This is a genomic window from Xanthomonas boreopolis, assembly GCF_046529185.1.
In the GTDB taxonomy this organism is placed as follows: domain Bacteria; phylum Pseudomonadota; class Gammaproteobacteria; order Xanthomonadales; family Xanthomonadaceae; genus Pseudomonas_S; species Pseudomonas_S boreopolis.
In genome coordinates, this window is the sequence record NZ_CP097162.1 from 2,324,420 (window position 1) to 2,379,224 (window position 54,805).

Sequence of the window (54,805 nt, forward strand, 5' to 3'; positions counted from 1 at the left end):
AAGGCGCCGATGTCGCCATCGCCTTCCTGCCCGCCGAGCGCGACGATGCCGAGCGCATCGGAAGCTTGATCGAAGCGGCCGGCCGCAAGGCGGTCCTGGTGGCCTGCGACATCAGCGACCCCAGCCAGGCGGCCGCGCTGGTCGAGGAGGTGAAGCGCCAGCTCGGCGGCCTCGACATCCTGGTGAACAACGCGGCCTACCAGCGCTATTTCGAGAGTTTCGAGGAGATCACGCTCGACGAGTGGCGCAAGACCTTCGACACCAACGTGCATGCCGTCTTCAACCTGGTGCGGCTCGGCGTGCCGCTGCTGCGCGGCGGCGGAGTCGTCATCAACACCGCCTCGGTCAACTCCAAGAAACCCACGCCCAACATCCTCCCCTACTCGACCACCAAGGGCGCGGTGGCCAATCTGACCATCGGCCTGGCCGGCCTGCTGGCCGACCAGCAGATCCGGGTCAATGCGGTGCTGCCCGGGCCGATCTGGACGCCGTTCATTCCCGCCGGCATGGCCGCGGAGGAAGTGGAATCGTTCGGATCGCAGACGCCCTACGGGCGCCCCGGCCAACCGGCCGAGCTCGCTTCGGCCTACGTCATGCTGGCGTCCGATCGCGCCAGCTACACCTCGGGCGCGTTGATCACGATCTCCGGCGGCGCCGTGGTCCTTTGATGCCTCCGCCATGCACCTCCACCTTCCGCAACCGCCGACCTGGGTCGCTGCCTGGCTGGACATCGTGGTACCCGTGGCGGAGGTGCTGGCGATCCTGGGATTGGCCTGGCTGCTGGTCCGCATCCTCGTGCATGCGCTCCGCCTGGTAGGCCGGCGCTACGAACTCCCGCCCGCGCTGGTGATCGGCGCGCGCCGCATCGTCGCCACTTTCCTCTATGCGGCGGCGCTGCTGCTGGTCCTGGAGCGCCTGGGAGTATCGGTGAGCGTACTCTGGACCGCCATCACCGGCTTCGCGGCCGTCGGTGCGGTCGCGTTCTTCGCCGCATGGAGCGTGCTGTCCAACATCTTCTGTTCGTTCCTGATCTTCGCCACCAAGCCGTTCCGCCTGCACGACCGCATCGAGCTGATCGACAGCGCCGACAAGCCAGGGGTGTGCGGGCGCGTGATCGACATCAACTTCATCTACACGACGTTGCAGGACCAGCGCCAGGAAACGCAGGGATCCACGCTGCAGATTCCGAACTCGTTGTTCTTCCAGCGCATGACGCGGCGCTGGCACGACGCCTGAGGGATTCAGTCATCCTCCTGAACAGGGCGTTCGTAGTCCTCGGGTCTGGCGCGGTTGCGCTCAGTGGAATCGTCCGGCATGTCGTGCTCCTTCCACAACGCATCGTCGCGGCGCAGCTTGTCCGGCGTATGCGCCTTGTCCTGGTCGCTTACCTGGCCCAGCGGATTGATCGGTTTCTTGGATGGCATGCGCGTGCTCCCACGTGTTGTGCCCTGCGATCAGACGCCAGGTCGCGTGAAGCGGCGATATTTATCCACATGCCTGCGACGCAGCGCACAGTGCCGTGCGTACACGTTCTTTTCGCCTTCGTTGCGGAACCTTAACGACAGCCCTGTAGTATCCCTGAACACAGGGGAACATCAGCGGGCGAAAACATCATGGGATACAGCGCGCAGTTCCTCGAAGACGAGACGTGGATGGCCCTGCAGGCTCAATACCGCACTCATGGCAACGGCCCGGAATTCTGGGACGCATACCAGAAGATCCTGGAGAACTCGGCCAGGCAGGGGGGATGCAAGGTCGAGCTTGCCAACCGCATGGCGGCCATGGCGCAGCGGCTCGGTGCGGTCTCCTCCGCACAGGTGATCCGGAGCGAGCCCGCCGGCAAGCGTTAGCGGGACCGCCACCGGTATTGTCGAGTCTGGTAGCGGCCCACGGCCGCGCTTTCGTTTTCCGCATCACTTCGACGTCTTTTCGGTGGCGCGGATGTCGCCGTGGAACTCGCGCGAGCTCCTGCCCGGCGAAACCGCCTCCTGCCCCTTGATCTGCTTGAGCATCTGCTTGCGCGCGGCGACCACTTCCTTGGCCAGCGCCACGCGGCGGCCGACCACCATCTCGGTGAGCCAGTCGATCAACTGGCGCGTGTACTCGTGCTGGTGCTCCTTGACGCTCAGTGCATGGTCGGCACCCCGGATCAGGCGCGAGGTCACCGAGCGCGCCTGCACGAAGGCATTGGCGTAGTTGCGCATCACCGGATGCGGCACGACCACGTCGTTCTCCGCCTCCACCAGCAGCACGTCGCCCTTGAAGCGCGTGCAGGCGGCCAGGGCGCGGTTGGCCTGTGCCGGGATCTCGCTGTTGCGATAGCGCATCAGGTCCGGGTCGCGATTGAGCGAGACCTTGGGAGCGCTCCAGTATTCGTCCTTGTAGAGTGCCGGCGAGCGCAGTGCCAGCCATTCCACCGGCCGCTCCAGGGTCAACAGCGTCGCCAGGTAGCCGCCGTAGCTCAACCCCACCACCGCGATCGAGTGGCGGTCCACGTAGGGCAAGGCGGCGAGCTGGTCGTAGGCCGCCTTCAGGTCCTCCAGGTTCTGCGGGCGCGTGACGGTCTGCCGCATCGATGCGTATCCTTCGTGCCCGCGCAGGTCGAAGGTGAGGCAGATGCAGCCCAGGCCGACCGCCTCCCTGGCGCGCACCAGGTTGTGATGCTGGTTGCCGCCCCAGCCATGCACGAACAGCACCCCGGGCATGCCCGTGGGCGTCAGCAGGGTCCCGCTGAGCTCGTCGCGCTCAACCGGGATCTGGATGCTGGACAGCTTGGCTTCCATCGGGCAAGGGAGAACTCAGTCGGTACTTGAGGCGCGGACCGTTCGCCGGCGCGGCGGAGCGGTAGTAGACGTCGGCACCGGCGGGCAACGGACCCGCCTCGTCGTAGATCTCGCGGGTGCAGGCATAGGCGCGGTGCAGCCCGGGATCGCGCTGGAACAGCGCGACGGCGGCCAGTTCCGCCGGAGTCGCTCCGCCTATCCGCCAGGATTGCTCCAGTACGCCGCAGAACGCATGCGTGCCGTCGCGACTCACCAGGATGTCGTAGTTGCGCCGCGACACCTGCATCCCAGGATAGGCATCGGCGATGAAGCCGTCGTAGAGGCGCGCCCGTTCCACCGCCGACTTCTGCTCGGCGTTCAGGCCGCTTTCGGCCAGGTCGCCCAGCGTGCCGCGGATGATCCACAGGTCCGAGCCGCCATAGACGTCGCGGCCGGCCTGGTCCTTCACGGCCGATTGCGTCCCGTGGTAGGCGATGTCGATGCCGGCGCAATGCAGCTCGCCGACGCTGTAGGTGATCGCGTCGCCGACGTTCTGCTCCAGCACGGCACCGTGTTCGGCGAGATAGCCCCGCGGCAGCTCGGCCAGCACGCACTCGAGGGTCGCGGCGTCGCCCAGCAGCCATTGCCCGCGCCCGCCCACGCCGGTGGCGAGCTTGAAACGCACCAGTCCGCCCTCGCGCAGGCGCGCATGCGCCCGGCGCGCATCGGCCTCGGAGAACACCGCATACCCGGGCAGCGTCGCCCGGGCCAGGGCCTGCGCGGCGAGCGGGTTCCAGCCGCTCGGCCGGGCCGCATCCTCGCCGACCAGCGGATGGCTGATCACCTTGGTCGCCATGAAGGCATGCGGCACCACGCCGCCGAGCAGGTACCCGGCATCGGCGATGCCCAGCAGGGCCGCCTGCTCGGTGGTGAGCGTGTCGTCCGGCACGTGGAAGGCGCCGGCCTGTCGTGTCGCACGTGCCGGTATGCCCGCGCACGGCAAGCGCATCAGGCGCGCAACTTCCCGCACGATCCAGTCGTGCGTGGCGCGTTCGTGCCCGTCGGCGGGCACGTCGCGGACGGCATCGCCCACGACCTTGTCGAATGCGGACATCGCCGGCATACCGTGTCTGGAGGGGCAAACAAGGGGCAAGGAGGCAGGGGTACGCGAACCGGAACGCTTCAGGCGGCCACGCATGCGGTCGTACGGGCCGATGCCGTCAACGCGCATGCGCGGCAACCGTCTTCGAAAGTGGCTTGCCCGGAGGAAGCCCTGGTGTCCCCGGCGATCTCGTCATCGGGTGCTACCTTCGGGATCCGGCCGTTAGCCACGCGTGCAATGGTGCGATGTATCGCGTGAAAGCGCGGTCCTCTCGCCTTCCGTGCACGAGGCGAGCGCCGCGTGTCGCCATCGGGTCGCGACCGGGCCTTGCTGATCCGTTCTTTACATCGGCAACGCTAGGCTCGCTGCAGGCGCTGGACCACCGCGCCTTGCACGCCCGAGTGGCACCACCTGCGAACGCGAGGATCGTACTGCCCATCATGGCGTGCGGGGTTCCGCCGTCAGGACAGCGCCGCTCGTTTCGCAACGGACGTGGAGACGCCATGAAAACCCGATACGAAGTACTGCAGGAACTGGACCGCCTGGAACGGCTGGTGCCCCACATCATCAGCGACCAGGGCGAACGCGCCGAGGAGATCCTCGGTTTCCACATCGCGAACCTGATCGGCAGCGCGGCGCCTGCCGAACACCCCCTCATCCACGCGCGCACCGCGCCGATGGTCCTGCGTTGCCGGATGCCGCAGAAGCAGCCGGTCGCCACGTCCAGGACGCCGACGCCGGTGGTGGTGCAACCCCGGTGGACATGATGGCGGCGGCAAGCCGGCCGACGCCGCGGCGGTTCGGCGCGGTGCTGGCGATCGCCTGCGGCTGTGCATCGACCGGCTGCGGCGCGGGCGGCGATGCCTCGCGCACCGCGCCTGCAGTGTCTCCGGCGCCCGTGCCGGCCCCGGCCGGCGGCACCGGGCTGGCCCCGGTCGCCCGGGGCGATGCGGCTGTGCTCGGCGTGCTGGCCGCCATGGACGAGAACGAGATCGCGCTGGCCCGGCACGGCCTTGCCCGCCGGCTGGACGGCGCCACCGGCGACTTCGCCCGGCAGATGCTGCTCGCCCACCAGCACGATCTGGAGAAAGCCCGCGCGATGGGAGCCGCCGACAGCGATGCCGCGGCGGCGATGCGGGCGCGCGGCAGCGCCACGTTGGCCGCGCTGGATGCCCAGACCGAAGAGAACCCCTACCGCAACGCCTTCATGGCGGCGATGGCGTCCGAGCACGCCGCCGCGCTGAAGACGCTGGACGCGGAACTCATTCCCGGCGCGCGTTCCGAAGCCGTGCGCAGGCACCTGCTCGGCGTCCGCCGCGCCGTCGCCGAACACTACGAGCGCGCCCAGGCGGTCAGCGCATCGCGCTGACCGGCGCGGACCCGATGCCACGCTCCGCCGCCCCGGGACTGGCTCCGGGGGCGGCAGGGGCGCCGGTCCTCACCCTTGCGCCTGGGGTGCTCTGGCAGGCGTCCTGCCCGCGTGCATCCACCGGTACAGCACCGGCAGCACCACCAGTGTGAGCAGGGTCGAGGACACGATGCCGCCGATCACCACGGTGGCGAGCGGCCGCTGCACCTCCGAACCGGCACCCACGTTCAAGGCCATCGGCACGAAACCCAGCGACGCCACCAGCGCCGTCATCAGCACCGGGCGCAACCGGCTCGAGGCACCCTCGCGTACCGCGCTTTCCAGCGATGCGCCCTCGCCGCGCAGGTGGCGGACGAAGCTGATCATGACCAGCCCGTTCAACACCGCCACGCCGGACAGCGCGATGAACCCGATGCCGGCCGAGATCGACAGCGGGATGCCGCGCAACGCCAACGCCAGCACGCCGCCAGTGAGCGCCAGCGGCACGCCGCTGAACACGACCAGCGCATCGCGCGCCGATCCGAACGCCCAGAACAGCAGCGCGAAGATGATCGCCAGCGTGACCGGCACCACCACCGCCAGTCGTCGGCTGGCCGAGATCAGTTGCTCGAAGCTGCCGCCGTACTCGATCCAGTAGCCGGTCGGCAGCCGCACGTCCTGGCCGATCCGCCGCTGCAGTTCCGCCACGAAGCCGCCCAGGTCGCGGTCGCGCACGTTGGCGGTGACGACAATGCGGCGCTTGCCGTTCTCGCGGTTGATCTGGTTGGCGCCTTCGCTGGCGACGACCGACGCCACCGCGCCCAGCGGGATCGTGCCGGGGCCGGCGGACCTCCCGACGTCCGGCGTGCCTTCGCCGTCCATGCTGGCCGGCGCCTCGCCGAGCGGGATCGGCAGCGCGGCCAATGCATCGGGATCCTGCCGCAGCCGCTCCGGCAGGCGCACCACGATGTCGAAGCGGCGATCGCCCTCGAAGACCTGCCCCGCCACCTCGCCGCCGACCGCCACCGCGACCACGCGCTGCAGCTGCCCGACCGTGAGCCCGTACGCCGCCAGCGCCCGCCGGTCCGGCACGATCGACAGGAACGGCAGCCCGCCGGCCTGCTCCAGCCGCACGTCGGCCGCGCCCGGCACCTGCCTGGCCACCGCCTCGATCCGCCGCCCCACCCGCTGCAGCGTATCCAGCTCGTCGCCGTACAGGTTGATCGCCACGTCCGCGCGCACGCCGGAGATCAACTCGTTGGTCCGCATCTGGATCGGCTGGGTGAACTCGTAGTTGTTGCCGGGGATCTTCCGCATCTCCGCTTCGATCTCGGCGACCAGCCGCGCCTTGGGCTTCTTCGGGTCGGGCCATTGCGCGCGCGGCTTGAGCATCACGAAGGTGTCGGCCACCGAAGGCGGCATCGGGTCGGATGCCACTTCGGGCGTGCCGATCCTGGAGAACACCCGCTCCACCTCGGCGAACTCCACCAGGCGTTCCTCCAGCCTGCGCTGCATGCCCACCGACTGGGTCAGGCTGGTGCCCGGGATGCGCATGGCGTGCATCGCGATGTCGCCTTCGTCCAGGCTCGGCACGAACTCGCTGCCCAGGCGCGCCGCGAGCACGCCGCTGAGCGCCAGCAACGCGACGGCCCCGGCGGCGATCCAGCGGCCATGGCGCAGGCTGCCGTCCAGCAACGGCTCGTAGCGCCGCCGCAGCCAGGCCATCAACCGATTCTCCTTCTCCTCGACCTTGCCGCCGAGCGCCAGCGCGATCGCCGCCGGCACGAAGCTCAGCGCCAGCACCATCGCGCCGGCCAGCGCCATCACCACGGTGGCGGCCATCGGGTGGAACATCTTTCCTTCCACGCCGGTGAGGGCGAAGATCGGCAGGTAGACCGCCGTGATGATGCCCAGCCCGAACAGGCTCGGCCGGATCACCTCCGCGGTCGCGCTGGCGGCGGTCTCGAAGCGCTCGTCGCGGGTCATCGCCCGCCCCAGCGCATGCTGTCGTTCGCCGAAGCGGCGCAGGCAGTTCTCGATGATGATCACCGCGCCATCGACGATCAGGCCGAAATCCAGCGCGCCCAGGCTCATCAGGTTGGCGGATACGCCGGTGCGCGCCATGCCGGCGAGCGTGAACAGCATCGCCAGCGGGATCACCGCCGCCGTGATCAGCGCCGCGCGGAAATTGCCCAGCAGCAGGAACAGGACCACCACGACCAGCAGCGCGCCCTCGGCCAGGTTCTTGGCCACCGTCGCGATGGTCCGGTCCACCAGCGCGGTGCGGTCGTAGACCGGCGTCGCGGCCACCCCCGCGGGCAGGCTCCTGGCCGCCTCCCGCAGGCGCGCGGCCGCGGCCTGCGCGACATCGCGGCTGTTGGCGCCGGCCAGCATCACCACCGTGCCCAGCACCACCTCGTGCCCGCCCTGCGTGGCCGCGCCGCTGCGCAGTTCCTTTCCGTCCGCCACCTGCGCGACGTCGCCGATGCGCACCGGCACGCCTTCGCGCCGGCCCAGCACGATGTCGCGGATGCCGCCGACGCCGGCCACCTGCCCCGGTACGCGCACCAGGAACTGCTGCCCGTTGCGCTCGATGTAGCCCGCGCCGAGGTTGCGGTTGTCGGCCTGCAGGGCGCCGACCACGTCGTCCAGGGTGAATCCCAGCGCACGCAGGCGCAGCGGATCGGGCGTGACGTGCACCTCGCGCTTGAACCCGCCCATCGTGTTGACCTCGGTCACCCCGGGGACGTTGCGCAGCTGCGGACGGATCACCCAGTCCTGCAGGGTGCGCAGGTCGGTCGCGGTGTACGGCGTCCCGTCCGGCTTGCGTGCGTCCGGCGCCGCGTCGAGCGTGTAGGAGAAGATCTCGCCCATGCCGGTGGCGATCGGCCCCAGTGCGGGCTCGAGCCCGGCCGGCATCTGCGATTTCACCTGCTGCAGGCGTTCGGCCACCTGCTGGCGCGCGAAGTAGATGTCGGTGCCGTCGGCGAACACCACGGTGACCTGCGACAGCCCGTAGCGCGAGATCGAGCGGAAGTAGGCCATCTTCGGCAGGCCGGCCAGCGCCGTCTCCACCGGGAAGGTGATGCGCTGCTCCACTTCCAGCGGCGAGTAGCCGGGTGCGGCGGTGTTGACCTGCACCTGCACGTTGGTGATGTCGGGCGTGACGTCGATCGGCAACCGCTGAAAGCTCCAGATGCCGACGCCGATCAACGCCAGCGTGAGCGCCATGACCAGCCAGCGATGGGCGATCGAAGCCCTGATGAGTCGTTCGAGCATGCCGGCCTCCTCAATGTCCGTGCGAGGCGGCGGACTTCTCGATGTCCGCCTTGACCAGGTAGCTCTGCTCGACGACGACTTCCTCGCCCGCCTGCAGTCCTTCGACGATCTCGACGTCGTGGCCATCGCGCCGGCCCAGCGTCACCGGGCGCGCGGCGTAGGCGTCCCCATTGCGCACGAACACCACGTCGCGGCCGTCCATCGACTGCAGCGCCAGCCGCGGCACCCGCAACGCCACGTCGTGCGTGGCCGTCGCGATCCGCGCGGTGACCGCCATGCCGGGCCGCCACAGGCCGTCGGCGTTGTCGAGTGGCACGCGCACCACCGTGCTCTGGCTGGCGGTGGCCGCGCCGGGCAGGACCCGCTCGATGCGGCTTTCGATCCGGGCGTCGTCGTACATGCGCTCGACCGTCACCGCCGCGCCCGGCCGGATCGCGCGCACGTCCGTGCCGAACACATGCAGGTCCGCCCAGACGCGCGACAGATCGGCGACCTCGTACAGCACCTGCCCCTCGGCCACGCCGCCGCCGACCTGCGCCTGGCGCGCCGTGACCACGCCGGAGATCGGTGCGGAAAGCGAATACGTGGTCAGGCTGAGATTGCTGAGGACGCTGGCCAGCGGCTGGCCCGCCACGACGCGGTCGCCGACGTTGGCCCGCAACGCGCGCACGGTGCCGGGATAGCGGGCGGTCACCTGTGCGCTGCTGCCGTCGATCGGCATCAGCACGCCCTGCACTTCCAGTTCGGTCGCGATGCGCCCGGCACCGGCCGTGGCGGTCCTGATGCCGTTGGCGTCCGCTTCGGCCCGGCTGATGCGGGTGGTTTCGGCGGCAGGTTCGTCGCCAGGGCTTTCCTGCGCGGCCTCGCCGTTCGCCGGCGCGGATTCTTGGCCGCACCCGGCCAGCAACAACGCGGCCACGAGCACGACGGGGATGGCCCCCCGCTTGGATGGGGTTTTCATGGGCGATGCTCCTGGACGTTGGAGCGCTGGCCGGCCACCAGCGGTTGGCCGGTCAGGCGCTGGATCTCGATGAGGGCCCTCTGGGCCGCGACCGCGGCGGCGAGCTGGCGACGATTGGCGTCCACGCGCTGCTGCTGCAGCTGCGCCCACTCCAGGTAGCCGATCGCGCCGGCGCGCCAGGCGCGCTCGGCGGCCTGTTCGGCACGGGCCAGGCGCGGGATCACCTCGTCGCCCAGGCGCCGGACTTCCAGTTGCGCGGTGCCGTACTCGCCATGGGCGGCGGACAGCGTGGAGTACAGGCGCAGCGACAGCGATTCGCGCTCGACCGAGCTCAACGCCAACCCGGCCTCGGCCGCGCGGATCGCGGGTGCGGCCCGCGTCGCGCTGCCCAGCGGTACGCTGAGCCCGGCGAGCAGCGCGACATCGCCGCCGCCGCGCAGGTAACGCGCGCCCGCCTGCCATTGCAGATCGGCCACGGCTTCGGTGCGCGCAAGCCGCACCGAAGCCTCGCGGATCCGCGTTTCTCCGGCCAATCGGGCCAGTTCCGGCGTGGCGTCGAGCAGGCCGCGCAACACGTCGAAGTCCTGCAATGCCGGCAATGCCATGGGATCGCCGGCGACCCGCGCGAACCCGGGATCGCGTGCGTTCCACAACGCCGCGAGGTTCTGCCTGGCCGCCTGCGCGGCCTGCAGCGCACGGTCGCGGTCCAGCTCGGCCTCGGCCAAGGCGGCCTGCGCGGTGAGCAAGGTCGATTCCGGCGATGCGCCCGCGACCAACCGCTGCCTGGCGGCTTCGACCGCGCGCCTGCGCTGGGCGATGTCGACGTCGGCGATCTCGCGCTGCCGCTCCGCGGCGCTGACCGCCAGGTAGCGGCGGGCGGTCTCGGCCAGCAGGTCGAGCCGGGCGATCTCGCGCTGCGGCGCCAAGGCGTCGATGTTGGCCTGGGCCAGGGCCCGGCGCGCATCGAGCTTGCCGCCGCGCTCCAGCACGCCGGCCAACGTTACCGTGGCTTCGGCCTGGTCGAAGCCGCGGTAGCCGCCGCTGCCGAGCGCGTTCTCGATCGTCGCGCCCAGCGCCAGCGGCGGACGTTGCCCGGCGATGGCGAGATTGGCGTCCAGGACGGCGCGCTGGCCGTCGACGAGACGCAGGTCAGGATGGACCTGGGCGACGCGCGCGATCGCATCGTCCAGGGTGAGGATCTGTACAGGCGCTGGCACCTGCGCGCGAACGGCAGGCGCCAGCGCGAAGGCGGCCAAGGCCGCCAGTCGCAATCGCATGGGGAATTCTCCGGAAGAGGACGGGACGGAAGGCCGGCCATGGCCGGCGCAGGCGTCAAGCCGCTATCGGAGGACGGAACGTCGAGGCGATCCGCGCGGAAGGATGCGGCGGATGCGAGGTGCGCGGCGGCACGGCGCGCGGGGGCAGCGCCGCGGGCAGCACGAACGAACTCGGCAATGCGGTCAGGTGGCCGCAGCAGTGCGCGCCGTGCATCAGCGCATGCAGCAGGTCGCCGGCACGATCGTCGCCGGACGCGGGATCGCCGGCCAGCGCATGCGCCCCGGCGTCGTGAAGATGCGCGCTGCTGCCCCGGCTGGCCTCGTGCAGGTCGCCGATCGCGGCCAGCACCGGATTGGCCAGCACCGCCAGCACCAACAAGGCCAGCGCCGGCAGGCGCAGCAGTCGGCCGAATTGTGCGAGGGGCCCTGGCATGCGGGCGATACTAAACAGCGTGGCTGGCGTTAGACAATTTCGCTGGCCTCGCCTTTCATGGCGTGCGCCCGGGCGCGCTTTCCCGTTCCGCCGGCAGGCTGCCCAGCAACTGTTCGGCAAGGCCGCGATAGATGGGCACCCGGCAGACCAGGCCGGATACCCACCGCGCCACCAGCACCGTCGCCAGGATCGGCAGCAGCATGTTGCTGCTGTCGGTCAACTCCAGCGAAATCACCGCCGACGTCAGGGGCGCCTGGGTTACGCCGGTGAGATAGGCGCACATGCCGAGCAACACGAACACCCGCGCATCGACGCCCGGCATCAGCGCCGCCAGGTTGTGCCCCACGCCGGCCCCTACCGCCAGCGCCGGCGAGAACAGTCCTCCCGGAATGCCGGCGACGTACGAGGCCAGGTTCGCCAGCAGCTTCATCACCCCGAACTCGTGGCCGACCACCGCATGGCCTTGCACCAGGCTGCGCGCCTGCTCGTAGCCGGTGCCGAAGGCGCCATTGCCGAACGCCGCCGCAAGCGCCACCAGGACCAGTCCGCACAGCGCCGCCAGCAGCACCGGATGCTCGCGCCGCAAGCGGCCCAGCCAACGCGGCTTGCCCGCCACGCTCGCCAGCACCAGGCGCGCGAACAATCCGCCCAGCAATCCCGCCGCCACGCCGCACAGCAGGATCGCCACCCACGCCTGGCCGAGCGGAAGCAGCGCCGGGACCTTGCCGAAGTACGTGTAATTGCCCAGCAATCCCATCGACACCACGCCGCCGACGATCACCGCGGTCAGCAGCGTGCCCGAGAAACGGTGCTCGAAGCGCCCGCTCAGCTCCTCGATCGCGAACACGATGCCCGCCAACGGCGTATTGAACGCCGCGGCTATGCCCGCGGCGCCGCCGGCCAGCAGGAAATGCGACAGCTCGCGCGCGTCCCGGAAACCGAACGCGCGCCCGAACAGGTACATCAGGCTGGCGCCGACATGCACCGTCGGTCCTTCGCGCCCGACCGACGCGCCGCCGAGCAGCGACAACGTGGTCAACGCCAGCTTGCCCGCCGATACGCCGAGCGAAAGATTGGCCTGCCGGAACCCGGGATCCGGCCTTTCCAGCGCCGCGATGACCTGCGGGATGCCGCTGCCGCGCGTGGGCTTCAGCGCCCCGGAGGTCAGCCAGGCGAGCAAGGCGAAGATCCCGGGCGTGAGCAGCAAGGCCCACCACAAGGAATGGGCGATGACGCGCTGGAACAGATGGAAAGCCGCATCGCTGGCCTTCGCGAACAGGATCGCCACCAGGGCCACCGCGACCGCGCCTCCCCACAGGGCGACGCGGCGTCTCCAGGCGTCACTGTCGAGCAGTCGGCGCAAGCCGTGCCGGAGCGGATCGAACGCATTCATGGGCACATTGTCTCATGCCCGTCCTTGCCATCACCCGTGGTCGTGCTTCGGCGCGTGCCCCGTGCCGGGTCCAGCCCGGCCGGAATCGCAGAGCGAACAGCCTTCGCTCCAGGCGCTGTCGCCGTCCACGTAGTGCTCCTTCTTCCAGATCGGGCTGGTGTGCTTGACCGCTTCGATCACCTGCCGGCACGCGCGGAACGCCTCGTCGCGATGCGGAGTGCCCGCGGCCACCACCACCGCCACGTCGCCGATCGCGAGGCGCCCCTTGGCGTGCGCCACGTACAGCTTGATCTTCGGGCCGAACGCCACCGCGGCCTCGTCCATGATCCGGCGGAAACCGTTGAGCGCGAGCGCATCGAACATGTCGTAGGTGATCCCGACCACGCTGCGGCCCTGGTTGAAGTCGCGCACGCGGCCGATGAACACGTCCACGCCGCCGAACGCCGGATCGGAGACGAAGTCGATGGCCTCGGCCGGATCCAACGCCGTCCCGGCGCGATCGGCGATCAACGCCCATTGCCGCTCGTCGCGCATCGAGGTGGAAGATTCCATGCTCAACCTCCGCTGACCGGCGGCAGGATCGCCAGTTGCCCGTCGCCCGGCACCGGATCCTCGTCGCGCAACACGCGCCGGCTGTCGGCGAATGCCGATACCCGCAACAGGCCTTCCTTGAAGCCGGGACTGGTCGCCAGCAGTCGCTCGCGCAGGCCCGCCCTCACCTCCGCGATCCGCGCGCCGTCGGCGACTTCCAGTTCGAGCTGGGGCGGATCGGCGTACTCGGAGAGCGCGCCGAACAAACGTACCGAAACCTTCATGAAGCCATCTCCGGGAAAAGTTGGACCGGCTGCCGGTGCCCGAGCCCATAGACCTCCACCGCCTCGCCGCGCGCCGCGCCCGCCTGCCCTTCCGGCACGACCGCCCAGGCATTGGCCTGCAGCATCGGCATCAGCCGGAAAGACTCCTGCTTCGGCAGCACCTCGACCTCGAGCCGGCCGGCCGCGTCGGGCCCCACCCAGGCGCGGGCGAAGAAGCGCAGCGCCGGCGCCTTGGCGAAATCCGCCTTCAGCGCGATGCGCAGCGGGCTTTCCGCCGGCTGCCCGGACATCGCCCGCAGCGCCGGCTCGACGAAGAAGCGCAGCCCCACCGCCGTCGATACCGGATTGCCCGGCAACCCGAAGTACAACGGCCCCTCGCGCAACGCGGCGAACAGCACCGGCTTGCCGGGGCGCACCGCGACCTTGTGGAACACGATCCGCGCCCCGCGCTCGCGCAATGCGTCCGGGACGAAGTCGTAGCGCCCTTCGGACACCGCGCCGGTACTCAGGATCACGTCCGCGCCGAGCGACAGCGCCTGCTCCAGGGCCTGCCGGAACGGCGCCACCTCGTCGCCGACCACGCCATGCCAGACCACCTCGGCGCCCGCGGCCTGCAACTGCCCCAGCAGGAACGGCCGGTTGCTGTCGCGGATCTGCCCCGATTGCAGCGGTTGCGCCGGATCGACGACCAGCTCGCGGCCGGTCGCGATCACCGCCACGCGCGGCCTGCGCCGCACCTGCACCCGCGCCACGCCAAGCGAGGCCAGCAGCATGACTTCCTGCGTGCGCAGGACCGTCCCGGCCGCGATCACCTCGCTTCCTTCCGCGACGTCCTCGCCACGCCGGCGCAGGAAATCGCCCGGCTCGACCGCCTGCCGAAGCCGGATCGACGCAGGACGCCCCGCATCGCGCGCCAGCACCTCGACCTGCTCCACCGGCACGATCGCGTCCAGGCCCTCCGGGACGCGCGCGCCGGTCATGATTTCCCACGCACCGCCGTCGGCCCGGCGATGCTCGTCGCCCGCGGCCTGCCATCCGCGCACCGCCAGTTCGCTGCCTTCCGGCAACGTCTTCCCGCCGGTCGCCAGCGCGAAGCCGTCCATCGAAGAATTGTCGAAAGCCGGCAGCGCCACCTCGCTGACCACGGCGGTCGCCAGCACCCGGCCGTGCGCCCGTGCGCTCTCCACCTGCTCCGCTTCCAGCGGCGATACCGCCTGTTGCAGAAGCGAGAGGGCCTGTGGGTAGTCGATCATCCGGGTTTCCTGCAGTGGGCCTGGCGGTTCCGCCAGGAGACGGAACCGTACCGATCGGCCGCGCGCCGACCATGCTCCGACGATGATAGGTGGCCGGACAAGCCCCGGCCAGCGGACCGCTGCATCCGCGTCCCACGGGGACGGTGCTCCATCCGGCGCGAGTCGCCAATCGCGCTCCGATCCACGATGATGACCAGCCTCCCACACCGGAGTGCCATCATGACCATCCGCCCGCAGGACGCCGCCACGCGCGATGCCCTCGATCGGATCGACGCGGGCACCATCGAGGAACTGCCCCCGGCCGCAGCCCGCGAGCGGCAGCGCCAGGGCAGCCTGCTGATCGACATCCGCGACGAGCACGAGCGCCTGCACGGACAGGCCGAAGGCGCGATCGCCATCGCGAACCCCGTCCTGCGCGCGGAGCCGAGGCGCCACCTTCCGGATCGCGATGCCGGGATCGTCCTGATCTGCCAGACCGGCAAGCGCTCCCGGGACATCGCCCGGCTGCTCGCGGCGCAAGGCTATTCGCGCCTGGCCTCCGTCGCGGGAGGCACCGATGCATGGATGCGCGACGGCCTGCCGCTTGCGATCCCGGCGTCGAGCGCAGCCCAGCGCGAGTCGGCCGAGCGTTACTCGCGCCAGATGCGCCTGCCCCAGATCGGCGCCGCCGGGCAGCAGCGGCTGTCCCGGGCGCGCGTCCTGCTCGTGGGCGCCGGCGGCCTGGGCTCCCCGGCCGCGCTGTACCTGGCCGCGGCCGGCGTGGGCCACCTGCGGATCGTCGACGACGACGTGGTCGAACGCAGCAACCTGCACCGACAGGTCCTGCACACCGACGCAGGCGTCGGCGTGCCGAAGGTGATATCCGCCGCCGAACGCATCCAAGCCCTGAACCCGCAGGTGCAAGTCGAAGGATTGCGCGAAAGGCTCGCCCCGGCGAACGTCGAGCGACTCCTGCAGGACGTGGACGTGGTGGTGGACGGATCGGACAACTTCGCCACCCGCTACCTGCTCAACGACGCCTGCGCGAAGCTCGGCAAGCCGCTGGTCTACGCGGCGATCCAGCAATTCGAGGGCCAGGTCAGCGTGTTCGACGCCGGCCGCCAACGCGGCCGCGCGCCTTGCTACCGCTGCATGTTCCCCGACCCGCCTCCGCCCGATCTGGTACCCGACTGCGGCACCGCCGGCGTGCTGGGCGTACTGCCGGGCGTGATCGGCATGCTGCAGGCCACCGAAGCGATCAAGCTGCTGCTGGACATCGGCCAACCGCTGGTCGGACGGCTGTTGAGCTTCGATGCGCTGTCGATGACGTTCCGCGAACTGGCGCTCTCGCCCGACCCGCATTGCCGGATCTGCGCGCCCGGGAAACCGGGCGATTGAACCCGCGTTCAGCTGGAAAATCCGCGCAAGCCCCGCCATGGCGGGCAGATGCGAAATCGGAATGGACGACATGCGAAATCCGACTTTGCGCTCCCGCACCGCGGCACCCAGAATGCAGGCCGTCACCTCCTCCCTCCCAAGGTGACACCCAAAGCCCCTGATCCCTCCCTCAGGGGCTTTTTTTATGCCCGCCGGTCCGGCTCGGTCAGTGCTCCAGCGCGTAGTCCAGCGCGGCGCACACGGCGGCCGCCTGGGCCTGGTTGCACTGCGCCGGCGTGGCGCGCGGGCTGTCCGGATAGACCTCGGTGGTGGTGACGTACCTGGCATCGGTGATGCCGGCGCACAAACCCAGCTGCTTGACCGGATAGTTGATGACGCCCGGCGCGACCACCGGCGAGCCGATGATCTCGCCATTCGCATCCGCGGGCGCGATATGAGTGACGGCGGATACCGCCGCGATCACCGCCTGCTGGAACTCCGGCTGCGGATTCTCGCTGTCGCCGACCAGGTAGAACCCATCGGGAATGCCATCGGGCACGAACGGCTTGCCGTCGCGCGCGGCCAGCGCGGGGCGGAACTCGCTCTCGTCGCTGTCGGTGGTCTCGTGCAGATCGATGTGGACGAGCACGCGGTCGCGCCACGGCGCCACCAGCGCCATCAATGCCGCCGATTCCTGCGCCGGGCTGTCCTGGCGGAAGGAACGATTCGGATCCAGCGCCTCGGCATTCCAGCGCTGGATACGCTCGTAGCCCCACGGACTGACGCATGGCACCACCAGCAGGTTGAGGCGCCCCTCGTAACGTCCGGCGTACTGATCGAGAAACAGCAACGCCCCATGCACGCCGCTGGTCTCGTAGCCGTGCACGCCGCCGGTCACCAGGACCACCGGCAACGCATCGTCCCAATGCCGGCTGCGGACCGCGAACAGCGGATACCGCTCCGGCGGATAACTCACTTCGCCGTAGCGACGCACCTCGAAGCGCGTCGCGAGCCGCTCGATCGCACGCACGACTTCATCCTCGTAGCTGCGCCGGCGCGATTGCATCGAGAGCCATTCGGCTTTCTCGCGCTCGCCCCAGGGTTGGCCGGGAACACCGATCGGATACCGCGTCTGTTCTGTCATCGCCCGCTCCATGTTTCGAGGCGAGGCACTCTAGCACCGCGTCGGATCCGCACGTCCGAAGCTTGCCTCGCATGCGAGGCGAGTTCCTGCACGTCTTCGATGCATCCGCGCGCAGAATCCTGTTGCACAAAAATAAACAGGCCGCTATGATTTCTCTCCTCAGCGACGTGGGGCCATAGCTCAGCTGGGAGAGCGCTTGCATGGCATGCAAGAGGTCGCCGGTTCGATCCCGGCTGGCTCCACCAACTTCCCGGATACAGGCCATCCGGAAGTCGCGCGGACAGGTTACGCGTCCCCATCGTCTAGAGGCCTAGGACATCACCCTTTCACGGTGGCGACCGGGGTTCGAATCCCCGTGGGGACGCCATTGACAGACCCGGCCCAGGCCGGGTTTTTCTTTGCCTGCATTCATGCCCCAAGCCTTCCCGGCAGGCGATGCACGAACGCCACGGAGACCTCCGGGCGAGACGAGGCGAACCACGCTGGTGTCCGGTCGCCCTTGGCTGCGGCCCCGGACGCCCCCGCCCCTCTTTACCTGGACGCATTCGCCAGGGCTTCCCAAAGTCCAAAAAGGCCGTTAGAATGTGCGGCTCGCAGCGACGTGGGGCCATAGCTCAGCTGGGAGAGCGCTTGCATGGCATGCAAGAGGTCGCCGGTTCGATCCCGGCTGGCTCCACCAACTTTCCGGATCAAGGCCATCCGGGATGACAACCAGGTTCACGTGCGTCCCCATCGTCTAGAGGCCTAGGACATCACCCTTTCACGGTGGCGACCGGGGTTCGAATCCCCGTGGGGACGCCAACATCAAAGCTCCGGTCCGCCGGGGCTTTTTTGTTGCGCGCGAGGCGGAGCGCAACGCGGCGGACCACTCCTGCCGCGCCGGCAAACGGGCAACAAAAAGCCCGCGCGAGGCGGGCCATTCGTCTGGTGCCGAAGGTGGGACTCGGATGCAGATGTGCCGGCTTTAGTAAAGTATTGATTCTACAGGGTCATGTGGCCTTAGTGGTGTCGAGTTGGCACATCAATCTGGCACAGATTCTGACGCTAGTTGCCCTTCTTTCGCTTACGCAGAAGCTTCTTCCATTGAGGCGGCAATAGGTCTCTGTCCAGTAGTCGATTGATTGCTCGGTTCATGGTTCTCCGCGACCACGGCTTGCGACCGCGCGTCAGGTGTCCGTGAGAGTTCAGCCAGTCCACCCACTCGGTTCGCTGGCAGCCATCATTGACTGCCTGTTGAATCCATCCGAACAATGCCAGCGCCTGTTGGTCGGCCGCTAGTTGTCGCTTGTAGTTCGCAGCGGTCGTGTCCGTGTTCCGGACCTTGAATAGATTGGGGTTGCCACCCGGTCTAGCCATAGCCTGTATTTGCGAAGTGTCCCGACCTCGGAAGATACCTGTGAGAGCACAAACGCACAACGCTCTTGAAGGTATAGGCAATGGACGACACGGGTTCAAAGTATTCGAGAACTGAATTTCAACAACAAGCCGCAGACTGGCTCCAGCGTGGGGAGCACAACGTCATGGTGACATTGACCTTCAGTGGCGAGGATGGAGTTGGTTACAAGTTTGCGGAGAAGACATTCGGCATCTTCGCCCACAAGCTGAAGTGCCATCTATTCGGTCAGAATTCGAAGAAGCGGATTCCTATGTGTCCGATAGTGGAAGACTTCGGTAAGGAGATGATGTGGAGTACATCGCCACCGGGTGTTCGACAAGGAACGCACATCCATTGTCTCATGCGTCTGCCCGGTAGCCCGATGGCCTACAAGGATGTAGTCCGGAAGCTCTGGCGGTCTTCAGGAAGGCTGTGCGGCGACCCAAAAGTGAACTGTCCGAATAGAAACGATTGGTTCATCGAGCTGGATAACGAGCATGACAGAGGTGAGATGACCCATTACGCCCTAAAGAAATGCGACGACAACTTCGATGGAGTGCTTGTTATGTTTATGCCCATCCGACCGACGACTTAAGAACTAGATTCACTTCGTATGGAGGCATGCTGCCTCGGGCATATCGCTGGCTACTGGCAGAGGGGAGTAAAGCTCTCCCCAGATTTACTATTACATAAGATTTTTACGCGTGATTAGCCCCTACCTCTTAGGCCATGACCACCTCATCCATGGCTTGTTCTCTTCCATCGCTGCCTCGTCAATGTGGTCCGAAATCATCATCACTTGAGTTCTTATGGCTCTATAGCTTCCATCAATATTGCCATCAATTAGGTCGCGATTCTCGCCATTCGCTGTTAATGTTTGACGGAAATAAAACCTGAACTGCTCAATCTCTTCGTTTACGATGCGAATCCTTGATAGGATTTCAAGAAGAACGTTTTGGAACGGTATTGAATATGAGCCTAATTGGCCAATCTTGGATTTTAATAAAGGGGCTTCAAATGATTTGAGTCCAAGAGAAACGCCGGGGGGGTTCTTGAGGCGGCGCCCTGCTTCAGCTATCTCTTGGTCGGTTCGTGCAAGTGTGGCGTCAATAGCTTGCGGCAAGGGGCCGCTAGTGAGAGGTCCGCGATATGAGCTGACTATTCGCTTATACCATTCGACGAACTGGCGGTCGTACTGGTCAGTTTGCAGGCTTGTGAGATAGGCAGTTCCTGAAAGTTTGTATTGTAGCTGGTGGAGTTCTGCCAATATCGCTTGCTTTAGCTCTTTGCTCTCGTGCTTGCGGCGAATTGCGTCCACCACGATTGGGCCAAGCAAGCCAAGAAGCCAGCCCAGCAGCAAGAATAGGATTTTTTCCCAGCTATCAGAAAGCGCGTTATCGGAGTTCATAAGGATTTTCCGTTAGCTGCTCTTTTGCAAGAATGCGACAAGGCCAGTAATTGCGCCCACCATGCCGGTAATTGCGGACAGCCAGACGATAAATTGCGCCCTTCCTTCGTGGCGAGCTTTTTGCTCCTTCCTGATTTCTTCTCGAAGAGACCGAAAGCCGGCATCGGTCAGATACCAGCCTCCCGTCCGGCTCCCCTCATACCATTGGTCAGAGATGCTGCCATCCTCATTGCGGACGCGCGGAATAGGGACGCGAAGCCGTCTGGCTTTGCGTCGCAGTTGCTTGGTTAGATGGCTGTCCTCTTCTTCTTGTTGCAATCCAAGTTCGAAGAGGCGGGCCGACTCAAGAGAAAGAACCTCATCATGATTTTTGGTTCGGCGGGCGGCAGCTATATCTTTCGCGTAACCACTTTCGATGCGCGACCTTGACCACACCAAGCGAGTACGCGCAGGTAGGAGCCTGTGAGTAAGCCTATACAGTCGGGACATGCTGCCTACTCCGCGCTCAGGATAAGTTCGGACACCTTTGCAGCTAGTTGCAAGTACCTATCTGCCTCATCCTGCGTAACGCTAAAATCCGGAAGGTGCGCAGCTTGGTTCCTTAATTTGCGTAACTGTTCAAGCAATGAGGCGCTACCCGTTGGCAGTTTTCCGAGCCGAATTAGTTCTTCAACAAATAGATGGGGATTCACCCGAGGCGTGCCGGCACCTTGCACGTACCCTGATTTACCGGCTGCCTCCTCTACTAAAACCCACGCCTCAAGAATTGAAGCGCGGGGCGATACGTCGGCAATACGACGTAGCTGTTCCAGCCTAGATGACAACTCCGGCGGCTGAGCAGTCAGGTGTGAGGCGGGGGCAATGGCAGCAGCCTTTGCTTCCGCTTTCATCAGCCCCTCATCGAAGTTCGCCTCAACATCTTTGTACTTAAGCTGAGAGATGCGCTGCAACAGGGAGCGAATGTCGCGCCTGAACAGAATGGCCACCCAAACGACCGCAGACGGCCAAGCTATCCCCACCAGAAGATTTACGATTAGTTCCATGCTTCCCCCACATCGCTGGCCCACCTGAAAGCTGGCCTACGCAGTCATCAGTCCGTCGGCCGAGCCTGCCATTCCTCATCCCACTTTGTATAGCCATTGAGACGTCCTCATTGGCGTTCCAAAAGTCATTCCAAAATGATAGTATCGCAACCCCTTAGAGGTTTTGGGACTAGCGAATGGCTAAGGTCGGCTACGGAAGGGTTTCGTCGCAGGGGCAGTCGCTGGATGTGCAGCTTGAGAAGCTGGCAAAGGCTGGCTGCACCAAGGTGTACCGGGAGAAGCGCTCGGGCAGACAGGCAGACAACCGCCCGGAGCTTCAGGCGGCCCTTGAGTACGTCCGGGAGGGGGATGTGCTGGTCGTGAGCCGCCTCGACCGCATCGCAAGGAGCGTCATCGATTTGGCGAAGATTGCCGACTTACTGAGGCGGAAGGGCGTCAGCTTGCAGGTGCTGGACCAAGGACTGGACACATCGACCTCCGAAGGGAAGTTGATGTTCAACCTGCTGGGGGCGTTCGCTGAGTTTGAGGCAGACATTCGTGCCGAACGCCAAGCAGATGGCATCGCGCTGGCAAAACGGAAGGGCGTTAAATTTGGCCGTAGGAAGGCGTTGACTGATGCTCAGGAGGAGCGCATCCGCAAGATGCGTGCGGAAGAGAACTTTAGCATCGGACAACTTCAGGAGCGCTTCGGAATCAGCCGTAGTAGCGTGTATAGGGCGTTGCAGCCCAGCGCTACGGTTTGAGCATCTCCAAGAAGGCATCGCGCTTCTTCGCAGGAAGTGCCCTGAAGCGAACCAGTAGCGTTCGCTCATGAACGCTGCCAGCCCTCAGTTCGGCCGTGTCTCCGTCGTCGGGCTTGGTGGTGCTGGTGGCACCGACTCCACAAATAAGCTCGTCAAGCGAGCGCTTCAGCGCATTCCGTAGCTCCGGCAGCACCCGGAAGCTTGGGGTTTCGCGCCCGTTCTCCCATGCCGAAATTGACGCCTTCGTGACTCCCAAGGCGAAGCCAAGTTGTTCCTGCGTCATGCCGGCCGCAGTTCGCGCCTCACGCAATCTGTCACCAAAGCTTTTCATGCCGATGGCCCGCGAAATCTGGGCCATCAAAAATATGGAGCTTCCGCACCGGTGTCGTTCGGCGCACCTTGACTCTATTGGTTATGAAATTCCATACTCGTGAGGTGCGGGGAATCTAGACTGGCCCGGATGCTATCCGGTGACTTGTTTGTTCGCGCAGGAACGGGTGCCGGCGTTTGCCCTGAAAACCTTGCCCAGCAGGGTTTTGAGGGCGTTCGGCGGCTTTTAGGGTGCAAGTGAGTTAGTGCGCGCGGCCTAGGCTCGCATTTGGGAGATAGAGGGCCACAGGGGGATGTATGCAGCAGTCACACGGGGCGACGCAGGCTCCTCCGGTTCCATTGCCGGAGCATGTGCGTGCGAGCCTGAGGAAGTACCAGAAGCACACCACGATGACCTGTCTGGAATGCGGCTACGCCGGATTGATGGGAGTCAAACAATCCACCAAGCCTTGGTACCTATCGTGGTGGATGTTCATCGTCTACGCAATCATCTTCGCCCCGCTGAGTTGGGCTTTCATCATTGCGTTCGTACTAGCGGAGCTATTCACAAGAAAGCATCGGACCGAGTGCCCGAACTGCGGCACTGAACTGGTCAGCAGGCAGCACGTCCCCTGATTGCCACCATGGACATTTGTCTTCAGACACAACAAAGGAGAGTTACATGCTGGGTTTGCTTATCGCAGTCGTCGTCACTGTTAGCGCCGTCTGGGTCTATCTCGATGCGACGAAGAATGGCATCGGAAAGCAGCCGGATGGAAGTGGCTTCTTCAACCTGTCGGCAGGCGGATGGGCGACGGTAACGTTGCTGCTTTGGATTGTCGCCTTCCCCTGCTACCTCGTGAAGCGCGAAGACCTGATTTGGAGGGCGAAGAAGTCTCCGGTAGTTGTGTCAGGGCGAGCGTGGAAGACGCTTGTCCTGCTGGCGGTCGGCGGCTACTTCATAGCAGGACAAGCGTTCTTTGCTTTGTTTGGCGGGGTTGTTCCCGCAGCCTCTTCAAGTGTGGGCAATACGGCTGACAGACCCATAAGTCAGGAACATGGCGCTGTGACTCAGGCCGCAGCTAGTCCTGTTCCCTCAGGGCCGAGGATGACGGATGCTGAGATTCAGCAATGCCGGAACTTATTCGAAGTCCACATTCGGGTCGCACAAGCACAAGCCCGCTATCTTGGGGAAGAAAGGGCCACTCAGCAGGCATTACAGCGCATTAGGGAAAGTGCCAGTGACCAGTGCATGCAGTACGCAGCAATACACTTCCGGTAAGCAAGGGGGAGCCGCAATGGCAACGTATGAAGTGAAGATGGGCCGTCCCGGTGGCGGCAGCGGCACGTTCGTGGTGACGATCCACGCCAGCACCCCGGATGAAGCCCGACGTACCGCCGAAGCCCAGTACCCCGGTTACAAGGCGCAGTCCGTCTATCGCCTGCCGTACTCGAATTGACCTGACACAAGGATGAAAAATGTTGAATCGAATTGTATTGGTGACGGCTTTGGTGCTGTGTCCGCTGGCATCGCAGGCTCAAGTCACCCCGCTGGTGGTCAGTGGGCAATGGGAGTACCGCGACGCATCGCAGAAGGAGACGGATGAAGGGGTAAGCCTTTGCTTCCGGCTGGATGTCGCATCTACCGCACGGAATCCCCAGCTACGCCAGTTCGGCGGTGCCCTGTGCGTGTCCAATCCCGCCGAGGGTGCAAAGCTGCTTGGCATTGCCCAAGGGCCGCATCGGGCCGGATGCGGTTACAACGCCAAGGGCGAGGCGGCCGTGGTCCTGTCGGACTTGCGAGTGCTGCCCGAAGACGAAATGTACGATGAGCGACTGGAAGCCCGTCTGGCGGACGTGAAAGCCAAGCGAACCACGTCGCCGCTGACTTCGGATTGCGACAACAAGGAGCTGGTGGTCTCTGCGAGCTTCAAGAGCATCTACGATGCTATCGCGGCCCTGAAGGTGCACCCCGACCACGCCAGCCTGTCAGTATCGGACTTCGTGCGTGTGGATGCCGCCAGTGGCCTTGCGGAGTTGGATGCCAGCACGCAGATGTTCTTGCCGCTGGGTTCGACCGACACGCTGGTCATGTACACCGAGAACAACGCTGGCACGCCATTCCTGACGGTGGAGCGCTTCGACGGTCGGCAATGGCGGGATGTTAGTGCTTCGACTCTGCCCGGATATGTCAACAGAAATGGCAGCAATTACTACCTTGATGGGGCAGGCGGTGCTGTCAAAGTCCGAAGCCTTCCGGCAAAGAAGGCTTGGCGGTATAGCGGAGGACGGTTTTTTCCGGAGGGATAAGGAGATTGCGTTGTAAGTTTGGTGCTGAGAAGACTTGCTTCAGAGGGTACCTCACGTGGAGCGCGCAAGGCGGTTTTGGAGGGGCGACTCAGCTGGGGCTGTAGCCGAGCGATTTGATGAATTCTTTAACGCCTGACCAGTCCATGCCATAGTTGAGAAGCGGGAGAAGCTCGCTAAGTTCTTCCGGCTTGAAGTGACGCCCATACGTCTCCACTTGCGTGCTTCCTTTCGTTCCTGCCGGAAGGAACAGCTCATGGCCGGTGAATCGATGGGCCTTATACGCCATGCGGCTGTCTTCAAAGAACTTCTGAATTACTGTGTGGCGAAGGCTGTGAAAGGACTTCCTCTCCGTCTTTACACCGGCCTCTACGAGTAGAGTAGCGTTGAACCACTTGGTCATTGCCGTATGCCGTTTGTGGACTGCCGCATACCTCTCAACCTCGGGAAATAGAAGGGCATTGCCACCTTGCTTCTTCCTGCTACTGACAAGGGACATGAATCCAAGCTCGGTCAGCTGAGGATGAATTGGGACCGTCCGCTTGCTGGCCGCTGTCTTAAGGCGTGTGGCCCCGGCTTTGTTCGAGTTCTGGTTGGTTATCGCTATGGCGCAGGTGCCATCCGAGAGCGTGACTATGTTCTCGACGGTCAATAGTGCTATTTCTTGCGCCCGGGCGCCCGTGAAAAGGCCGATTAGTGGCCCCCAGATTGCGATGTGCTTTTTCTCTCTCTTGATGTACCGCGAAAGCAATTCGAGACCCTTTGGTCCGAATATCTTCTGAATGTCCTCATCACTGAAGGGGTCTTTGGCTTCCTTGTCGTCCAAATCATCTGTCGCGGGAGCGTTGCCCCCAGCTACATTTTTGGCGACGTATGCCTTGTCTTCAAGGTAGGAAAAGAATCGATTGATCCATTCGGCCTTGTTGGCAATCGTCCGTTTACTGAAAGTTTTCAGCTCCAACTTCTCTGCTTCCACGGCAACCTGTTGAACTGTCTTGCCCTTATACCTTTCGGGGCGGGAGAAATAGTCGGATGGTAGCTTTTGATGAAGTGCTGAGAACTCTGTCAGTTCACGCGGCGTAACCGTTGCCGGATTTTTGTCTCCTACCACTTGAATCAGGTGACGAACTGCTGAGGTTGCGGCGTCTCGTGTTGAGGGTACCCAATCCGGGTTGGCGAGGAGCCATTCCTCTAGTCCTTCCGAGAGGGTTGTCTGAAACAGCGCTTGCTTGGCTGTCGGGACATGCGCCGGTGTTGCCGCTAGCAATGGACTAACGACTGGCTTCTTCAGCAGCTTGGCCGCCTCGTGGGTAGTAGTGATATCGAGCAGCATGCAGTGAACCGGCTCATCGGGAATGATGAGCTGCTGGCCCGTCTTTGCTGGGGAGGGCAATTGGCTAGGATGCCAATGAAACCGCTTGATTTGGAACCTATGACTCTGCGCCGAAAGAATCTCGGCGACATGTTCGCTTTCAAGATGTACTTCGGCAGTGAAGTTGGGGACTCGTTCGTAGAGTCGAGTCGAAGTCTGCTGGTCGTCTTCCGCTTCTAGCAAATAGACATCCGCTGCACATTGAACTGGTATCGTCAGAGGCAAGCCAGTTCCATACAACAGACCCACTGCATCCTGTATTTCCTTCAAGGAAGCGGTTCCTAGCAGGGACACCAGCGTCAGTTTTTCTGAAGCCGGCTTCGCGTCCGTGTCGTCAACGTCAATCACCTGCAACGGCTCCCTCAGTGCTTGAAGGAATTCGTTGTAGCTCAAGGGTGCTGCACCGGCAAGAATGCGTTCGGCCAAAGTGAGGGCGCGAAGCCACATCGCGGCGGCCCGCTGCAAAGCAACTGGGCGTTGGTGGGTGCCGAGACTGAGTCGAACATCTGCTGGGCATGGGCCGAGCCGCGAGTGGCAAGCTGGGGGAATCGTCCACCGGAAGTAGAAGATGCCATTGCGACGGTACAGGTGTGACGGGGAACGCATCCAACCTCCAAGGGTTGGCACACCCGCTTGTCACAACTCGGCACCACATAAGCAAAAACGCCCTAAGTCATTGAAGACAAAGGGCGCTTTGCATGCTTGGTGCCGAAGGTGGGACTCGAACCCACACGCTTTTAAGGGCGGCGGATTTTGAGTCCGCTGCGTCTACCGATTCCGCCACTTCGGCGCGGCCGCGCAGTATAGCGGATGATCATGCGCGCGGCATCCCCTGCCGCAAGCCGCCGCGCCCGCGGGACGCACCGGCGAGGATGCCGGCGGCGGCTATACTCGCCTGGCTGTTTTTTCATGGAGATGAAAATGTCGGCTTTGAGCGGATTGCGGGTGCTCGTGGTGGAAAACGACGAGATGAACGCCCTGCTGCTGGAGATGCAGCTGCAGCAGGCCGGCGCCTCGGTGATCGGGCCCGCCGGACGCGTCGAGGACGCCGTGCAACTGGTCGAGGAACGGGCACCGCAGGCGGTGATCCTCGACTACCGGCTGGGCGACGGCGAGACCAGCGAGCCGGTGGCCAGGATCCTGACCGAACGCGGCATCCCCTTCGTGCTGGCGACCGGCATCGCCCGGGAGAAAGTGCCCGCGGCCTTCGATGCCGGCAGCATCCTGATCAAGCCCTACCTGGCCGAGGACCTCGTCCGGTCCCTGGCCGAGGCTCGCAAGAAGGCCGCCGCTGACAGCTGAGCGGCGCTGTTCGTAAGATGGGGGCGGCGCATAGGATGCGGCAGGGGAGCCCATGCACGTCAATCCGGAACTCAGGCGTTTTCCGTGGTCGGTCGCCGACGCCTTGGAGGCGGCCGGCCGGCACGCCGCGCCGGCAGGAAACGATGCCGCGTCCGGCGCCGCGCTGTGCGCCGCGCTGACCGCCTGCCTCGCCTCGCCCGCTCCCATGTTGCTGCTGTGGGGCGATGCGCGCGTGTGCTTCTACAACGCGGCATGCCTGGACCTGTTGCGCGCCGATCACCCCGGGCTGTGGGGCCGCCCGCTCGCGGAAGCCTCTCCCGAGTTGCAGGCGAGCCTGGCGACGCCGGTCGGCTGGACGACCACCGCGATCGGCGACACGCAGGCGGTGCTCGGGCATGTCGCCACGCCCGCGGCCGCGCCGGTCCCGGCGCCCGTGCCGTCGATGGAACACCTGCTGACCTCGGTCTTCGAGCAGTCCCCCGCGTTCCTGGCCGTGCTCAAGGGGCCCGACCACGTCGTCGAGACCGCGAACCGCCGCTTCCTGCACGTCCTCGGCGACCGGCCGGTGCTCGGCCTGCCCTTGCGCGAGGCGGCGCCGGAACTGGTGGAGCAAGGCTTCATCGACCTGCTCGACAGCGTGCGGGAAAGCCGCCAGCCCTTCATCGGCGAGTCGATGGTGGCCGCGATCCGGCGCCCGGGCGAGACAGAGCCGTACGAGGCGCGCGTGGACTTCGTGTACCAACCCATGCTCGATCCGTCCGGCGCGGTCGAAGCCGTCCTGGTGCACGGCATCGACGTGACCCAGCAGTTCCGGTCCGAGGCGCGCGACGGCTTCCTCCTGTCGCTGGAGGACGAACTGCACGGCCTGTCCGAGCCGCAGCAGATCATCGACACCAGCGTCCGCCTGCTGGCCGAGCACCTGTGCGCGGACCGCTGCGCCTACGGCACCATCGGCACGGACGGCCGGACCATGCGCGTGGTCAGCGACCACGTCCAGGGCATCCCGCGCATCCAGGGCAAGTTCCGCCTGGACGAGGTGGCGCATCGCCTGCTGGAACGGCTGCAACAGAACCGCCCCTGGATGGTCAACGACATCCAGGCGTTCTCGCGCCGCTCCTTCATCGCCGCTCCCTACCGTGACTCGGGCCTGCGCGCGAGCCTGGTCGTGCCGCTGCACAAGCATGGCCAATTGGTCGCGGTGATGGGCGTGCACCAGTGCTCGCCGCGGCGCTGGACCTCGTCCGAGATCGAGCTGGTGCGGCGGGTGCTGACCCGCTGCTGGGAGTCGCTGCAGCGCTCCCGCGCGCAGCGCCGCATGGCGGCCAGCGAGGCCCACCTGCGCCGGCTCGCCGATACCCTGCCCCAGATCGTCTTCGTCACCTCCGAGGACGGCACGCCGCAGTACTTCAACCGGCGCTGGTACGAGTACACCGGCGTCGACCCGGCCACCGGCGCGGTCGACGGCTGGAAACAGGCGCACACGCCGATGGGCCTGCTGCAGAGCGATGCCGCCTGGATGCTGGCGCTCAACGGCACCCGAGCCTACGAGGTGGAATGCGAACTGCGCGCCGCCGACGGCGGGCTGCGCTGGCACCTCGCGCGCGCCCTGCCCGTCCACAACGAGAGCGGCGTGGTCATCCAGTGGATCGGCACCTACACCGACATCCACGACCGGCGCGACTTCGAGCAGAAGCTGGCCGAGAGCGAGACCCGCTTCCGCAACCTGTGCGAGACCGTCCCGACGATGATCTGGATGTCCGACGCGGAAGGCGATTGCATGTACTGGAGCCCGCAGTGGTACGACTTCACCGGCCAGTGCCCGGAGGAAGCCATCCTGCAGGGCTGGTGGACCGCGGTGCATCCGGACGATGCGGCGCGCGTGCGGCACGCGTTCGAGCAGGCCCTGCAGCAGCGCCTGCCCTTCTCCAGCGAATACCGGGTGCGGCGCAGCGACGGGCGCTACCGCTGGTGCGTGGATACCGCCTCGCCGCACTTCGGGGTGGACGGCGAGTTCCTCGGCCACATCGGCGCGGTGACCGACATCACCGAGCGCAAGCACGTGGAGGACGAGACCGCTTCCGAGCGCTCGATCCTCAACCTGATCACCACCGGCACCGCACTGCCGCTGGTGCTCGATGCGATCGCCCTCAACGTCGAATCGCGCAGCGAATCGGAACTGCGCTGCGCGATCATGCTGGCCGACCACGAGCGCGGCCAGCTGCGCCACGCCTCGGCGCCGCACATGCCGCTGGACTACAGCCTGCACTTCGACCGCCTGCCGATCCGCCCCGGCGGCATCCCGTGCGGGCGCGCGGCCTGGGGCGGCCACCAGGTGATCTGCGACGACATCGCCGACGACTCGTCCTGGGCCGGATACCAGGCGGTCGCGCTGTCGATGGGCATCGCCGCCTGCTTCATCACCCCGGTCATCGGCAGCAACGGCCTGGTGCTGGGCACGCTGAACATGTACTACTCGCTGCCGCACGTGCCGTCGCTGCACGAGCAGGCGATGGCGCGCTCGGCCTCCTACCTGGCCGGCATCGTGATCGAGCGCAACCGGATGGACGCCCAGCTGCAGCAGTCGCTGGAATCGGAGAAGAACGCGCGCGCGCTGGCCGAGCACGCCAACCGGGCCAAGGACGAGTTCCTGGCCACGCTCAGCCACGAACTGCGCACCCCGCTCAACGCGATCCTCGGCTGGTCGCGGCTGATGCAATCGGACGGCTTCAGCACCGACAACCTCGGCAAGGGATTGATGATCATCGAGCGCAGCGCCCAGTCCCAGGCGCAGATCATCGACGACCTGCTCGACATGAGCGCCATCCTGTCGGGCAAGGTGCGGCTGCAGCCGGAGCACTTCGACATGGCCGGGCTGGTACGCAGCACCGTCGAACTGCTGCGGCCGAACGCGCTCGCCAAGCGCATCGAACTGCAGGCGGTGGGAGCCGAGGACGGCCCGGTGCCGTTCTTCGGCGACCCGGGCCGCATGCAGCAGGTGCTCACCAACCTGATCGGCAACGCGCTGAAGTTCACCGCGGCCGAAGGCACGGTGACGGTGGCCGTGGAACAGGGCGACGACGCGCTGAACCTGTCCGTCCAGGACAGCGGCATCGGCATCGCCGAGGACTTCCTGCCGCACGTGTTCGATCGCTTCCGCCAGGCCGATGCCGGCACCACCCGGCGCGTCGGAGGCCTGGGCCTGGGGCTGTCGATCTCCCGGCAGCTGGTGGACCTGCACGGCGGTTCGCTCTCGGCCCGCAGTCCCGGCCCGGGCTGCGGCTCCACCTTCATCGTGGCGCTGCCGCTGCACCACGGCGCCAGCGGGCCGCCGGAGCCGGCGCCGGCTCCGGCTCCGCCGCGCGGCGGAGCGTTGCCCGAAGGCATCCAGGGCCGGCTCGACGGGCTGCACGTGCTGCTGGTGGACGACGAGGACGATTCGCGCGAGGTCACCCGCCAGTTCCTGCTGCGCGCCGGCGCCGCGGTGGAGTGCGCGCCGAGCGCGGACGAGGCGGAGCGGCGCCTGCTGGAGTCGCGTTACGACGTGCTGGTCAGCGACATCGCGATGCCGGAACGCGACGGGTACGACCTGATCCGCAACCTGCGCGGATGCGGCCGCGCGATCGCCTCGCTGCCGGCGATCGCGCTGACCGCCTACGTCCGCGACGAGGACCGCGACCAGGCCCTGCTGGCCGGCTTCGACGCGCACATCGGCAAGCCGCTCGACCCGCTCGGGCTGGTCGAGCTGATCGAGATCCTGGCGATGCGCCCGCGCCCGGCGGACGCGCTCGCCTCCGCCGTCTAGAGCGCGTCGGGCACTTTGGGGTGGGATGCGTGGGCCGCGGCGCGCGCCTTGTCTCGACGCGTCCCAGGCCGCTCCGCACTCATCCCAAAGCGCATGCCACGCTCCGGGGCCTCACCCGCGCTTGGCGCGGGCGAACGCCTCGGCCAGGGCATTGTTGGCCGGCGGCGGGGCCACGCGCGGTGGCTTGCCGTTGCCGGCCGGGCGGGCATCGCGGCGCGGCCCGCCGCGATTGTCGCGCTCGCCGCCGCCGGCGGCGCCCGGCACGTCGTCCAGGCGCCGCGTCAGCGCGATGCGCTTGCGCGCGACGTCCACCTCCAGCACCTTGACCTTGACGATGTCGCCGGCCTTGACCACGTCGCGCGGATCCTTGACGAAGCTGTCCGACAGCGCCGAGATGTGGATCAGCCCGTCCTGGTGCACGCCGATGTCGACGAAGGCGCCGAACGCGGCGACGTTGCTGACCACGCCTTCGAGCACCATGCCCGGGCGCAGGTCCTTGATGTCCTCCACGCCTTCGGCGAACTGCGCGGCCTTGAACTCCGGCCGCGGGTCGCGGCCCGGCTTCTCCAGTTCCTTGAGGATGTCGCGCACCGTCGGCAGGCCGAACTTCTCGTCGGTGAACTGCTCGGCCTTCAGCCCGCGCAGGAAACCGCCGTCGCCGAGCAGCGCCTTGATCGGCTTGCCGGTCGCGCCGACGATGCGTTCGACCACCGGATAGGCTTCCGGGTGCACCGCCGAAGCGTCCAGCGGCTCGTCGCCGTCGGCGATGCGCAGGAAGCCGGCGCATTGCTCGAAGGTCTTCTCGCCGAGCCGCGGCACCTTCAGCAGGTCCTTGCGGCGCTTGAACGGGCCGTTCTCGTCGCGGTGCCGGACGATGTTCTCGGCCACCGTCGAGGACAGGCCCGAGACCCGCGCCAGCAACGCCGCCGAGGCCGTATTGACGTACACGCCGACCGCGTTCACGCAATCCTCGACCTTGGCGTCGAGCGCCTTGGCCAGCCGGAACTGGTCGACGTCGTGCTGGTACTGGCCGACGCCGATCGCCTTCGGCTCGATCTTCACCAGCTCCGCCAGCGGGTCCTGCAGGCGCCGCGCGATCGATACCGCACCGCGCAGCGACACGTCCAGGTTGGGGAACTCGCGCGCGGCGAACTCAGACGCCGAATAGACCGACGCGCCGGCCTCGCTCACGACGATCTTCTGCAGCTTCAGCTCCGGATGGGCCTTGATCAGCTCGCCGGCCAGCTTGTCGGTCTCGCGGCTGGCGGTGCCGTTGCCGATCGCGATCAGCTCCACGCCGTGCTTCGCGCACAGCGCCTTGAGCACGGCCAGCGACTTGTCCCACTCGCGCCGCGGCTCGTGCGGATAGATCGTCTCGGTGGCGACCAGCTTGCCGGTGGCATCGACGACCGCGACCTTGCAGCCGGTACGGATGCCCGGGTCCAGGCCCAGCACCACGCGCGGCCCGGCCGGCGCCGCCAGCAGCAGGTCCTTGAGGTTGTCGCCGAACACGCCGATCGCCTCGGCCTCGGCCTTCTCGCGCGCCTGGTTGAACAGGTCGAGCATCAGGTGCATGTGCAGCTTGGCGCGCCAGGTCAGGCGGCAGGCCTGCAGCAGCCAGGCGTCGCCCGGGCGTCCCTTGTCGGCCACCCCGGCGTTGTGCGCGACCCGGCCTTCGCAGTACGCATGGCCGGCCTCGGCTTCGCTGCCCGGATCCAGGTCCAGGTGCAGCACTTCCTCGCGACGGGCGCGGAACAGCGCCAGCAGGCGGTGCGACGGGATCTTCGCCAGCGGTTCGGCATGGTCGAAGTAATCGCGGTACTTGGCGCCGGCCTCCTCCTTGCCCTCGGCCACGCGCGCGCGGATCACGCCGTTGCCGGACAGCCAGGTGCGCAGCTCGCCGACCAGCGCCGCGTCCTCGCCCCAGCGCTCCATCAGGATCGCGCGCGCGCCTTCCAGCGCCGCCTTGGCATCGGCCACGCCCTTGCCGGCATCGACGAAGCCGGCCGCGAACGCCTGCGGGTCGAGCGAAGGATCCGCCAGCAGGCCGTCCGCCAGCGGCTCCAGGCCGGCTTCCCGCGCGATCTGCGCGCGCGTGCGGCGCTTGGGCTTGTACGGGAGGTACAGGTCCTCCAGGCGCGACTTGCTGTCGGCCGCGGCGATCTCCGCGCGCAGTTCGTCGCTCAGCTTGCCCTGCTCGGCGATGCTGGCCAGGATCGCGGCGCGCCGCTCTTCCAGCTCGCGCAGATAGGTCAGGCGCACTTCCAGGTTGCGCAACTGGGTGTCGTCCAGGCCGCCGGTCGCTTCCTTGCGGTAGCGCGCGATGAACGGCACCGTGGCGCCCTCGTCCAGCAAGGCGATGGCCGCGCGGGCCTGGGCAGGCTGGGCGCCGATCTCGTCGGCGATGGTCTGGGCGATCTGCTGGGCGAGCTTGCTGTCTTGCATGGATCCTGGCCGGGGCCGTCGTGCGGGAAAGCCCGCATTCTCGCAGCGCGACCCGGAGCGGGAAACCCGTTGACAGCGGCGCGCCGACCTGCCGCTTCAGCGGCCGTAATGCCCGGCGGTGCGCTGGACCACGATGCTCTCGGCCATCGACTCCAGCGCCATCACCCGCACCTTGCCGATTTCCTCCAGCGCGAGCACGCGCTCGACGTACACCTCGCGCCCGGCCTCGCTCATCGCCACGGTCTTGCTGAAGCCATAAGGCACCACGCCCTTCTCGCCATCCTTGCTGCCACCGACGTACAGGACGATCGACATGACTCACCTACTCACTGCGATGTTCCAAAAACGAGCGGCAGCATAGACAGTCTGCCGTGAGGACCTTCTAGACGCAGGTTAACGCCGGCTGTTTGCGCATTGATGACGCGCGTGGCGATGCCGCGACGCGCGGAAAGGCCCTGCGGGCGCCCGGGGCGCATGGCCGGACGCACGTCCGCGAACGGGACCGTCCGGTTCATTCCGCGCCGGGCGAACGCCTCGATCCGGGCCACCAGCCATGGCCGTGCAGCGCATAGTGGTCGGCGGCGCGCTCGAACGGATTGCGCACGCTGACGCCGCCGCAGGCCAGGTAGACCGGCAGGAACAGCGGCCCCAGCAGCAGGTACTGGAACACGTGGGCTCGCTCGTGGTCGCCCAGCCGGATCGGAGGATGCCGGCAGCGTCCGGCATGGTGCTCGTAGGTACTGCAGCGCAGGTCCAGCGACTCGCCCTTGAGCAGGATCACGTTGCCCAGCGTGAGCGCGCCGCCCGGTCCCCAGGGCCAGCGTTCGAACACCAGCGCCAGCTCGCGCGCGCTCCAGCGCACCCGCGCGCCGCCGGCCAGGCCGACGGCGCCCAACGCCAGCCCGAGCAGGCTGTTCGGCAGCGTCCAGAGCGCGCCCAGCCATTGCAGGCCACGCAGGACCGGTTTGCGCATGCGGGCCGCGGCCTCAGTCCGCCTCGTTCGGGATCAACAGCCACAGGATCAGGTACACGAGGATGCCCGGGAAGGCCGCCGACGCGATCGAGACGATCACGTACAGCACGCGCAGCAGCGTCGGGCTCCACCCGAACCGGTGCGCGATGCCGCCGATCACGCCGGCGATCATCCGGTCGTTGACGGAACGTGAAAGCGTGCGGGCAGGCTGGCTCATGAAGTCGGCTCCATCTGCGGGTACGGGGAGAATGTAGCCGCTACGGCGAAACCGTCCCGTGACGGCGCAGGCCCTGCAGGCGTTCGCCGAACCACTCGGCGGCGGTGCGTTCCGGCTGGCCCGGGCAGGCCACCCGGTAGGCCTTCCCGCTGACGCTGCTGCGCGAAGCGGCGCGTTCGATGAACTGCTCGGGGCCGTCGACCAGGCCGCGCCGCAGCAGGTAGTCGTACTTGCGCTGCAGGTGGTCGCGCGCGGCGCCGCCGTCGTACCACTTGCCGTTGCGCTGGAAGCGGCAGCCCGAGGCGGGCAGCGCGTCCATCAGCGAACGGATCTCGCGCTGCGCCTGCGCCGGCGGCTCGGCGCCCGCCGTGCCCGTCCACGCCAGCGCGCCGAGCGCGACGATCGCCCCATAGGTGCGCCGCCGGTTCATGAGCGCTGCGCGAGCCATTGGTGGATCGCCGCCGGAACCTCGCGCTGCGCGCGGCCGGACACGTAGATGCCGATATGGCCGCCGCGGAATCCCAGCTCCGTGTAGTCGCGGGTCCCGACCCGCCCGCGCAGCGCACGCGAGGCGTCCGGCGGCACCAAGTGGTCCTGCTCGGCGTAGAGGTTGAGGATCGGCATGTCGAGCCTGCCGAGGTCGACCCTTTCCCCGCCGATCTCGATGCCGCCCTGCACCAGGCCGTTGGCCTGGTAGAACTTCTTGATGAACTCGCGGAACGCCTCGCCGGCCAGGTCCGGCGAATCGAAGATCCACTTCTCCATGCGCAGGAAATCCTCCAGCGCCTGCTTGTCGTCGAGGATGTCGAGCAATCCCACGTACTTCTGCAGGTTGAGCCGGAACGGCTTGAGCATCAGGTAGCTCGCGTTCATCAGGTCGGCCGGTACGTTGCCGATCGTGTCGACGAACAGGTCCACGTCCACCAGCCGCACCCAGTTGGACAGCATGTTGTCCGGCGTGTGGAAATCCACCGGCGTCACCATCGTGACCAGGTTGCGCACCTTGCGCCTGCGCAGCGAGGCGTAGCACAGCGAGAACGTGCCTCCCTGGCAGATGCCGAGGATGTCGATGGCCTTCGCCGCATGCGCCTCGCGCAGATGGTCCACCGCGCCGTCGATGTAACGCAGCAGGTAGTCCTCCAGGGTGAGATAGCGCTCGGAGCGGTCGGGATAGCCCCAGTCGAGCACGTACACGTCCTCGCCCAGCGCGAGCAGGCCCTTGACCAGCGAACGGTCCGCTTGCAGGTCCACCATGTACGGCCGGTTGACCAGGGCGTAGACGATCAGCAGCGGCACCTTGGAGGTCGGCGGCTTGTCGCCGACGAAGCGATAGAGCACCACCTTGCCGTCGCGCCATACCTCCTGCCGTTCGGTGGCGCCGTACTGCACGTCGTCCACGCCCGGCAGCACGCGCAGCCCTTCGAGCAGCTTGCGCTGCAGCGCGAGCGTTTCCTGCAGCAGATCGTCGGCATTGAAGCCCAGCGGGCCTTTCATCGCCGCTTCCCTCCCGGCGCGGAGCCGGCCGCCTTGCCGGGCCGGGACCGTCGCTCGGCCGGCCCGGGCCCGTCGGCGCCGCCGGCGCGCGGCGCGGCCTTGCGCGCCTTGGCCTGGGTGGCCGATGGCGCCGGCTCGTCCGCGTCGTCCGGCGCACGGTCCTTGCCGGCCGCCATGCGCCGCACCAGCCGCTCCAGCTCGGTGATGCGGCGGTGCGCGGCGTCCATCTCCGAGCGCGTCGGCATGCCCAGCCGCTCGCTGATCTGCTCCACTTCCTGCTGCAGCGCCGCGCGCAGGCGCATCTGCGCGTTGGTGAACGCGCCGTAGACGGTCCGGAACTCCTCCGACAGCGCCACCGCCGAATAGGCCTCCTCGGCCGCCTCGATCCACAGGTCGAACATCGCGCGGGCGCTGGTCAGCTGGCTGCCCGCGCCTTCGTGCTCGGCCAGCTTCGACTCGAACAGCTTGAAGGCGCGCTCGATCGCATCCTTGAGTTGCGCCGCGTAGGCCTGCGAGCGTTCCTGGTACTCCTGCTGCGCGCGCGCCAGCGCCTGCCAGCGCGCCTGGTGGTTGCGTCCCAGGCCGAAGGCCGGCATGTCCAGCCAGGGCGCACTGTCGCGCCGCCACTTCTCGATCACCCGGGCCGCTTCCTGCAACCACGGGTCGCCGCCGGGGGCGGCATCGCCGCGCGCCGCGCCCAGCGTCCACTGCATCAGCCGCTCGCCCTGGGCCTGGACCGCTTCGCGCCAGGCCTGCGCGACCTCCGCGCTCGTGGCGTCGCGCCCGGCGAAACGCGCCGCGACCTGTTGCATCGTGCCCAGCCAGTCCCCGGCCTGGTTGCGGAAGCGTTCGACAGCCTCCTGCGCCGCGGGCGAACCGTCGCCCGGCAGCAGCTGCGTCCACCAGTCCACCGCCTGCCGCCAGCCGCCGGCGTCGTCGCCGGGGGGCGACGGCTCGGCCTTCGCTTCGGCCGTGCGCGCACCGGTCTGCCTGAGCGCCTCGCCCCAGGCGCTCCAGTACTGCCGGGCCAGCGCCTCGAAATCGCTCTCGGAACCCTTGGTTGTCATCGTCGGCCTCGGTGGATCCTCGTACTGCCCATGCTAGGGCGTGTCGTGCACTTTTTCATGGAGGCGATGCAGCGGCCGTGAGGCCGGTGGCCATGCGAGCCCGGCGGCCGACATGCCGCGGGATGCGGCGCCGGCCCTACGGCTTGGGAATCCTCAGCGTCTTGCTGATCATCAGCGAACCGGACAGCGCGAACAGCAGCACCAGCGGATGCAGCTGCCACGGGCCGAGCTGCCACTGCCCCCACCACAGCGCCTCGCCGGTCCGGCCGAGCGAGGCGGCCACCGCCAGCACGATGACCAGCGCCAGGCTGGTCGGGATCGGGGTGCCCTCGAAGTACGGCACCTTGTCGTCCCCGCCGGCGATCTCCTCGGCGGTGACGTTGTAGCGCGCCAGCCGGCTCACGCCGCAGCAGACGAAATAGCTCAGCACCAGCCAATCCCAGCCGCCCTGCATGCCGCAGGCATAGGCGAGCGATGCCGGCGCCACGCCGAACGAGATCACGTCGGCCAGCGAATCGAGCTCGCGCCCCAGCGTGGATGACGACTTGCGCCAGCGCGCCACGCGGCCGTCCAGCGCATCGAAGATGAACGCCAGCGGGATCAGCGCCATGCCGAACAGCAGGTCGCCGCGGTGCCCGTCCTGCAGGAACCGCATCGCCGCGAAGATCGCCCCGGTGCCGCAGAACGCATTGGCCAGGGTGAACCAGTCGGCCAGTTGGAAATCGCGCAGCATCGAGAAATGGCGTTTCATGCGAACCTGTTCGTCGGAATCGCCGACAGGGTAGCGCGACCGGGTCCTGGCGGCGAACCTCGAACCCGTCCAAGGAGCCCCCACGATGACCACTCCGCGTTCCCTCCTGATCACCGGTGCCGGCAGCGGCATCGGCGCCGGCATCGCCCGCGAGCTGGCCCGGGCCGGGCACCACGTCGTGGCCAGCGACCTGTCGCTGGCCGCGGCCCGCCAGATCGCCGGCGAGATCGCGGCGAACGGCGGTTCCGCCGAGGCGGTGGCGCTCGACGTGACCCGCGACGCGTCGGTCGCCGAGGCCCTGGCCGGCCTCTCGCGGCCGGTGGAGGTGCTGGTCAACAACGCCGGCCTGCAGCACGTCGCCCCGCTCGAGGAATTCCCGATGGAGCAGTGGGACCTGCTGGTGCAGGTCATGCTGACCGGGGTGGCGCGCCTGACCCGGGCGGTGCTGCCGGGCATGCGCGAACGCGGCTTCGGCCGCATCGTCAACATCGGCAGCATCCACTCGCTGGTGGCCAGCCCGTACAAGAGCGCCTACGTCGCGGCCAAGCACGGGCTGGTCGGCTTTTCCAAGGCGATCGCGCTGGAAACCGCGCGCCACGACATCACCATCAACACGCTCTGCCCCAGCTACGTGCGCACCCCGCTGGTGGAAAGGCAGATCGCCGACCAGGCCCGCACCCGCGGCATCGCCGAGGACGCGGTGATCGGCGACGTCATGCTCAAGCCGATGCCGAAAGGCGTCTTCATCGAGTACGACGAGCTGGCCGGCAGCGTCGCCTTCCTGATCTCGCGCGCGGCCCGCAACATCACCGGGCAGACCCTCGCGCTGGACGGCGGCTGGACCGCGACGTAGCGCGGACGGACCGACCGCCATCCCGGTCATTTTTTCGCCACCCATCTTGACAACGTTGTCTGGCGGGGCCTGCGGGCGGTTGTCCACAGACTTGCCCAGATTTCATCCACAGGCCCTGTGGAAAACGTGAAGGCCCTCACTCCGCGACTGGCGACTTTTTCGCCAATCCTGCCAGGCGGCCTTTGCAATCAGGTGGTTGCGACGCCTATCCACAGTTTTGCCAGGCACGCGTCCACACCGGCTGTGGACAAGGCGTCACAGCCGCGAGTAGGCCCACGACAGCATCCGCCCGTCCCGGTACGGCATCACGCCATGGAACGGCCGGGGGTCGCCGTCGAACACCAGCGGCAGGAAGTGCCGGTCGCCCTCCCACATCGGCAACGCGTGCAGCCGATCGAGCTCGACCCATTCCAGCGTGCCTTCGGCGTTGGCCTCCATCGGCTCGCCCTCGAACGCATCGACCACGAACACGAAGCCCAGCCAGTCCTCGCCATGCTTGCCGAAGCCCGGCCAGTTCAGCGTGCCGCGGAAGCGCATGGCGGTGCATTCGATCCCGGCTTCCTCCAGGATCTCCCTGCGCATCCCGGCCAGCACGTCCTCTTCCGGCTCGATCTTGCCGCCGAGCCCGTTGTACTTGCCGAGGTGGTGGTCGCCCTGGCGGACGTTGCGGTGGATCATCAGGACACGCCGGCCATCCGGCGAGAGCACGTAACCGAGCGTGGCGACGATGGGGGTGTACGGCATGCGGTCGTTCCGGCGGAAAACCGCCAGTATGCCCGACCCGCCCGGCCGGCGAATCAGGCCAGCGAGGCGGGAAGCGCCAGCCCGGCGACGTCGCCGGCCGGCCGCAGCCGCGCGCGCCCGTGCCCCTGGTCGGCCAGGTATTCGAGCCACTTGCCCAGGAAGGTGTTCATGCGCATGCGGTGGCTGATCAGCTCGCGCGGCGGCGGGTACAGCCCGATCACGTCCTGCCAGCGGCGGCCGACGTAGCAGTGCGTGGTCTCGGCCTGGCGCGCGTCGCGATACACGCGCACGAACGCGGAAGGATCGGGCTCGCCGGTCAGCGGATCGCAGAAGTCGTAGGTGAGGCGAAGCTCCACCGTGTAGCGATGGCGCTCGATCACCTCCAGCCGCACGTCCAGGCCGTCGCCGACGCTGGACAGGTAGCACCCTTCCGGCAGGTCGCCGGGGGCGAACAGGCGGTTCAGGTGCACGTAGTTTTCCGCATACAGGCCCATCAGCCAGCCGAACTGGCTCAGGCGCGGGATGCGTTCGTAGCGGGCCGGGACGTTGTGCATGGGGTCGATCCTACACGCTGCACTGCGTCAACGGCAGGATTGACGCCCTGCCCCCGTGGGCCTACGGTGATCACTCGCCCCGGGCGTTTCCGGGGCGCCCGCTCAGAACATCTCGCGCTGCAGCCCGAAGGTGGTGAGCACCTTGCTGGAGATTTCCTCGATCGAGGTGTGGGTGGTGCTCAGGGTCGGGATGCGCTCGACCTGGAACATGCGCTCGGCCGCGGCCACCTCGCGGCGGCAGGTCTCCGGCGCGGAATAGCGCGAGTTCGGGCGCCGCTCCTGGCGGATCTGCTGCAGCCGTTCCGGATCGATGGTGAGCCCGAACAGTTTCCTGCGATACGGACGCAGCCGCGGCGGCAGCCGGTCGGTTTCCAGGTCCTCGTCGGTGAGCGGGTAATTGGCCGCCTTGATGCCGTAGTGCAGCGCCAGGTAGATGCAGGTCGGCGTCTTGCCCGCGCGCGAAACCGCGACCAAGATCACGTCCGCCTCGTCGTAGTTCAAGGCCACGCCGTCGTCGTGGCTGAGCGCGAAGTTCATCGCATTGATGCGGCGGTGGTAGGTCTCGAAATCGACCATGCCGTGCGCCTGGCCGACCCGCGAATGGCGGGGCGTGTTGAGCTCCCGCTCCAGCGGCTCGATGAAGGGCGCGAACACGTCCAGCATCAGCGCCCCGCTCTCGGCCAGGATCATGCTCAGGGCCGGGTCCACGCAGGAATTCACCACGATCGGGCGCACCTGGTAGCGCTCGCCGGCGGCCTGGATCCGCTGGCTGGCCTCGCGGGCCTTGTCTGCATCGTCGATGAACGACATGCGGTCGGTGACGAAGCTGAAACCGCTGAACTGGGTCAGCAGGCTGTGCCCAATGGTTTCAGCGGTGATACCGGTTCCATCGGATACGTAGAACACCGGCCGGATCGTCGACATCGGGCGAAATCTCCCTGTTGGAACGCCGGAATGCCCTGTAATCAAGCTTGTGCGGGCTCGGCTGTGCACTGCATCATAGCGGTTCTTCCTACGGACGCGGCCATGCAGCCCGGCCCATCGGGCGATGGTCAAACGGAGCATCGCGCTTGAACGAGAACATCCTGTGGTTGCATGAACTGCGCTTGGCCGACCTGGCCCGCGTGGGCGGTAAGAATTCGTCGCTCGGCGAAATGATCGGCAACCTGGCCGGCCTGGGCGTTTCGGTCCCCGGCGGCTACGCCACCACGGCCGAGGCGTTCAAGGCGTTCATTGCCTACAACGACCTGTCCAAGCGCATCTACGACAAGCTGGCCACGCTGGACGTCGAGGACGTCGCCGCGCTGACCGCCGCCGGCAAGGAAATCCGCGGCTGGGTGATCGACGCGCCGCTGCAGCCCGACCTCGACAAGGACATCCGCGACGCCTACGCCAAGCTCAGCGCCGAGAACGGCGGCGGCGACGTGGCCGTGGCGGTGCGCTCCTCGGCCACCGCCGAGGACCTGCCTGATGCCTCCTTCGCCGGCCAGCAGGAAACCTTCCTCAACGTCACCGGCGCCGACGACGTCGTGCACAAGGTCAAGGAAGTGTTCGCCTCGCTGTACAACGACCGCGCCATCGCCTACCGCGTGCACCACGGCTTCAAGCACGAGGACGTGTTCCTGTCGGCCGGCGTGCAGCTGATGGTGCGCTCGGGCGTGGGCTCCTCCGGCGTGCTGTTCACCCTGGACACCGAGTCCGGCTTCCGCGACGTGGTGTTCGTCACCTCGTCCTTCGGCCTGGGCGAAATGGTCGTGCAGGGCGCGGTCAACCCTGACGAGTTCTACGTCTACAAGCCCACCCTGCAGGCCGGCAAGCCGGCGATCCTGCGCCGCTCGCTCGGCAGCAAGGCGATCCGCATGGTGTACTCGGACGTCCCGGGCGAACGCGTCCGGGTCGAGGACACCCCGGCGGACCTGCGCGCCACCTTCTCCATCGGCGACGAGGACGTGCACGAGCTGGCCAGGCAGGCGCTGGTCATCGAGAAGCACTACGGCCGCCCGATGGACATCGAGTGGGCCAAGGACGGCGTCAGCGGCAAGCTGTTCATCGTGCAGGCGCGCCCGGAGACGGTGAAGTCGCGCAGCCACGCCACCCAGATCGAGCGCTTCGCGCTGACCGAGAAGGGCGGCAAGGTGCTGGCCGAAGGCCGCGCCGTGGGCGCCAAGATCGGCGCCGGCGTGGCCCGCGTGGTCAAGTCGCTGGACGACATGAACCGCGTGCAGCCGGGCGACGTGCTGATCGCCGACATGACCGACCCGGACTGGGAACCGGTGATGAAGCGCGCCTCGGCCATCGTCACCAACCGCGGCGGGCGCACCTGCCACGCGGCCATCATCGCCCGCGAGCTGGGCGTGCCGGCCGTGGTCGGCTCGGGCAACGCCACCCAGGTGATCGAGGATGGCCAGCTGGTCACCGTCAGCTGCGCCGAAGGCGACACCGGCTTCATCTACGAGGGCAAGCTCGGCTTCGAGCGCGCGACCACCGACCTGGGCAACATGCCGCCGGCGCCGCTGAAGATCATGATGAACGTGGCCAACCCGGAGCGTGCCTTCGACTTCGGCCAGCTGCCGAACGCCGGCATCGGCCTGGCCCGCCTGGAAATGATCATCGCCAGCCACATCGGCATCCACCCGAACGCGCTGCTGGAATACGACCGCCAGGACGCGGCGACCAAGAAGAAGATCGACGAGAAGATCGCCGGCTACGGCGACCCGGTCGGCTTCTACGTGAACCGCCTGGCCGAGGGCATCGCCACCCTCACCGCCTCGGTCGCGCCTAACCCGGTGATCGTGCGCCTTTCGGACTTCAAGTCCAACGAGTACGCCAACCTGATCGGCGGCAGCAACTACGAGCCGCACGAAGAGAACCCGATGATCGGCTTCCGCGGCGCCAGCCGCTACGTCGACCCGAGCTTCGCCGCCGCCTTCGCGCTGGAGTGCAAGGCCGTGCTGCGCGTGCGCAACGAGATGGGCCTGGACAACCTCTGGGTCATGATCCCGTTCGTGCGCACCCTGGAAGAAGGCCGCAAGGTGATCGAGGTGCTGGCCCAGAACGGCCTGAAGCAGGGCGAGAACGGCCTGAAGATCATCATGATGTGCGAGGTGCCGTCCAACGCGCTGCTCGCCGACGAGTTCCTGGAGATCTTCGACGGCTTCTCGATCGGCTCCAACGACCTGACCCAGCTGAGCCTGGGCCTGGACCGCGACTCGTCGATCGTCGCCCACCTGTTCGACGAGCGTAACCCGGCGGTGAAGAAGCTGCTGTCGATGGCGATCAAGTCGGCGCGCGCCAAGGGCAAGTACGTCGGCATCTGCGGCCAGGGCCCGTCCGACCATCCGGACCTGGCCGAGTGGCTGATGCAGGAAGGCATCGAGTCGGTGTCGCTGAACCCAGACACCGTGGTCGATACCTGGCTGCGCCTGGCCAAGCGCAAGGCCAGCGCCTGATACCGCCTCCGTCACGCCACGGTCGCTAGATTGGCCGCACGCAAGCCCCGCCATGCGGGGCTTCGCGTTTCTCGGGACCGCCGTTCCACGGAACCGTCCTGCAAACCCTCCCGCAGAAGGAGCCCTCCATGGCACAAAGCGTCGTATCCAGCCTGCCCGCCGCCACGTCCTGGTTCCACCGCCTGGACTGGCAGCACATCTTCGAGACCTACGGGGTCCCGGCGCTGTCGGCGCTGGTATTGCTGCTGGTCGGCCTGTGGCTGGCCAAGCGCATCGCCAACGCGGTGCCGCGCGCGACCGCGCGCGTGGGCGTGGACCCGATGTTGGGCAGCTTCCTGCGCAACATCGCCTACATCGCCTCGCTGGTGATCGTGGTCATCCTCGCCATCGCCACGCTGGGCGTGCAGATCTCGCCGTTGCTCGCGGTGCTCGGCACCGCCGGCCTGGCGATCGGCCTGGCGTTGAAGGATTCGCTGTCCAACATCGCCTCGGGCGTGATGCTGGTGACGCTGCGGCCGTTCCACGTCGGCCATACCGTCACCGTGGCCGGCCAGACCGGCACCGTGCGCGAGGTCCGCATCTTCCAGACCGTGCTGGAAGGCGCCGACAAGCAGATCTTCACCATCCCCAACAACCTGATCACCGCCTCGGCCATCGTCAACCTGACCGCGCAGCCGACGCGGCGCGTGGAGCTGGTGATCGGCATCGGCTACGACGACGACATCCGCCTCGCCCGCAAGGTCGCGCTCGAGGCGATGCAGGCCGACGCGCGCGTGCTGAAGGCGCCGGAGCCGGACGTGGTGGTCTACGAGCTCGGGAACAACGCCGTGAACCTCGGCATCCGCTGCTTCGTGAACACGCCGGACTGGTTCGCCGCCAAGGTCGCGCTGCTGGAGCAGATCAAGCTGGATTTCGACAGGGCCGGCATCAACATCCCGTACCCGCAGCAGGACATGCACCTCTACCTGCACGGCAAGGACGGGGAACGCACCAGCGTCGAGGCGCTGGTGCGCGACAGCAAGCCCAACTGATCCGCCATCGGCCTCGTGGGAGCCGTTTTTGTGGGAGCGGCTCTTGTGGGAGCGGCTTCAGCCGCGATGGAGCTTTACCAACATCCTGATCAGCAGACGCCCGTCGTCCCCGCGCAGGCGGGGACCCAGCGACTTGAGGCTTTACCGCGGAAAGACACTAGGTCCCCGCCTGCGCGGGGACGACGTTGCCGGAGCATCTGCTGAAATTCGATGCTGACCAGGCGTCGATCTCGGTAAGGCCCTGTCGCGGCTGAAGCCGCTCCCACGAAGAGCAATCGGACTACCAGGAGCGGCCGGGCAAGAGCAATCGGGACGGCTCAAACCGGCGCGGCGGGCATTCCGGCCAGTTCGCCCATGAAACGGCGATAGTGGCGCAGTTCTGCGATCGAATCGTGCACGTCGCTCAAGGCGGTGTGGCTGGACGTCTTGGTCACGCCTTCCAGCACCGCCGGCGCCCAGCGCCGCGCCAGTTCCTTGATCGTGGAAACGTCGAGGTTGCGGTAATGGAAGTAGCGCTCCAGGCGCGGCATCTGCCGGTGCAGGAAGCGCCGGTCCTGGCAGATCGAGTTGCCGCACATCGGCGAGGCGCCCGCCTTGATCCATTTCTGCAGGAAGGCCACGGTGTGCGCCTCGGCCTGGCCCAGGGTGACGTCGCTTTCGATCACGCGCGTCCACAGCCCCGAACGCTGGTGCTGGTTGCGGTTCCACTCGTCCATCGCCTGCAGCGTCTCCAGCGGATGGTGGATCGCGAACTCCGGGCCTTCCGCCAGCACGTTGAGCTGGGCGTCGGTGACGACCGTGGCGATCTCGATGATGGAATCGCGATCGGTATCGAGCCCGGTCATTTCCAGGTCGATCCAGATCAGCCGGTCGCTGTCCGTGGAGTTGTCGGCCATCGTGTCGCCTATCCGGTGAAATCGGGACGGCATGATAGCGCAGCGCTATGCAATGCCCGCACCGGCGCCAGGCGCGTTCAATCGACGACGGGCGGCTTGCCGCGCTTGGCGCGGAAGTAGTTGGTCAGCCGCCGGCCGGCCTCGTCGGCGAACACGCCCTGGTCGACCTGCACGCGGTGGTTGTGGCGCGGATCGCCGATCAGGTCGAACACGCTGCCGCAGGCGCCGGTCTTCGGGTCGCGCGCCGCGTACACCACGCGCGCGATGCGCGCGTGCACCATCGCCATCGCGCACATCGCGCAGGGTTCGAGCGTGACGTAGAGCGTGCAGCCGACCAGCCGGTGGTTGCCGAGCCGGCGGCCGCCCTCGCGCATCGCCATGATCTCGGCATGCGCGCTGGGATCGTGGCTGGCGATGTTGTAGTTCCAGCCCTCGCCGATCATCCGGCCTTCCGGATCGACCAGCACCGCGCCGACCGGGATCTCGTCGAACTCGCGCTCGGCCCGGTCGGCCAGGGCGAGCGCGTGGCGCATCCAGCGCTCGTCGTCGCCGGCCTGCGGCAGGACGACGGCGTTCACCCCTCGCCTCCCTTCTCTTCCAGCTTGCGCACGAACGCCTCGAACACGGCCAGCGTGGCCTCGCTGACATGGTGCTCGATGCCTTCGGCATCGCGGCGCGCGGTCGCCTCGTCCACGCCCAGCGCGAGCAGGAAGCGCTCCACCGTCTGGTGGCGCTGCCGGCTGGCGGCGGCCAGGGCCTCGCCGGCCTCGGTCAGGAATACGCCCCGGTACGGCCGCTGCACCACCCAGCCGCCCTTGACCAGGCGCTTGAGCATCTTCGCCACGGTCGGCTGGGCCACGCCCAGGCGCATGGCGATGTCGACCTGCCGGGCCTCGCGGCCGTCCGCCAGCAGGTCCGAGATCAGCTCGACGTAGTCCTCGATCAGCTCCATCCGGTGCGCCTCGCGCACCTGCCGGAAGCTTTCCACGTGCAGTTCCGCATCGACGAGCGCCGGTGCCGCCGGTTCGAGCTTTTCTTCGCTTCTGCCCACCCTGTGGTCCCGTATCCGATCCTGGCCATCGCACCAGTGCGCCTATTTTGGATCACTCGGCCGATCATTACGATTGAAATTGCCAATGCTCACTAAATTAGCATTTGCTATATAGTACGCATCATGTCCTCCGAATCCGCCCCCACCCCGGCCTGGCCCCGCTCGGCCGCCTCCTCGCCCAGCCTGGGCGAGATGAACGCCAGCGTCTCCGTGCCGAACGGCGGCCACTGGTGGTTCCGGCTGCTCGCCTTCCTGGGCCCCGGCTACATGGTCTCGGTGGGCTACATGGACCCGGGCAACTGGGCCACCGACCTGGGCGGCGGTTCGCAGTTCGGCTACCTGCTGCTGTCGGTGATCCTGCTGTCCAACCTGATGGCGGTGGTGCTGCAGGGCCTGTCGGCGCGGCTCGGCATCGCCACCGGCCGCGACCTGGCCCAGGCCTGCCGCGACCACTACTCGCGGCCGGTGAACATCGGCCTGTGGCTGCTCTGCGAGGCGGCGATCATCGCCTGCGACCTGGCCGAGGTGATCGGCACCGCGATCGCGCTGAAGCTGCTGTTCGGCATCCCGCTCACGCTCGGCGCGATCATCACCGCGATCGACGTGATCCTGGTGCTGTACCTGATGAACCGGGGCTTCCGTGCGCTGGAAGCCTTCGTGATCGCCCTGCTGATGGTGATCTTCGCCTGCTTCGCCATCCAGATTGCGATGGCGGCGCCGCCCGTGCGCGACGTGCTCGGCGGATTCATCCCGCGCGCGCAAATCGTCACCGACCCGCAGGCGCTGTACCTGGCGATCGGCATCATCGGCGCCACGGTGATGCCGCACAACCTGTACCTGCATTCCTCGATCGTGCAGACGCGCGCCTATCCGCGCACCGACGAGGGCCGCCGCAGCGCGCTGCGCTGGGCGACCGCCGACAGCACCATCGCGCTGACCCTGGCGCTGCTCATCAACGCGGCCATCCTGATCATGGCCGCCGCCGTGTTCCATGCGCACGGCCGCACCGACGTGCAGGAGATCGAGCAGGCCTACGAGCTGCTGGCGCCGATGCTGGGCGTGGGGCTCGCGTCGACCCTGTTCGCGGTGGCGCTGCTGGCCTCGGGCATCAACTCGACCGTCACCGCCACGCTGGCCGGCCAGATCGTGATGGAAGGCTTCCTGCGCCTGCGCATCCCGACGTGGGCGCGCCGGCTGATCACGCGCGGCCTGGCGATCGTGCCGGTGGTGGTCGTCACCGCGCTCTACGGCGAGAAGGGCACGGCGCAGTTGCTGGTGTTCAGCCAGGTGCTGCTGTCGATGCAGTTGCCGTTCGCGGTGATCCCGTTGGTGCGCTTCGTGTCCGACCGGTCGAAGATGGGCGCGCTGGTCGCGCCACGCTGGCTGGTGCGCATCGCCTGGCTGATCGCGGCGGTGATCGTGGTGCTCAACCTGAAGCTGATCGGCGACACGCTGCTGCACTGACAGCGACGCCGGCGGCCGGGCCGGAAACGGTCGCAGGCCCTAGCTGCCGGCGTTCAATACCGCTTCCTGCTCGGCCGCCAGCTGCAGCCATGCCTGCGCCGCATGCGAGAGGAAGGCGCCGCGGCGCCATACCAGCGCCATGTGCCAGGCCAGGTCCTGGTCTTCGAGCGGCAGCGTCACGACCTGCGGGTTCGGGCGGCGCACGGCGATCATCCGCGGCAGCATCGCCAGCCCCATGCCGGCGGCGACCAGGGCGACGATGAAATCGATCTGGCCGCTGCGCGCCGCTTCGTGCGGCGTGAACCCGTGCTGCTGGCAGGCCTCGATGATCTTGCGGTTGAACATGAAGCCCTTGTCGAACAGGATGAACGGCGTCTCGCGCAGCATGTCCAACCGCAGCGACGGCTGGCTCGCCAGCGGGTGCTGTTTCGGCAGCAGCACCATCAACGGCTCGCGCCGCACCGATTGCCATTCGAAGTCTTCCGACACCGGCAACAGGCTGCCGGCCAGCTCGACTTCGCCGGCGCGCAGGCTGTCTTCCAGCGCCTGGCTGCCCTGCTCCAGCACCTTGAGATCGATGTGCGGATAGCGTTCGCGATAGATCGCGAACAGCGGCGCGAACAATACGTCGCTGCCCAGCGGCGGCAGGCCGATGTGCAGCTCGCCGCGCTTGAGCCCGCGCAGTTCTTCCAGTTCGGCCAGCAGGTTGTCGCGCTCGCCGAGCAGCACCAGCGCGCGCCGGTAGACGATCTCGCCGGCCTGCGTCAGGCGGATGCCCTGGCGCGAGCGGTCGACCAGCACCAGGCCAAGCTCGTCCTCCAGCTGCCGGATCGCCTTGCTGACCGTCGGCTGCGTGGCGAACAGCGATTGCGCCGCGGCGGAGAACCCGCCACGGCGCACGACTTCGACCAAGACCCGGAGTTGCCTGATATCCATGCTGAACTCGAATAATTTGAGCCAGATGGATTCATTTTACTTATGCGAGCCCCGGAGGACCACCGTTCCGGCCTCGTTTCGCGTCGAGCGCCGGCCGGGCGGCAGGCAGCTGCGGCTCCGTTCAGCAATCCCACGAATTTACGACATGCCGCTGCCGATCCTGCCCACCACGATGGAAGAAGGCAGGACCGTGAAGAACAGCGATCCCTCCGGCGCCCGCGATCTCAAGTGCCTGGTTGGCGACATCGGCGCCAGTTATCGCCGGCGGATGCTCCCGCCGCTGGGCCTCGTCCTGGCGGCGATGGCCGCGGGCGCGGCCTGGATGCAGGCCAGTCCCAACCTGGCTGCCGCCGCGGCGGGCACCTCGTTCCTGGTCACCGGTTGCGTCGTGAACTGGCCGCGCCGCCGGCGTCTTTCGTTCCCCGGCTGGCGGACCGTGGGCCTGCTGGCATCCGCTTACGCCGGCTTCGGCGGCGCGCTCTTCCCCGAGCGGCTGTGCATCGCGCTGCTTGCGCTCGGCGCGCTGGCCGCGCTGGCGGACATGGGCCTGTACGTGCTCAGGACCTTCGGCGAGGCGACCCGGCTGGCCGAGCAGGTGGAGCACATGGACGAGCACGACCTGCTGGCGCTGCTGCCCGACCAGGCCCGCGACGACGCGAGGCGCTGGCAGGCCGGCGACGACAGCAAGGCCGCCGAACTGGCGGTGGTGATCCACCTCGGCGCGCTCTGGATGGCGCTGGAACTCCAGCGCACCCATCGCCACGAGCACGGCATGGCCCTGCTCTGACCGGCGCCGCGCACCCTGCCGTCCCGGGACATCCTGCGCCTGGCACCGGCGCGGGACTTGCCCCAGACTGGCGGGATGCCAGAGATAACCCGACGCAGGTTGTTCAAGGCCGTGGTAGCCGGTACCGCCGCGGTGCCCTTCGCCTCGACCGCGCTCGCCGCGCCGCCGTGCGAGCCCGCCACTGCATCGCCGCGCTGGGCGCGCGGGATAGAAGGCCAGCGCAAGGCCGACCTCGGCGACGGCACCTACCTCAATCCGATCGTCGCCGGGGACCATCCCGACCCGACCATCCTCAAGGACGGCGACGATTACTACATGACGTTCTCGTCGTTCCTGTCCTACCCGGGCATCGTGATCTGGCACTCCACCGACCTGGTCAACTGGGCGCCGATCGGGCCCGCGCTGCACAAGCCGCTCGGTACGGTCTGGGCGCTGGACCTGTGCAAGCACGGCGACCGCTACTACGTGTACATCCCCGCCGACCCGACCGGCCAGGGATGGTCGATCCACGTGATCTGGGCCGACGACATCCGCGGCCCCTGGAGCGATCCGATCGACCTGCATATCCCGGGCTGCATCGATCCCGGCCATGCCGTCGGCGAGGACGGCAAGCGCTACCTGTTCGTCAACGGCATCCGCCGGATCCGCCTGCGCGACGACGGCCTCGCCACCGATGGCGAACTGGAACCCGCCTACAGCCCCTGGCGCTACCCGGCCGACTGGATCGTCGAGAACTTCGCGCCCGAAGGGCCGAAATTGACGCGCCGCGGCGACTGGTTCTACCTGGTGACCGCGGTCGGCGGGACCGCCGGGCCGGTCACCGGGCACATGGTGATCGCCGCCCGTTCCCGCTCGATCCACGGGCCGTGGGAGCACTGCCCGCACAACCCGCTGGTGCGCACCACCCGCGAATCGGAACCGTGGTGGTCGCGCGGCCATGCCACGCTGGTCGAGGGCCCGGCCGGCGACTGGTGGATGGTCTACCACGGCTACGAGAACGGCTTCAGGACGCTGGGCCGGCAGACCCTGCTCGAACCGATCGAATGGACCCACGACGGCTGGTTCCGGCCGCGCGGCGGCGACCTGTCGCGCCCGCTTCCCAAGCCAACCGGAGGCAAGCCGGGCGCGGCGGGCTTCGCGCTGTCCGACGATTTCTCCAAGGACCGGTCCGGCGTCCAGTGGAGCTTCCACGCGCCCGGCCCCGACGAGGCCAGGCGCACCCGGTTCGACGGCAAGGGCCTGCTGCTCGCGGCGGCCGGCGCTTCGCCGGTCGACAGTTCGCCGCTGACCTGCCTGGTGGGCGATCGCGCCTACGAAGCGGAAGTGACGATCGACCTGATCGACGGCGCCGAAGGCGGGCTGCTGCTGTTCTACAACCACAAGGCGTTCGTGGGCATCGGTTTTGCGCCGGACGTCGTCAAAGGCTTCCAGTACGCCGCCGAGCATCCGTGGATGCGGAAGGAGCAGCGCACCTCCAGCGTGCGGATACGGCTCACCAACGACCACCACGTGGTGACCTACCACTACTCGCACGACGACGGGAAGCACTGGACGCTCTACGGCACCCGCATGGAAGTGTCGGGCATGCACCACAACGTCTTCGGCGATTTCCTGAGCCTCAGGCTCGGCATCTACAGTGCCGGCCAGGGCAGCATCCGGATCCGCGACTTCGCCTACCGGGCGCTGGACGGGACGGCCTAGGCGCCCTGGCATGCGGCGTTCGCCGGGTCAGGCCTCCTTCCAAGGGGCGAGCGCCGCGTTGGCCGGGCCGTTCAACACCCGGCCGGTCTCCTTGTCGAAGCGAGAGCCGTGGCAAGGGCAATCCCAGGACTTCCCCTGCGGGCTCCAGCGCACCGCGCAACCCATGTGCGGGCAGCGCGCATTGAACGAATGCAGTGCGCCCTGGGCGTCGCGATAGACCGCGACGCGATGCAGGCCACGGCGCAACACGGTCCCCTCGCCGCGCGCCAGCGTCTCCGGGTCGCCTTCGCCCGGGGCCACCCAGTCGCGGTACTGCGCCGCCACGTTGGCGTTCTCGCGCAGCCATTCGCGCCCGCCCTGGACGATCTTGCGATCGGGCGCGTACAGCGTCTTCCACGGGTTGTCGCGCCCGCCGACCAGGTCGGAGACCAGCAGGCCGCCCAGCGTGCAGTGGGTCACGCCGTTGCCGGAGTCGCCGGTGATCACGTAGACGTTCTTCTCGCCGCCCGGGTCGGCGCCGATGAACGCCAGCGAGTCGGCCGGCTCGATGATCTGGCCGGACCAGCCATGGGTGAAGCGTTTCACGCCGGGCAAGCGCGCGCGCGTCCACGCCTGCAGGCGGGCGAAGGCCTCGGTGTCTTCGCTCTGCCCGGTCTTGTGGTCCTCGCCGCCCACGATGACGACCGTGGCGCCGCTGTCGGGATCCTTGGCCAGGCGCACGTAGTGGTACGGATCGCCGTCGTCCCAGATCAGCGCGTCGGGCAAGGCGTCGGGCTCGACCGGGCCGGCCACCACGTAGCTGCGGTAGGCGGCCTGCTTGGTATGGATCGCGATCCTTTCGTGGAAAGGCACGTTGGTGGCGACCACCACCGCATCGGCGCTCAGCGTCCGGCCGGACTGCAGCGCGACCGAAGCCGGCGCGCCTCCCTTCACGTCGACCGCGTTGCCGCGGAAGAAGACCACTCCGGCCGCCGCGCAGGCCTGTACCAGCGCATCGATGTAGCGGCCGATGTTGATGCGCGCCTGGCGTTCGAAACGCACCGCCGGGCCCAGCGCCGGCAGGCCGGGAATGCCCTCCTCCAGGTAGCCGGCTTCCAGCCCGGCCTGCACCGCGGCCTGGGCTTCGCCGCGCAGTCCCTGCACGTCGTCGCTGCAGGTGAACAGGTAACCGGGCACGCGACGGAAGCCGCATTGCCCGTCGATGTCCTGCACGAAGGCCTCGATCCAGTCGACGGCGGCCGCGTGGCTGGCCGCGACCAGGCGCGCCCCCTCGCTCCCGTGCAGGCGCGCCAGCGACCGATAACGATCGTCCACGGCCGAGGCCAGGTGCGCGGTCGAACGTCCGGACTCGCCGGCGCCGGGCGCGTCGCGCTCGATCACGACCACGGAGCGCCCGTCCTGGGCGCAGTTCAACGCCGTCACCAGTCCGGCCACGCCGGCCCCGACCACCAGCACGTCCACGTGCGGAGGCGTGCCGGTCGTGAACAGGATCGGTTCGGAGCGGATCTTCCAGAGGGGGTGGGTCAACGCGGTGGACATGGGATCCTCCTGGCATGGAACCTGCCGTTCTTGGTGCGTTTCCAACCTAGCCACGGCGGTGGCATCGCCAGGTGAAGCCTCACGACAGCGCCGGCTTGGCCGTCATCAGGTAGAAGATGGCCAGGAAGGAAACGAGTGCGGGTACGCCCAGCGCGGCCCAGGCGCCCAGATAGCCGTCGTAGCGCAGCGGCAGCGGCCGGTCGCGGGCGGCGGCCTCGACCGCGATGTCGCGCAATCGCATCTGCAGCCAGACCACCGGCAGCCAGCACAACGCCGCGATCGCGAACAGCACGATCGACCAGTACAGCCAGGGCGTGCCCAGCGGAACGCCGAGCAGGTGCGCGAGATAGAGGCCGGACAGCGGTTGGAACACGATCGTGGTGGCGGTGAAGCACCAGTCGGCGACGACCACCAGCCGCGCCACCGCGGCGACCGTGCGCGGGTCGCGGCCGCGGCTGGCGAAGAACAGGTAGAACGCGGTGCCCACGCCGGTGCCGAACAGGAACGTCGACGACAGGATGTGCAGGAACTTAACGGTGGCCAGGTCCATCGCGATCCTCCAGCCGCATCAGCGCGCAGATCAGCGCGAACAGCGGCAGGTTCTTGAGCACCGGGCCGTAGGGATGCGCCCAGAACTCCGGCAACCACAGGCTGATCACCAGCGTGTAGAAGCCGATCGCCGCCAGTTGCAGACCATACGCTACCCGCCTCCAGCGCCGGGACCACATGCCCAGGCCGAGCAGCGCATCCAGCGCCGCCGCCGCGTACAGCGCGGACGGCGCCAGCGCCTCCGGGACCTGCGCGCGGTGCAGCAGGTCCAGGCTGGCGGCGCGCGGATAGACGAACGCGGAGATCCACGCGGTTGCCAGCCAGGTCAGCGAGACGCTGGCGCGCAGCAGCGGGAGCAGGTTCGCCAGGTCGGCGGACCTGCCCAGCACGGCCGCTTCGCCGGCACCGATGAAGGCGCCGGCCGGGCGCAACGGCCTGCCCACGATCGAGCGCCACAACCGCGCGTCGGCGCAGTTGCCCTGCTGCAGCATCGCCAGCGCATCGGGATCGACCAGGCTGCCCGGCACCCGCTTCAGCGCCCTTGCCGCGGACACTGCCGCCTGCGGGGGCACCGGCACGATGCGCGGCCTGCGCCCGATGCCCGCCGCCAGGGTCTGCAGGTACGCGGCAAGCGACAGGCGCTCCGGTCCCACGGCGTTCACCAGCGGTGGCGGGTCCGGATGCGTCGCCAGCACGGCCACGCCATCGCACAGGTCCGCCAGGTGCAGGGGCTGCACGCACTGGCTCCCCCCTTGCGGCAACGGCAGCAGCGGCAGGCTGGCCAGGCGCAGGAACAACCGGGTGCTGGCGCCGTCGCCGGCGAATACCAGCGACGGCCGCACCACGACCACCCTGCCAGGGAACTCCCATGCGCAGGCGTCGCCGTGCGCCTTGCTGCGCAGGTACGCGGTCGGGGCGTCGGGCCGGGCGCCGAGCGCGGAGATCTGGATCAGGCGGCCGACGCCGGCCGCGGCCGCCAGCGCGAACAGGCTACACGGCCCGTTCACGTGCACGGCCTCGAAACTCGCACGGCCACGCTCGCGGAAGATGCCGGCGGCATTGATCACCACATCGATCCCGGCGAACGCCATCGCCGCCTCGGCCGTGCAGGCCATCGGCTCCGCGTAGTCCACCCGGACGAGGCGCCGGCCGGGCCAGCGGCCGGCCGCGGCGGCTTCGTCCCGCACCGCAAGGACCACCTCATGCCCATCCCGCTCCAGGCGCGCGACCAGCGCCGAACCGATCAGGCCGTTGGCACCGGCCACCAGCACGGTCGACCGTCGCGCTGGCGCATCGTGCTGCGCCGCGCCCTGTGCTCGGGCAGCTGCGCCAGCCTCTGTTCCACCCTGGCGATCTCCTGGCTGAGCCATCGGCGTACCCGCGCCACGGCGGCCGCCACCAATGCGACCAGCCAGTGGCTGTGGGGCGGCGAGGCCCACCGGCAGGACCGGGTCAGCGTCCGCCACACGCTGGCGGGCTACCTGATCCACCACGCCAGTTCGCTGTTCTGGGCGATCGCA

Annotated in this window: 53 protein-coding genes, 5 tRNA genes and 3 pseudogenes (2 of these 61 cut by a window edge); 24 read left to right on the forward strand and 37 right to left on the reverse strand. The window is 67.5% G+C overall.

Translation table 11 applies throughout. From position 1 onward, the window contains the following. Together M3M27_RS10240 and M3M27_RS10245 are read left to right on the forward strand one after the other, a co-directional pair. Positions 1-668: the 3' portion of an SDR family oxidoreductase gene (locus M3M27_RS10240; protein ID WP_140721192.1), read on the forward strand. The gene continues 199 nt to the left of window position 1, outside the view; 668 of the gene's 867 nt are visible here — the last part of the coding sequence; its start codon lies off the left edge, out of view; it ends in the stop codon at positions 666-668. Positions 669-678: 10 nt separating this feature from the next. Continuing rightward, positions 679-1,236: a mechanosensitive ion channel domain-containing protein gene (locus M3M27_RS10245; RefSeq protein WP_434025627.1), complete on the forward strand. Its 558-nt coding sequence runs from the start codon at positions 679-681 to the stop codon at positions 1,234-1,236. A 5-nt stretch (positions 1,237-1,241) separates the two neighbouring features. Here the strand turns inward: M3M27_RS10245 and M3M27_RS10250 are convergent, their stop codons facing one another. Beyond that, on the reverse strand, positions 1,242-1,424 hold the full coding sequence (locus M3M27_RS10250; protein WP_434025628.1) for a hypothetical protein: 183 nt from the start codon (positions 1,422-1,424) through the stop codon (positions 1,242-1,244). 189 nt (positions 1,425-1,613) lie between these two features. On the opposite strand from M3M27_RS10250, the gene M3M27_RS10255 reads away from it, so the two are divergent. Then, positions 1,614-1,850, forward strand: a complete 237-nt coding sequence (locus M3M27_RS10255) for a hypothetical protein (protein WP_434025629.1) — start codon at positions 1,614-1,616, stop codon at positions 1,848-1,850. 63 nt (positions 1,851-1,913) lie between these two features. Here the strand turns inward: M3M27_RS10255 and M3M27_RS10260 are convergent, their stop codons facing one another. Further along, positions 1,914-2,783 carry an alpha/beta hydrolase family protein gene (locus M3M27_RS10260; protein WP_434025630.1) on the reverse strand — a complete coding sequence of 290 codons (870 nt, stop codon included), beginning with the start codon at positions 2,781-2,783 and terminating at the stop codon, positions 1,914-1,916. After that, positions 2,746-3,885 (reverse strand): DUF3182 family protein, encoded by a 1,140-nt coding sequence (locus M3M27_RS10265; protein WP_434025631.1) that lies wholly within the window; start codon positions 3,883-3,885, stop codon positions 2,746-2,748. The genes M3M27_RS10260 and M3M27_RS10265 overlap by 38 nt, the downstream gene beginning before the upstream one ends. 482 nt (positions 3,886-4,367) lie before the next feature. Between M3M27_RS10265 and M3M27_RS10270 the strand changes: the two genes are divergently transcribed. Together M3M27_RS10270 and M3M27_RS10275 are read left to right on the forward strand one after the other, a co-directional pair. After that, entirely contained in the window at positions 4,368-4,631 is a 264-nt protein-coding gene (locus M3M27_RS10270) for a hypothetical protein (RefSeq protein ID WP_140721177.1), read from the forward strand. After that, positions 4,631-5,233: a DUF4142 domain-containing protein gene (locus M3M27_RS10275; RefSeq protein WP_434025632.1), complete on the forward strand. Its 603-nt coding sequence runs from the start codon at positions 4,631-4,633 to the stop codon at positions 5,231-5,233. Before M3M27_RS10270 ends, M3M27_RS10275 begins: the two co-directional genes overlap by 1 nt. Positions 5,234-5,302: 69 nt before the next feature. Here the strand turns inward: M3M27_RS10275 and M3M27_RS10280 are convergent, their stop codons facing one another. The 8 genes and pseudogenes from M3M27_RS10280 to M3M27_RS10315 form a co-directional block, all read right to left on the reverse strand. Then, entirely contained in the window at positions 5,303-8,491 is a 3,189-nt protein-coding gene (locus M3M27_RS10280; RefSeq protein WP_434025633.1) for an efflux RND transporter permease subunit, read from the reverse strand. Positions 8,492-8,501: 10 nt separating this feature from the next. After that, positions 8,502-9,311, reverse strand: a pseudogene (locus M3M27_RS10285) (efflux RND transporter periplasmic adaptor subunit); the annotation flags it as partial. A 137-nt stretch (positions 9,312-9,448) separates the two neighbouring features. Next, positions 9,449-10,729 carry a TolC family protein gene (locus M3M27_RS10290; protein ID WP_434025634.1) on the reverse strand — a complete coding sequence of 427 codons (1,281 nt, stop codon included), beginning with the start codon at positions 10,727-10,729 and terminating at the stop codon, positions 9,449-9,451. Between the two features lie 55 nt (positions 10,730-10,784). After that, positions 10,785-11,162 (reverse strand): hypothetical protein, encoded by a 378-nt coding sequence (locus tag M3M27_RS10295; RefSeq protein WP_434025635.1) that lies wholly within the window; start codon positions 11,160-11,162, stop codon positions 10,785-10,787. 55 nt (positions 11,163-11,217) lie between these two features. After that, the gene (locus M3M27_RS10300; protein ID WP_434025636.1) at positions 11,218-12,555 is read right to left on the reverse strand and encodes a chloride channel protein; all 1,338 of its coding nucleotides are present in this window, start codon (positions 12,553-12,555) and stop codon (positions 11,218-11,220) included. A 30-nt stretch (positions 12,556-12,585) separates the two neighbouring features. Continuing rightward, positions 12,586-13,107, reverse strand: a complete 522-nt coding sequence (locus tag M3M27_RS10305; RefSeq protein WP_434025637.1) for a molybdenum cofactor biosynthesis protein MoaE — start codon at positions 13,105-13,107, stop codon at positions 12,586-12,588. A gap of 2 nt (positions 13,108-13,109) precedes the next feature. Next, positions 13,110-13,370, reverse strand: a complete 261-nt coding sequence (locus tag M3M27_RS10310) for a MoaD/ThiS family protein (protein ID WP_140721154.1) — start codon at positions 13,368-13,370, stop codon at positions 13,110-13,112. Next, entirely contained in the window at positions 13,367-14,623 is a 1,257-nt protein-coding gene (locus M3M27_RS10315) for a molybdopterin molybdotransferase MoeA (protein WP_434025638.1), read from the reverse strand. Before M3M27_RS10315 ends, M3M27_RS10310 begins: the two co-directional genes overlap by 4 nt. A 219-nt stretch (positions 14,624-14,842) precedes the next feature. Between M3M27_RS10315 and moeB the strand changes: the two genes are divergently transcribed. After that, complete coding sequence (gene moeB, locus M3M27_RS10320) at positions 14,843-16,000, forward strand: molybdopterin-synthase adenylyltransferase MoeB (RefSeq protein WP_434025639.1); 1,158 nt, start codon at positions 14,843-14,845, stop codon at positions 15,998-16,000. A 205-nt stretch (positions 16,001-16,205) separates the two neighbouring features. Here moeB and M3M27_RS10325 read toward each other — a convergent pair whose 3' ends face one another. Further along, positions 16,206-17,123 carry a M14 family metallopeptidase gene (locus tag M3M27_RS10325; protein ID WP_434025640.1) on the reverse strand — a complete coding sequence of 306 codons (918 nt, stop codon included), beginning with the start codon at positions 17,121-17,123 and terminating at the stop codon, positions 16,206-16,208. Positions 17,124-17,292: 169 nt separating this feature from the next. Here M3M27_RS10325 and M3M27_RS10330 point away from each other — a divergent pair. The 5 genes from M3M27_RS10330 (at position 17,293) to M3M27_RS10350 (ending at position 19,093) form a co-directional block, all read left to right on the forward strand. Beyond that, positions 17,293-17,368: transfer RNA gene (locus M3M27_RS10330), tRNA-Ala, on the forward strand. 46 nt (positions 17,369-17,414) lie between these two features. Beyond that, positions 17,415-17,490 (forward strand) — tRNA-Glu (locus tag M3M27_RS10335). Positions 17,491-17,726: 236 nt separating this feature from the next. Further along, a tRNA-Ala gene (locus M3M27_RS10340) sits at positions 17,727-17,802 on the forward strand. 46 nt (positions 17,803-17,848) lie between these two features. After that, positions 17,849-17,924: transfer RNA gene (locus M3M27_RS10345), tRNA-Glu, on the forward strand. A 635-nt stretch (positions 17,925-18,559) separates the two neighbouring features. Next, positions 18,560-19,093 carry a hypothetical protein gene (locus M3M27_RS10350; protein ID WP_434025641.1) on the forward strand — a complete coding sequence of 178 codons (534 nt, stop codon included), beginning with the start codon at positions 18,560-18,562 and terminating at the stop codon, positions 19,091-19,093. A 120-nt stretch (positions 19,094-19,213) separates the two neighbouring features. Here the strand turns inward: M3M27_RS10350 and M3M27_RS10355 are convergent, their stop codons facing one another. Genes M3M27_RS10355 through M3M27_RS10365 form a run of 3 tightly spaced genes read right to left on the reverse strand, consistent with a single transcriptional unit; the run spans position 19,214 to position 20,949 of the window. After that, positions 19,214-19,906 (reverse strand): hypothetical protein, encoded by a 693-nt coding sequence (locus M3M27_RS10355; protein WP_434025642.1) that lies wholly within the window; start codon positions 19,904-19,906, stop codon positions 19,214-19,216. A 12-nt stretch (positions 19,907-19,918) separates the two neighbouring features. Further along, positions 19,919-20,395, reverse strand: coding sequence for a hypothetical protein (locus M3M27_RS10360; RefSeq protein ID WP_434025643.1), 477 nt, complete (start codon positions 20,393-20,395; stop codon positions 19,919-19,921). Between the two features lie 5 nt (positions 20,396-20,400). Beyond that, positions 20,401-20,949 (reverse strand): hypothetical protein, encoded by a 549-nt coding sequence (locus M3M27_RS10365; protein WP_434025644.1) that lies wholly within the window; start codon positions 20,947-20,949, stop codon positions 20,401-20,403. A gap of 176 nt (positions 20,950-21,125) precedes the next feature. Here M3M27_RS10365 and M3M27_RS10370 point away from each other — a divergent pair, with 176 nt between their 5' ends. Beyond that, the gene (locus M3M27_RS10370; protein WP_182336554.1) at positions 21,126-21,692 is read left to right on the forward strand and encodes a recombinase family protein; all 567 of its coding nucleotides are present in this window, start codon (positions 21,126-21,128) and stop codon (positions 21,690-21,692) included. Here the strand turns inward: M3M27_RS10370 and M3M27_RS10375 are convergent. Next, a complete protein-coding gene (locus M3M27_RS10375; RefSeq protein ID WP_434025645.1) occupies positions 21,682-22,050 on the reverse strand; it encodes a helix-turn-helix domain-containing protein in 369 nt (122 codons plus the stop codon). The genes M3M27_RS10370 and M3M27_RS10375 overlap by 11 nt on opposite strands. A 633-nt stretch (positions 22,051-22,683) precedes the next feature. Here M3M27_RS10375 and M3M27_RS10380 point away from each other — a divergent pair. From M3M27_RS10380 to M3M27_RS10390, 3 genes are read left to right on the forward strand one after another with little or no spacing between them, the layout of a single operon-like run. After that, the gene (locus M3M27_RS10380; RefSeq protein ID WP_434025646.1) at positions 22,684-23,283 is read left to right on the forward strand and encodes a hypothetical protein; all 600 of its coding nucleotides are present in this window, start codon (positions 22,684-22,686) and stop codon (positions 23,281-23,283) included. A gap of 16 nt (positions 23,284-23,299) precedes the next feature. Further along, positions 23,300-23,461, forward strand: a complete 162-nt coding sequence (locus M3M27_RS10385; protein ID WP_434025647.1) for a hypothetical protein — start codon at positions 23,300-23,302, stop codon at positions 23,459-23,461. A 19-nt stretch (positions 23,462-23,480) separates the two neighbouring features. Beyond that, complete coding sequence (locus M3M27_RS10390) at positions 23,481-24,311, forward strand: hypothetical protein (protein ID WP_434025648.1); 831 nt, start codon at positions 23,481-23,483, stop codon at positions 24,309-24,311. Between the two features lie 88 nt (positions 24,312-24,399). On the opposite strand, the gene M3M27_RS10395 is transcribed toward M3M27_RS10390, so the two are convergent. From M3M27_RS10395 to M3M27_RS10405, 3 genes and pseudogenes are all read right to left on the reverse strand, one after another. Further along, a complete protein-coding gene (locus M3M27_RS10395) occupies positions 24,400-26,073 on the reverse strand; it encodes a hypothetical protein (RefSeq protein WP_434028064.1) in 1,674 nt (557 codons plus the stop codon). Between the two features lie 102 nt (positions 26,074-26,175). Further along, a pseudogene (locus M3M27_RS10400) lies at positions 26,176-26,286 on the reverse strand (hypothetical protein); the annotation flags it as partial. 97 nt (positions 26,287-26,383) lie between these two features. Continuing rightward, a tRNA-Leu gene (locus M3M27_RS10405) sits at positions 26,384-26,470 on the reverse strand. Positions 26,471-26,601: 131 nt separating this feature from the next. On the opposite strand from M3M27_RS10405, the gene M3M27_RS10410 reads away from it, so the two are divergent. Together M3M27_RS10410 and M3M27_RS10415 are read left to right on the forward strand one after the other, a co-directional pair. Next, on the forward strand, positions 26,602-26,982 hold the full coding sequence (locus M3M27_RS10410) for a response regulator (protein ID WP_140721141.1): 381 nt from the start codon (positions 26,602-26,604) through the stop codon (positions 26,980-26,982). A gap of 52 nt (positions 26,983-27,034) precedes the next feature. Next, positions 27,035-30,784, forward strand: a complete 3,750-nt coding sequence (locus M3M27_RS10415) for a PAS domain S-box protein (RefSeq protein ID WP_434025649.1) — start codon at positions 27,035-27,037, stop codon at positions 30,782-30,784. Positions 30,785-30,895: 111 nt separating this feature from the next. Here M3M27_RS10415 and M3M27_RS10420 read toward each other — a convergent pair whose 3' ends face one another. The 8 genes and pseudogenes from M3M27_RS10420 to M3M27_RS10455 form a co-directional block, all read right to left on the reverse strand. Next, the gene (locus M3M27_RS10420) at positions 30,896-33,229 is read right to left on the reverse strand and encodes a Tex family protein (protein WP_434025650.1); all 2,334 of its coding nucleotides are present in this window, start codon (positions 33,227-33,229) and stop codon (positions 30,896-30,898) included. Between the two features lie 96 nt (positions 33,230-33,325). Then, positions 33,326-33,544: a hypothetical protein gene (locus M3M27_RS10425; protein ID WP_140721134.1), complete on the reverse strand. Its 219-nt coding sequence runs from the start codon at positions 33,542-33,544 to the stop codon at positions 33,326-33,328. Positions 33,545-33,740: 196 nt separating this feature from the next. After that, positions 33,741-34,187 (reverse strand): hypothetical protein, encoded by a 447-nt coding sequence (locus M3M27_RS10430; protein WP_177497678.1) that lies wholly within the window; start codon positions 34,185-34,187, stop codon positions 33,741-33,743. A 28-nt stretch (positions 34,188-34,215) separates the two neighbouring features. Then, a complete protein-coding gene (locus tag M3M27_RS10435) occupies positions 34,216-34,419 on the reverse strand; it encodes a PspC domain-containing protein (protein WP_140721126.1) in 204 nt (67 codons plus the stop codon). A gap of 40 nt (positions 34,420-34,459) precedes the next feature. Further along, positions 34,460-34,849 (reverse strand): DUF5329 domain-containing protein, encoded by a 390-nt coding sequence (locus tag M3M27_RS10440; RefSeq protein ID WP_434025651.1) that lies wholly within the window; start codon positions 34,847-34,849, stop codon positions 34,460-34,462. Further along, a complete protein-coding gene (locus M3M27_RS10445) occupies positions 34,846-35,913 on the reverse strand; it encodes a class III poly(R)-hydroxyalkanoic acid synthase subunit PhaC (RefSeq protein ID WP_434025652.1) in 1,068 nt (355 codons plus the stop codon). Before M3M27_RS10445 ends, M3M27_RS10440 begins: the two co-directional genes overlap by 4 nt. Before the next feature lie 5 nt (positions 35,914-35,918). After that, a pseudogene (phaE, locus tag M3M27_RS10450) lies at positions 35,919-36,980 on the reverse strand (class III poly(R)-hydroxyalkanoic acid synthase subunit PhaE); the annotation flags it as partial. Positions 36,981-37,116: 136 nt separating this feature from the next. Then, positions 37,117-37,731 (reverse strand): CDP-alcohol phosphatidyltransferase family protein, encoded by a 615-nt coding sequence (locus tag M3M27_RS10455; protein ID WP_177497633.1) that lies wholly within the window; start codon positions 37,729-37,731, stop codon positions 37,117-37,119. A gap of 85 nt (positions 37,732-37,816) precedes the next feature. On the opposite strand from M3M27_RS10455, the gene M3M27_RS10460 reads away from it, so the two are divergent. Continuing rightward, on the forward strand, positions 37,817-38,584 hold the full coding sequence (locus tag M3M27_RS10460) for a 3-hydroxybutyrate dehydrogenase (RefSeq protein WP_434025653.1): 768 nt from the start codon (positions 37,817-37,819) through the stop codon (positions 38,582-38,584). A 255-nt stretch (positions 38,585-38,839) separates the two neighbouring features. Here the strand turns inward: M3M27_RS10460 and M3M27_RS10465 are convergent, their stop codons facing one another. The 3 genes from M3M27_RS10465 to ppsR all read right to left on the reverse strand — a co-directional run bounded on the left by M3M27_RS10465 (position 38,840) and on the right by ppsR (position 40,806). After that, a complete protein-coding gene (locus M3M27_RS10465) occupies positions 38,840-39,328 on the reverse strand; it encodes an NUDIX hydrolase (RefSeq protein ID WP_434025654.1) in 489 nt (162 codons plus the stop codon). 53 nt (positions 39,329-39,381) lie between these two features. After that, positions 39,382-39,882 (reverse strand): DUF1249 domain-containing protein, encoded by a 501-nt coding sequence (locus M3M27_RS10470; protein ID WP_140721111.1) that lies wholly within the window; start codon positions 39,880-39,882, stop codon positions 39,382-39,384. Between the two features lie 102 nt (positions 39,883-39,984). Next, positions 39,985-40,806: a posphoenolpyruvate synthetase regulatory kinase/phosphorylase PpsR gene (gene ppsR / locus M3M27_RS10475; RefSeq protein ID WP_140721108.1), complete on the reverse strand. Its 822-nt coding sequence runs from the start codon at positions 40,804-40,806 to the stop codon at positions 39,985-39,987. Between the two features lie 146 nt (positions 40,807-40,952). Here ppsR and ppsA point away from each other — a divergent pair, with 146 nt between their 5' ends. Together ppsA and M3M27_RS10485 are read left to right on the forward strand one after the other, a co-directional pair. Then, positions 40,953-43,331 carry a phosphoenolpyruvate synthase gene (gene ppsA, locus M3M27_RS10480; protein ID WP_434025655.1) on the forward strand — a complete coding sequence of 793 codons (2,379 nt, stop codon included), beginning with the start codon at positions 40,953-40,955 and terminating at the stop codon, positions 43,329-43,331. 128 nt (positions 43,332-43,459) lie between these two features. Beyond that, positions 43,460-44,362, forward strand: a complete 903-nt coding sequence (locus M3M27_RS10485) for a mechanosensitive ion channel family protein (protein WP_434025656.1) — start codon at positions 43,460-43,462, stop codon at positions 44,360-44,362. A gap of 317 nt (positions 44,363-44,679) precedes the next feature. Here the strand turns inward: M3M27_RS10485 and orn are convergent, their stop codons facing one another. From orn to mntR, 3 genes are all read right to left on the reverse strand, one after another. Beyond that, the gene (gene orn / locus M3M27_RS10490; RefSeq protein ID WP_140721099.1) at positions 44,680-45,258 is read right to left on the reverse strand and encodes an oligoribonuclease; all 579 of its coding nucleotides are present in this window, start codon (positions 45,256-45,258) and stop codon (positions 44,680-44,682) included. Between the two features lie 77 nt (positions 45,259-45,335). Beyond that, complete coding sequence (gene tadA / locus M3M27_RS10495; RefSeq protein WP_434028002.1) at positions 45,336-45,791, reverse strand: tRNA adenosine(34) deaminase TadA; 456 nt, start codon at positions 45,789-45,791, stop codon at positions 45,336-45,338. A gap of 41 nt (positions 45,792-45,832) precedes the next feature. Then, complete coding sequence (mntR, locus tag M3M27_RS10500) at positions 45,833-46,309, reverse strand: manganese-binding transcriptional regulator MntR (RefSeq protein ID WP_140721096.1); 477 nt, start codon at positions 46,307-46,309, stop codon at positions 45,833-45,835. A gap of 123 nt (positions 46,310-46,432) precedes the next feature. Here mntR and M3M27_RS10505 point away from each other — a divergent pair, with 123 nt between their 5' ends. After that, entirely contained in the window at positions 46,433-47,773 is a 1,341-nt protein-coding gene (locus M3M27_RS10505; RefSeq protein WP_140721093.1) for an Nramp family divalent metal transporter, read from the forward strand. Positions 47,774-47,812: 39 nt separating this feature from the next. Here the strand turns inward: M3M27_RS10505 and M3M27_RS10510 are convergent, their stop codons facing one another. After that, a complete protein-coding gene (locus M3M27_RS10510; protein ID WP_140721091.1) occupies positions 47,813-48,709 on the reverse strand; it encodes a LysR family transcriptional regulator in 897 nt (298 codons plus the stop codon). 145 nt (positions 48,710-48,854) lie between these two features. Between M3M27_RS10510 and M3M27_RS10515 the strand changes: the two genes are divergently transcribed. Together M3M27_RS10515 and M3M27_RS10520 are read left to right on the forward strand one after the other, a co-directional pair. Then, on the forward strand, positions 48,855-49,496 hold the full coding sequence (locus M3M27_RS10515; RefSeq protein WP_434025657.1) for a hypothetical protein: 642 nt from the start codon (positions 48,855-48,857) through the stop codon (positions 49,494-49,496). A 75-nt stretch (positions 49,497-49,571) separates the two neighbouring features. Next, complete coding sequence (locus tag M3M27_RS10520) at positions 49,572-51,197, forward strand: family 43 glycosylhydrolase (RefSeq protein ID WP_434025658.1); 1,626 nt, start codon at positions 49,572-49,574, stop codon at positions 51,195-51,197. A 27-nt stretch (positions 51,198-51,224) separates the two neighbouring features. On the opposite strand, the gene M3M27_RS10525 is transcribed toward M3M27_RS10520, so the two are convergent. The 3 genes from M3M27_RS10525 to M3M27_RS10535 form a co-directional block, all read right to left on the reverse strand. Beyond that, positions 51,225-52,736: an FAD-dependent oxidoreductase gene (locus M3M27_RS10525; protein ID WP_434025659.1), complete on the reverse strand. Its 1,512-nt coding sequence runs from the start codon at positions 52,734-52,736 to the stop codon at positions 51,225-51,227. Between the two features lie 79 nt (positions 52,737-52,815). After that, positions 52,816-53,286: a DUF2269 family protein gene (locus M3M27_RS10530; protein ID WP_434025660.1), complete on the reverse strand. Its 471-nt coding sequence runs from the start codon at positions 53,284-53,286 to the stop codon at positions 52,816-52,818. After that, entirely contained in the window at positions 53,267-54,556 is a 1,290-nt protein-coding gene (locus M3M27_RS10535; RefSeq protein ID WP_434025661.1) for an SDR family oxidoreductase, read from the reverse strand. Before M3M27_RS10535 ends, M3M27_RS10530 begins: the two co-directional genes overlap by 20 nt. Between M3M27_RS10535 and M3M27_RS10540 the strand changes: the two genes are divergently transcribed. Further along, positions 54,488-54,805: the 5' portion of a hypothetical protein gene (locus M3M27_RS10540; RefSeq protein ID WP_177497629.1), read on the forward strand. 243 nt of this gene lie beyond the right edge of the window; only the first 318 of its 561 coding nucleotides appear in the window; its start codon is at positions 54,488-54,490; its stop codon lies beyond the right edge, outside the window. The genes M3M27_RS10535 and M3M27_RS10540 overlap by 69 nt on opposite strands.

Coding starts and splice junctions, on each gene's coding strand:
- M3M27_RS10245 (WP_434025627.1), top strand. CDS start 679: ATGCACCTCCACCTTCCGCAACCGCCGACCTGGGTCGCTGCCTGGCTG.
- M3M27_RS10250 (WP_434025628.1), bottom strand. CDS start 1,424: ATGCCATCCAAGAAACCGATCAATCCGCTGGGCCAGGTAAGCGACCAG.
- M3M27_RS10255 (WP_434025629.1), top strand. CDS start 1,614: ATGGGATACAGCGCGCAGTTCCTCGAAGACGAGACGTGGATGGCCCTG.
- M3M27_RS10260 (WP_434025630.1), bottom strand. CDS start 2,783: ATGGAAGCCAAGCTGTCCAGCATCCAGATCCCGGTTGAGCGCGACGAG.
- M3M27_RS10265 (WP_434025631.1), bottom strand. CDS start 3,885: ATGCCGGCGATGTCCGCATTCGACAAGGTCGTGGGCGATGCCGTCCGC.
- M3M27_RS10270 (WP_140721177.1), top strand. CDS start 4,368: ATGAAAACCCGATACGAAGTACTGCAGGAACTGGACCGCCTGGAACGG.
- M3M27_RS10275 (WP_434025632.1), top strand. CDS start 4,631: ATGGCGGCGGCAAGCCGGCCGACGCCGCGGCGGTTCGGCGCGGTGCTG.
- M3M27_RS10280 (WP_434025633.1), bottom strand. CDS start 8,491: ATGCTCGAACGACTCATCAGGGCTTCGATCGCCCATCGCTGGCTGGTC.
- M3M27_RS10290 (WP_434025634.1), bottom strand. CDS start 10,729: ATGCGATTGCGACTGGCGGCCTTGGCCGCCTTCGCGCTGGCGCCTGCC.
- M3M27_RS10295 (WP_434025635.1), bottom strand. CDS start 11,162: ATGCCAGGGCCCCTCGCACAATTCGGCCGACTGCTGCGCCTGCCGGCG.
- M3M27_RS10300 (WP_434025636.1), bottom strand. CDS start 12,555: ATGAATGCGTTCGATCCGCTCCGGCACGGCTTGCGCCGACTGCTCGAC.
- M3M27_RS10305 (WP_434025637.1), bottom strand. CDS start 13,107: ATGGAATCTTCCACCTCGATGCGCGACGAGCGGCAATGGGCGTTGATC.
- M3M27_RS10310 (WP_140721154.1), bottom strand. CDS start 13,370: ATGAAGGTTTCGGTACGTTTGTTCGGCGCGCTCTCCGAGTACGCCGAT.
- M3M27_RS10315 (WP_434025638.1), bottom strand. CDS start 14,623: ATGATCGACTACCCACAGGCCCTCTCGCTTCTGCAACAGGCGGTATCG.
- moeB (WP_434025639.1), top strand. CDS start 14,843: ATGACCATCCGCCCGCAGGACGCCGCCACGCGCGATGCCCTCGATCGG.
- M3M27_RS10325 (WP_434025640.1), bottom strand. CDS start 17,123: ATGACAGAACAGACGCGGTATCCGATCGGTGTTCCCGGCCAACCCTGG.
- M3M27_RS10350 (WP_434025641.1), top strand. CDS start 18,560: ATGGACGACACGGGTTCAAAGTATTCGAGAACTGAATTTCAACAACAA.
- M3M27_RS10355 (WP_434025642.1), bottom strand. CDS start 19,906: ATGAACTCCGATAACGCGCTTTCTGATAGCTGGGAAAAAATCCTATTC.
- M3M27_RS10360 (WP_434025643.1), bottom strand. CDS start 20,395: ATGTCCCGACTGTATAGGCTTACTCACAGGCTCCTACCTGCGCGTACT.
- M3M27_RS10365 (WP_434025644.1), bottom strand. CDS start 20,949: ATGGAACTAATCGTAAATCTTCTGGTGGGGATAGCTTGGCCGTCTGCG.
- M3M27_RS10370 (WP_182336554.1), top strand. CDS start 21,126: ATGGCTAAGGTCGGCTACGGAAGGGTTTCGTCGCAGGGGCAGTCGCTG.
- M3M27_RS10375 (WP_434025645.1), bottom strand. CDS start 22,050: ATGGCCCAGATTTCGCGGGCCATCGGCATGAAAAGCTTTGGTGACAGA.
- M3M27_RS10380 (WP_434025646.1), top strand. CDS start 22,684: ATGCTGGGTTTGCTTATCGCAGTCGTCGTCACTGTTAGCGCCGTCTGG.
- M3M27_RS10385 (WP_434025647.1), top strand. CDS start 23,300: ATGGCAACGTATGAAGTGAAGATGGGCCGTCCCGGTGGCGGCAGCGGC.
- M3M27_RS10390 (WP_434025648.1), top strand. CDS start 23,481: ATGTTGAATCGAATTGTATTGGTGACGGCTTTGGTGCTGTGTCCGCTG.
- M3M27_RS10410 (WP_140721141.1), top strand. CDS start 26,602: ATGTCGGCTTTGAGCGGATTGCGGGTGCTCGTGGTGGAAAACGACGAG.
- M3M27_RS10415 (WP_434025649.1), top strand. CDS start 27,035: ATGCACGTCAATCCGGAACTCAGGCGTTTTCCGTGGTCGGTCGCCGAC.
- M3M27_RS10420 (WP_434025650.1), bottom strand. CDS start 33,229: ATGCAAGACAGCAAGCTCGCCCAGCAGATCGCCCAGACCATCGCCGAC.
- M3M27_RS10425 (WP_140721134.1), bottom strand. CDS start 33,544: ATGTCGATCGTCCTGTACGTCGGTGGCAGCAAGGATGGCGAGAAGGGC.
- M3M27_RS10435 (WP_140721126.1), bottom strand. CDS start 34,419: ATGAGCCAGCCTGCCCGCACGCTTTCACGTTCCGTCAACGACCGGATG.
- M3M27_RS10440 (WP_434025651.1), bottom strand. CDS start 34,849: ATGAACCGGCGGCGCACCTATGGGGCGATCGTCGCGCTCGGCGCGCTG.
- M3M27_RS10445 (WP_434025652.1), bottom strand. CDS start 35,913: ATGAAAGGCCCGCTGGGCTTCAATGCCGACGATCTGCTGCAGGAAACG.
- M3M27_RS10455 (WP_177497633.1), bottom strand. CDS start 37,731: ATGAAACGCCATTTCTCGATGCTGCGCGATTTCCAACTGGCCGACTGG.
- M3M27_RS10460 (WP_434025653.1), top strand. CDS start 37,817: ATGACCACTCCGCGTTCCCTCCTGATCACCGGTGCCGGCAGCGGCATC.
- M3M27_RS10465 (WP_434025654.1), bottom strand. CDS start 39,328: ATGCCGTACACCCCCATCGTCGCCACGCTCGGTTACGTGCTCTCGCCG.
- M3M27_RS10470 (WP_140721111.1), bottom strand. CDS start 39,882: ATGCACAACGTCCCGGCCCGCTACGAACGCATCCCGCGCCTGAGCCAG.
- ppsR (WP_140721108.1), bottom strand. CDS start 40,806: ATGTCGACGATCCGGCCGGTGTTCTACGTATCCGATGGAACCGGTATC.
- M3M27_RS10485 (WP_434025656.1), top strand. CDS start 43,460: ATGGCACAAAGCGTCGTATCCAGCCTGCCCGCCGCCACGTCCTGGTTC.
- orn (WP_140721099.1), bottom strand. CDS start 45,258: ATGGCCGACAACTCCACGGACAGCGACCGGCTGATCTGGATCGACCTG.
- tadA (WP_434028002.1), bottom strand. CDS start 45,791: ATGCGCCACGCGCTCGCCCTGGCCGACCGGGCCGAGCGCGAGTTCGAC.
- M3M27_RS10505 (WP_140721093.1), top strand. CDS start 46,433: ATGTCCTCCGAATCCGCCCCCACCCCGGCCTGGCCCCGCTCGGCCGCC.
- M3M27_RS10510 (WP_140721091.1), bottom strand. CDS start 48,709: ATGGATATCAGGCAACTCCGGGTCTTGGTCGAAGTCGTGCGCCGTGGC.
- M3M27_RS10515 (WP_434025657.1), top strand. CDS start 48,855: ATGCCGCTGCCGATCCTGCCCACCACGATGGAAGAAGGCAGGACCGTG.
- M3M27_RS10520 (WP_434025658.1), top strand. CDS start 49,572: ATGCCAGAGATAACCCGACGCAGGTTGTTCAAGGCCGTGGTAGCCGGT.
- M3M27_RS10525 (WP_434025659.1), bottom strand. CDS start 52,736: ATGTCCACCGCGTTGACCCACCCCCTCTGGAAGATCCGCTCCGAACCG.
- M3M27_RS10530 (WP_434025660.1), bottom strand. CDS start 53,286: ATGGACCTGGCCACCGTTAAGTTCCTGCACATCCTGTCGTCGACGTTC.